Here is a 57,671-nt window from a genome sequence, read left to right on the forward strand (position 1 = left end):
ACCAAGCAAGACGATCAACACGGCAAGACCACGTTTCTTGACGCGTTTTTGCAATGCATCTACGATACCGAGCGTGAAATAATAGAAAATCCCCGCAATGATCAGCGGCGGGAAGATCAATGCCAGCATGACTTTAATCGGCTGGAATAAAAATGAGATCTTTGTACCGACCCAGATAACGAGAAAAATCACTAATACCCAGATTAATGCCTTAAACCATTTGTTTCGAAGCAAATCCAAACCATTCACACTCCCATTTATTACATAGTCATTATAGCTATTCTTACACACTATATTACGAAATAATAGATTTTTCACAAAGCACTTTTTATGTATAGAAAGTAAAAAAGCCTACGAAATCCTGCAGATTTCGTAGGCTTTAATCTTTACAATAAGCGATAAATCGCTTCCCACGCTGCATCGACGCCCTCTCCTGTCTCGGACGAGAAAGGAATCAATGTATCTTGACCATCAAATTGCAACTTACGTTTAATCGCCGCGATATGTTTATCACGTTGACTCTTCTTGATTTTATCGAGTTTTGTCGCAACGACGATGACCGGTAGATCGTAATACTTCAAGAAATCATACATCGTCACATCATCCGCAGACGGATCGTGTCGGATGTCAACGAGCTGTACGACACCTTTAAGGATTTCACGTTGTGTGAAGTACTTCTCCATCATCTTGCCCCACGCTTCACGCTCCGTCTTCGAAACTTTCGCATATCCGTAACCCGGTACATCGACGAACATGACTTCATCATTGATGTTGAAGAAGTTCAAGGTTTGCGTTTTACCTGGTTTCGAAGATGTCCGCGCGAGTGCTTTACGCTGGACCAGTTTATTGATGAAAGAGGACTTTCCGACGTTCGATCGCCCTGCGAGTGCCACTTCTGGCAACAATGGCTCCGGATAATGTTCCGGATTGACGCCACTCGTAATAAAATCAGCTTTATAAATTTTCATGTTACTCTCCTTTTAATGCATGTTCGAGCACTTGCTCCATCGTCGCGACCGGAATGAATTCCATTCCTGCGCGGACGCTTTCTGGGATATCATCGATGTCCCGCGTATTGTCTTGCGGCAGCAGAACGGTCGTCAAGCCCGCACGGTGTGCTGCGAGTGACTTCTCCTTTAGTCCACCGATTGGTAAGACACGTCCACGCAACGTGATTTCACCCGTCATTCCGACGTCTCGGCGAACCGGACGTTTTGTTAAAGCGGAAATCAATGCTGTCGCGAGTGTGATCCCAGCAGATGGACCATCTTTTGGTACGGCACCCTCAGGAACGTGGATGTGGATGTCTTGCGTTTCGTAGAAGTTCGGTTCGATGCCAAGCGACGTCGCATTCGCTCGGACGAAGCTGTAGGCGGTCTGAGCCGACTCTTGCATGACATCACCGAGTTTCCCGGTTAACTGCAATTTCCCTTTACCCGGAGCAAGGCTGACTTCGATCGTCAACGTATCGCCCCCAAAAGCAGTATACGCTAAACCAGTCACCGCGCCAATCATATCTTCGAGCTCGCCTTGACCATAGCGGTAAATCGGTTTGCCTAGGAAATCGTCCAGATTACGCTTCGTCACCGTCACCCGTTTCTTCTCCCCCATCGCGATTTGTTTCGCTGCTTTCCGGCAAAGTGAGCCGAGGACACGTTCGAGATTCCGAACACCGGCTTCTCGCGTATAACGACGGACGACTTCTTCTAGCGCGTCTGCTTTGACCGTCAATTGACTCTTTTTCAGACCGTGTTCAGCCAGTTGCTTCGATAAGAGATGACGAACAGCGATCTCCGTCTTCTCTTGTTCCGTATAGCCACCGATTTGAATCAGTTCCATCCGGTCAAGCAACGGTCCGGGGATGTTCGAGACATCGTTCGCTGTCGCGATGAACAGGACATTCGATAAATCGAACGGTTCTTCGATATAGTGATCGGAGAAGCTGTTGTTTTGTTCTGGATCAAGAACTTCGAGCATCGCGGACGACGGATCACCACGGAAGTCATTTGACATCTTATCGATCTCATCGAGCAGGAAGACCGGGTTGTTCGTTCCTGCTTGTTTTAAACCGCGAATGATCCGTCCTGGCATCGCACCGATATACGTCCGGCGATGTCCACGGATTTCCGCTTCGTCGCGCACGCCACCAAGTGAGACACGGACGAACTTCCGCTCAAGTGCTGTAGCAATCGAACGGGCAAGCGACGTTTTCCCGACTCCTGGAGGACCAGAAAGACAAAGAATCGGTCCACGCAATGAGTCGGTCAATTGACGAACGGCAAGATACTCAAGGATTCGTTCTTTGACCTTCTCTAGACCGTAATGGTCCTTTTCAAGCTGTTCCGAAGCAGCTGAGACGTTCAAGAAATCATCGGTTGCTTCATTCCACGGCAATGAGAAGAACCATTCGAGATAGTTGCGAATGACCCCATGTTCGGGACTCGTCGCCGGTACGACCGCTAAACGACTGATTTCCTTCTCGACGTTCGCAACCGTCGTTTCTGGTAAATCAAGCATCGCAAGCTGCTCCCGGTATTTCGTCGCATCGCTTTCAACAGAAGCCGACTCGCCACCGAGTTCTTGTTGAATCGTCTTCAATTGTTCCCGCAAGTAATACTCGCGTTGCGATTGTTCAATCGTCTTCTTCGTCCGTTCACGCATCTCACGTTCGAGTTCGACGACTTCATATTCGTGTTTCATGACGTCAAGCAACATCAATCCTCGTTCGACCGGATCCTGTTGTTCGAGAAACTCCTGCTTCTTCGAAATATCGATTGGTAGCTTCGACGTGATATAGTCCGTCAATGAATCGAGGCGTTCGTATGTCTCGAACCGGCGACGTTCATCGGTTCCGATTCCTTTAATCCGGGAGACGAGTTGACCAAACTGTTCTTTGATGAGACGAACGAGCGCTTCTTGTTTCGCTCCTTTGATGTCCATCTTCTCGATTGGTTCGATGACAGCTTGATAACCCTCGTCCGTCTCCTCGACGTTTTCAATCCGGACGCGTTCCTTCCCGATGACGCGGACACGGACCGTATCATTCCCGAGTTCACTCATCTTCGCAATTTGAACGAGCGTCCCAACCTGATGCAGCCCGTCGACAGACGGCTCTGCTTCTGGATCACGTTGCGTGACGACGACGAGATCGATTTCGTGTTCCTTTGATGCAAGTAAGGCTTTCAAGGATACCGGACGCCCGACATCGATCGTCAATCCGATCAATGGATACGCGACAACACCGCGTAACGGTAAAAGTGGATATTGTTTTTTCTTCATTCGAATTCCTCCTAAACAAAAAGACTCGGAAAGGCGTACAAGTAGCCTCCGAGCCGATTTGTCACGGTGTTACGCCGTTTCTTTTTCTTTCCCATGTTCAATTGTACCATCTTTCAACTCAAGCGTTGGACCGCGTTTACCAGTCAACGTTTCTGCTGTAATGATGACTTTCGCGATGTCTTCACGCGATGGGATTTCGAACATGATATCAAGCATAGTTTCTTCGATGATGGAACGAAGACCACGTGCACCTGTTTTACGTTCGATTGCAAGTTTTGCAATCTCAAGAAGTGCATCTTCCGTGAAGTCGAGTTCGACATCATCAAGTTGAAGCATTTTCTTATATTGTTTCACGAGGGCGTTTTTCGGTTTCGTCAAGATTTGAACGAGTGCCTCTTCATCAAGTGGCTCGAGCGTCGCCATGACCGGCAAACGACCGATGAACTCTGGAATCAAACCGAACTTTTGAAGATCTTCTGGTAATGCAGCTGCCAGAATTTCTTTTTGTGTAAGGTTACGGTTCTCTGAATCGTTTCCGAATCCGATGACTTTTTTACCAAGACGACGTTTGATCGACTGATCGATACCATCGAATGCGCCACCAACGATGAACAAGATGTTCGTCGTATCGATTTGGATGAATTCTTGATGTGGGTGTTTCCGTCCACCTTGTGGCGGTACACTCGCAACCGTTCCTTCCAAAATCTTCAGCAAGGCTTGTTGGACACCCTCACCAGATACGTCACGTGTAATCGACGGATTTTCTGATTTACGAGCGATCTTATCGATCTCATCAATGTAGATGATTCCTTTTTCAGCCTTCTCAACATCATAGTCCGCTGCTTGGATGAGTTTCAACAGGATGTTCTCGACGTCTTCACCGACATAACCGGCTTCCGTCAAACTTGTTGCATCTGCAATCGCAAACGGTACGTTCAAGATACGTGCCATCGTTTGGGCAAGAAGTGTTTTACCGCTACCTGTTGGTCCAATCATGACGATGTTCGATTTCGAAAGCTCGACATCATCTGCGCGACCACCAGCATTGATTCGTTTGTAGTGATTATACATCGCTACAGACAACGACTTCTTCGCTTTTTCTTGACCGATGACATAATCGTCAAGTGTCGTACGAATTTCATGCGGTTTCGGAACATTCTTTAGCTCGACTTCTTCTTCAGTGCCGAGTTCTTCCTCTACGATTTCATTGCAGAGTTCGATACACTCGTCGCAAATGTAAACGCCAGGTCCAGCAACAAGTTTGCGTACTTGTTCTTGTGTCTTTCCACAGAAAGAACATTTTAGCTGACCTTTTTCTTCGTTAAATTTAAACATAAAGGTCCACCCCTTTAACGTGGAAATTGTATGGATGCCTGTAGCATCCCGTCTCACGTTTTACTATTTATGATTGTAGCATGAACAAGGAAAGTCTTTCAAATCCTGGACGAACGATTTACAGTTTGATGTTCTGAACCAAGGATCGTTTGTCCTTGTTTGACCTATCGTACAAAAAAATCGACTCCAAGACCAGAAATTGGGCTTGAAGTCGATCGAAAACCATGAAATGGCTTATTTTGCTTTTGCGTTGTCGACGAGAACATCGATAGCTTTACGGAATTGAAGATCGCCTTTAAGCGTTTCAAGACCACCTTGTGGTGCAAGCATCGTTTCAAGTTGATCTGCAGGGATGTTGTAGAGTTCTGACATTGATTGAAGTTCAGTTTGAGTTTCCTCATCTGTTACTTCGATTTTTTCGTCAGCAACGATTTGCTTGAGGACGAGACGTGCTTTAACGCGCTCTTCCGCTTGCTCTTTCATTTCAGAACGCATTGCCTCTTCTGTCGTTCCAGTCAACTGGAAGTACATGTTGAGGTCGATACCTTGTGATTGAATACGTTGTGTGAACTCTTGAACCATACGCTCGACTTCGTTTTCGACCATGACTTCTGGAAGATCAACTGTCGCGTTTTTCGTAGCCGCTTCGACTAACTCATCGCGCATTGAAGCATCAGCTTCTTGTTTGCGTGTGTTTTCGAGACGCGTACGGATTTTTGTTTTCAACTCGTCGAGTGAAGAAACTTCTTCATCCATTTCTTTTGCGAACTCATCTGTCAATTCAGGGAGCTCTTGTGCTTTGACTTCGTGGATCGTTACTTTGAATGTAACTGGTTTTCCAGCGAGTGATGCTTCGTGGTATTCCTCTGGGAATGTCACTTCAAGATCTTTTTGCTCGCCAGTTTTTAAACCGACCATTTGCTCTTCGAATCCAGGAATGAAGTTTCCAGAACCGATGACGAGTGAGTAGTTCTCAGCAGTTCCGCCGTCGAATTGGTTTTCCCCATCGAAACCTGCGAAGTCGAATACGACTGTATCGCCATTCTCGATGACGCCATCTTCTTTAACGACGAGTTCTGCACCGCGTTCTTGCAATGTTTTGAGTTCAGCGTCGACGTCTTCGTCAGTAACGTTCGTTTCAACTGCTGTGTACTCAAGACCTTTGTACTCACCGAGTGTAGCTTCTGGCTCGATGACGAACGTGATTTTGAATTCGACTGGCTTGCCTTTTTCGAGTGTTTCAACGTCGATGTTCTCAAGCGCGATTGGCTCGATTCCTGATTCGACGACTGCACCTTCGATTGTGTCCTTGTAAAGGATATCGAGTGCATCTTGGTACAGTGCTTCTTCACCGTACATTTTGTTGAACATTGCGCGTGGCATTTTTCCTTTACGGAAACCAGGTGTGTTCAAAGTCTTAACGACTTTCTTGAACGCTTGGTCTACCGCTTTATCAAATGCTTCAGCAGGCGCTTCATACGTGAGGACGCCGAGGCTACCTGATTGTTTTTCCCATTTTGCAGTCATGCTGAGTCCCTCCAAAATTGTCAATTAGCGTACATGTGTGTACAACAAGTCACATTATAGCACAATCGTTCTGACGATTACCACTGTTGAACGAATCGTTTCCTGATGTCTCAATCGAAGTAAATTTGCTCGAATGCAATGACTTCCGGATAAAGGATATGTGCCGCTCGATATAACCGCTTCGCCAGCGGACTGAGGATACGTTCGGGTTCTTCACGTTCAAATGTCAGACCTGCGAGTTCTTCGCATGCTGCGAGCCACTTCTCCATGTCTGATCCGATTCGTTCTCGTTCTTCAAGATGAATCAGTTGATCCGATCGCAAGACGAGCAACGCTCGGAACGGATCCATTCGCTCTAACGTATGCATCGATGCCAGTAACGCTTGTTGCTCCTGTTGATGTACCAGCAGGATTTCTTCTAACTCTTCGCGTGACGAGATCGTCCAGTCTACATCTAAGTGTGGCACATGAATGCTTACCGGATATGGCACGTGATCAAGCAAGCCTCCTAATAACTGATCAATGACGAGTAGACTTTGATGTGCTGTCTCTTGCGCCTGAAGGTATTTTTGTGTGATGTATGCAATGAGCTCAGATGTCCGTTCGAATTCCACACCGGTCAATTGGCGCATTTGTTCGACCCAACTGCCGTGTCGCAACACATGCATCAATTCCGTTGCTGCTGTTACCTCACGCTGCGCAACAGGGTTGTTTTGAACTGCCGGCTTTTGTTCGCGAACACGCATCTGTTGTTTGATTTCATCTAATCGAAGCGCGAGCCCATAAGGCAGATACGGTGACGCCGAGCGCAAAGCGAGTTTCATCGGATAACGTTCTCCGAGTTCATAAAGAAAGAGTGCGAGCACTTGCTCGACACCCTCGACTTCAAGAAAACGTTCTGCCACTGTTTCAAATCGTTCACGGTCATGCATTAAGAGTGGTTGAATGACATAGAGCCGGTGTAAGACATCTTCTCCTGTCAATTGGTCAGTCTCTAATTCCATAATCAATTGTTCTTGTTTAGAAGCGGGCAAACGAAGAATCCGCGCTCGTTCTACTTCTAGTTCATGTTCCATCCAGCGCGATGTCCCCATATTCCGGCACTCCTTCATATTCAACTTCTTATTTCGTAAATGGATCGAGTAAAGACGTCCAGTTCGTGATCGCTTCTTGAAGTTGTCCCGCCTGCTCGATTCCTAATCGATTCAACGTATCTAATGAGACGTCAGCTTCAAGTAATCGAGCGATATCTTCCGATTGATTCACGTACTGCTCGAGTTTTGCACTTAAATTTTGCAATTCTTGCGGCGGATTTTCAAGTCCCGCTAATCGTTGATCGATTTGATCCAGTTCTTGATTGAACTGATCAATCGTTCCGTTTTCCTTCAACTTTTCGATTTGTTGATCGAGTGCCTGTTCAGGGTTCGCAGATTCACGCGCTGTCGTAGCCGCCTCATTCAAGGAAGCCGACAAATCTGACGTGACTTGTGCTGTATCTTTTGCAATGCCTTGAAGTTCTCCAGCGTAATCGACACTATTTTTTACATCGTTGACTTGTTGTTTTGCATCGTCGACTGTATTTGAAATCTCACTACATCCAGCAAGAAACGTACTTAGCACAAGGACTGCTCCAACTTTCTTCCACATAGCATTCATCCCTTTCGAGTTCATGATACCTTAATTATAATCGAAAATCGGAATAAAAAAAAGAGACCACCCTCGTAAGGGCAGTCTCTATTTTAATTATAGCGTCCCAAGAGGGATTCGAACCCCCGACCGACGGCTTAGAAGGCCGTTGCTCTATCCTGCTGAGCTATTGGGACGTGTCAACACGAATAAACTATACTAGAACAATTCTTTCGTGTCAATCACATTACAAACATTGCAATTATTTTATTACAAAAATGTTCCGTCCAGATGAAGGGCATTTACCGGATCACCGTTCACATCAAGAAAATCGACAGAATAACGGTTTTGATCCACTTCAAGAATCGCATACGTCTTGTCTGGTCGATGACGTGGCATCCGGATTGAACCTGGATTGATGAATAACACACCGTCCCGATATTCAGCCTTCGCCACATGGGAATGACCATATAAGACGATGTCCGCCTGCTTTTCCTTCGCATGATGCTGTAAGACATCTAGACTGTATTTGACGTCCTGCCGATGTCCGTGGACACAGAGGATGGTATGACCATCCATTTCCGATACGACTTCTTCCGGAAAATCGTGTCCGTAATCGCAATTCCCTCGCACAACACGATATGGATATAATGATTCGATGTCGCGCGTCAATTGGGAGTCCCCACAATGAAATGCCGCATCTACGTCTTGGTGACGTTCGAATATCGTAAGCAATTCTTGTTCTAGTCCATGACTATCACTAACGATCAACGCTCTCATCTTCATCACACTCCTAAGAAAGTAGTTAAGTCCTGTTCGAGCTTGCGCAATGCATTGCCACGATGACTAATCATCGCTTTTTCTTCTTTCGTCAATTCAGCAGCCGTCTGTCCGCTTTCTGTGACGAACAATGGATCATAACCGAAACCGTTCGAACCCGACGCCTCAAAACCGATTCGCCCTTCCATCGTTCCACGAACCGTCAATGTCTCACCCGTTGGTTTCGCTAGCGCGAGTACACAAACGAAGCGCGCCGTCCGCTCTTCCTCCGGAACACCTTCTAACTTTTCAAGTAGTAGAGCATTGTTCGCCGCATCGGACTTTTCAAAACCCGCAAAGCGTGCTGAGTAGACGCCGGGAGCGCCATCTAAAGCATCGACTTCAAGACCTGAATCATCAGCAAGTACAGCGTGGCCAAAGTAGGCTGCTGCCTCTGTTGCTTTTAAAAGTGCATTCTCCTCGAATGTCTCACCTGTTTCATCCGTTTCCGGAGCATCGGCGTGATCGAGTAACGACTCGACCGTATAACCGAGACGACCCAGCATGCTTTCAAGTTCCTTCACTTTACCTGCATTGTGTGTTGCGACGATGACCTTCATCTATGTTCCCCCACTTCTTCTCCTACATACCACCAAGAGACACCGAGTGCCTCACGGCCAGCCTCAATCAGTTCCTTAATACCTTTTTCCCCAAGTTCGAGCATTTCGAGCATCTCTTGACGGGAAAATGTCGACTCTTCTCCTGTTGCTTGCATCTCGACGATTTTACCCGATGAGGTCATGACGAGATTGAAGTCGACTTCCGCCGCAGCGTCCTCTTCATAGCATAGATCGAGCAAGACATTCGACTCGACGATTCCAACAGAGATCGCTGCGATGCCTTCTTTGATTGGTGTATCTGTCAGTTTTCCCGCTTGAATCAATTGATCGACTGCCCGGACGAGTGCCAAAAAACCACCAGTGATCGATGCCGTTCGTGTTCCACCATCTGCTTGAATAACATCACAGTCGATCCAGATTGTTCGTTCCCCGAGCTTCTCTAAATCGACGACTGCTCGAAGCGAGCGACTAATCAGACGTTGGATTTCCATCGTCCGTCCCGTCTGCTTGCCGCGGACGGCTTCTCGTGCGGTCCGCTGAGCCGTCGCACGTGGTAACATCGAATATTCCGCATTGATCCAGCCCTGGCGTTTACCGCGAAGGAACGGTGGCACCTTCTCCTCGACGGTCGCCGTACAGAGGACTTTCGTATCTCCCAGTTCAATCAAGACAGAACCTTCTGCGTGTTTATTGACATCAATCGATAATTGAATAGGACGGAGATGATCCGCCGTTCGTTGGTCTATCCGCATTTAATCTTCCTCCGTTCCAAGCACGATGCGCTCCGCATGGATGGTCTGATCGAGCCAGTCCGTCGCAATCTGATCAAATGAGCGGATATCGCCTGTCGCGTAATAACGATGTTCCGGAATTTGTGTCACATCTGCTGAAATCGTATTGTAATCAAGTAGTGCTGCTACCTCGAGCGCTGTCTCGTCTCCTGAAGAGATTAGCTGGACGCCTGGTCCGATGACCCGTCCAATCACATCTGCTAGAAGCGGGTAATGGGTGCACCCGAGGATCAATGTATCCATATCGTAATTCATCAATGGTCGTAATGTATTGGCAACGACACGTTCGACGTACGCACCATCTGTCTGCATCGACTCGACGAGCGGAACGAATGGCGGGCACGCTAACGATTCGACGACGACTTTCCCTTCGACATGGCGTAACGCCTTCTCGTAGGAATTACTTGTAATCGTCATCTTCGTTCCAATGACACCGATTCGTTTCGTGCGCGTCACCTTAACTGCCGCGCGGGCTCCCGGATCAATGACACCGATGACAGGTATATTTAAACGTTCTCGCGCTTCTTTTAAGACGACAGCCGTGGCTGTGTTACAGGCGATCACGATCAATTTCACATCTTGTTGCACGAGATAATCAATCATCTCCCACGTAAACTCACGAATCTCTTCTTCTGGGCGAGGACCATACGGACACCGCAATGTATCCCCGACATAGATGATTCGCTCATGGGGCAACTGTCGCATCAATTCACGTGCGACCGTCAACCCACCGACTCCGGAATCCAGTACTCCAATCGCTCGATTCACTCTTCTCCACCTCTTTCTCTCATTCCTATGGTAACAAAAAAGGACGACGGTGCAAGACCGGCGTCCGAGAATGTACGATTACAGGATTACTGAGCAAGACCTTCGCTAGTCAGCATATCTGAAAGAGTCGTGATTGCTTCAGAAGCATCGTCACCGTTTGCAACGATTTTGATATCTGAATCTTTCGCGATTCCGAGTGAAAGAACACCCATGATTGACTTCAAGTTGACAGTCTTCCCGTTGTATTCCAAGTTGATGTCTGATTGGAATTTAGAAGCTGTGTTGACGAGCTGAGTAGCCGGACGAGCGTGAATGCCTGAATCCGCGATGACTTTGAATGTTTTTTCCATGATTAAGAAATCTCCCTTCACTAATAACGTACTAGTGAGTCGTTTTCTAATATGTGAACTCATTATCAAATGATAACGGATTCGAATCGATTCTGCAAGGAATTTTTATACGCTTCACTCCATGGGAATGCTTTCCCCGAACGATCGATTTGTACCATAGATGTCCGTCCCGTGAACATCAATTTACCTTGCTCATCAAATGCCGCATAGTGGACGTCACACGATGCACTACCGACATGTACCGGATACGCATAGACAGCGAGACGCGCCCGTGGATAGACTTGGCGAATATAGTTACACTGAGCATCGGCGACGACGATAATGCCGTCTTCTGCAAGCGAATATCCTGTTTCCTCTAACATCAATGTCCGAACGTCTTCAAAATAGACGAACGGTACTCGGTTATTCATATGACCATAGGCATCCGTCTCCGCAAAACGAACAGCGACGTCGAGTCGTGTGCCATGTTTCATCTGTTCAAGCCATGACTCAAGTTCTGGAATATAAGCTGGTACGCGCACAATGAGTTCCTCCTGTCTGAATGAAAAAAGAAGGAGCAAGCTCCTTCTTTGATAAATCATGAACTAACGGCTTCACCTGTTCGTCCTTCGTCACTACCGAAGAACTTTTTGAATGAATGAAGTGTCGTCTGACGGTTCATCGCCGCGATTGAAGTCGTCAGCGGAATCCCTTTCGGACAAACCTCAACACAGTTTTGAGCGTTACCGCACTGCATGATCCCGCCATCTTCCATTAACGCTTCAAGGCGTTCTTCCTTGTGGAAGGCACCTGTCGGATGCGAGTTGAATAGACGAACTTGTGAGATCGATGCTGGTCCGATGAATGTCGAACGATCGTTGACGTTCGGACATGCCTCGAGACACACACCACACGTCATACATTTCGATAACTCATATGCCCATTGACGTTTGTTCTCTGGCATCCGTGGTCCTGGACCTAAGTCGTACGTTCCATCGATCGGGACCCATGCTTTGACTTTCTTCAGCGCATCGAACATGCGTTGACGGTCGACTTGAAGGTCACGAACGATCGGGAACGTCTGCATAGGTTGAAGGCGGATCGGTTGTTCGAGTTTATCAACGAGTGCCGTACACGACTGACGTGGTGTACCGTTGATGACCATCGAACAAGCGCCACAGACTTCTTCTAGACAACCCATGTCCCAGTTGATCGGTGTCGTTTTTTCACCGGCTGCATTCACAGGGTTCCGGCGAATCTCCATTAAAGCAGAGATGACGTTCATGTTCGGACGGTACGGAATTTCAAACGCTTCATCATACGGTTTACCATCAGGTCCATCTTGACGTTGAACGATGAATTGAACCGATTTTTGCGTAGTAGATGATTCGAGTGGTGTCGCCATTATGCTTTCACCTCTTTCTTCGACTTCTTGCTGTAATCGCGTTTCCGTGGTGGAATCAACGACGTGTCGACGTCTTCATAGAAGATTTCCGGATGACCGTTCGTGTAACGTGCCATCGTCGTCTTCAAGAACTGTTCATCATTACGTTCCGGGAAGTCCGGTTTATAGTGCGCTCCGCGACTCTCGTCACGTTTTAAAGCACCGAGCGTGATTGCTTCAGCTAGGTCGAGCATGTGATCGAGCTGACGGATGAACGATGCCCCTTGGTTACTCCAACGTGCTGTATCCGTTGCCGAGATGCGTGTGAAGCGATCGCGGAGTTCCTTGATTTTTGTCAGTGTCTCTTCGAGCTTATCGTTGTACCGGACGACCGTGACGTTATCCGTCATGATTTCTCCAAGCTCACGGTGGATTTGATACGCGTTTTCCGTACCTTCCATTGATAGGATATCGTTGAAGCGGTTGATTTCTTCGATTTTATGCGCTTCGACCACGTCCTCACTCATCTCATGAACCGATGTCTCGAGTTCATTCATATAAGCAATGGCTGATGGTCCAGCGACCATTCCGCCGTATACCGCAGAGAGAAGTGAGTTCGCTCCGAGACGGTTACCACCATGCATCGAATAATCACATTCACCAGCTGCGAACAATCCAGGGATGTTCGTCATTTGATCGTAGTCGACCCATAGTCCACCCATTGAGTAGTGAACAGCAGGGAATATCTTCATTGGTACTTTTCGTGGATCGTCACCGACGAACTTCTCGTAGATTTCAAGGATCCCACCGAGTTTGACGTCAAGTTCTTTTGCGTCTTTATGCGATAGATCCAGATAGACCATGTTCTCCCCGTTGACGCCGAGTTTTTGATTGACACAGACGTCGAAAATCTCACGTGTCGCGATATCCCGTGGAACAAGGTTTCCGTATGCCGGATATTTCTCTTCGAGGAAATACCAAGGCTTACCGTCTTTATACGTCCAGACGCGACCACCCTCACCTCGTGCTGATTCACTCATGAGACGTAACTTATCGTCTCCAGGAATCGCTGTCGGGTGAATTTGGATGAATTCACCGTTCGCATAGATCGCACCTTGACGATAGACAGCAGCTGCAGCTTGTCCTGTGTTGATGACCGAGTTCGTCGATTTTCCGAAGATGACCCCAGGACCACCCGTCGCGAGGATGACAGAATCCGCGGCAAATGCCTCGATTTCCATCGTCCGGAGGTTTTGACAAACTGCTCCACGACAGATGCCATTGTCATCGATGATGGCACGAAGGAATTCCCATCCTTCATATTTTTCTACCAAACCTTGCGCTTCGAACTTACGAACCTGTTCATCTAATGCGTACAACAGTTGTTGTCCTGTCGTCGCTCCAGCGTATGCCGTCCGGTGATGCAACGTTCCGCCGAAACGTCGGAAGTCGAGTAAGCCTTCCGGTGTCCGGTTGAACATGACGCCCATCCGGTCGAACATATGAATGATTTTCGGCGCTGCTTCCGCCATTTTTTGAACAGGTGGTTGATTTGCGAGGAAGTCCCCACCGTATACCGTGTCATCGAAATGCTGGTATGGTGAATCGCCTTCCCCTTTTGTATTGACCGCTCCGTTGATGCCACCTTGTGCACAAACAGAGTGTGAGCGTTTGACGGGTACGAGTGAGAATAACTTAACTGGTACGCCTTGCTCCGCTGCTTTTATCGTAGCCATCAGACCGGCAAGCCCTCCGCCGATGATGACAAGATTCTTGTTCGCCATGTTGTCAGTTCCCCTTTCCTTACAACACGCCTGCAAACGTTAAGATCGAGCGTACGCCTACAAACGATAAACCGATGAATACGAGTGCTGCCACGTAAGACATCGCCCGTTGAGATGCTGGTGACTGCGTGATTCCCCATGTGATGCAGAACGTCCAAAGTCCGTTCGCAAGGTGGAATGTCGTCGCCAAGATCCCGACGATATAGAACGCGAGCATGAATCCGTTATCGACGATGTTCTGCATCATGCTTGCATCGACTGGTGTTCCCATCGCAGCGGCAATCCGTGTTTCCCAAACGTGCCACGTGATGAACACGACAAGGAATACACCGCTGAACCGTTGCAGTACATACATCCAGTTCCGGAAGTATGTATAACGCCCTGTGTTCGCAGATCCGGTGAATGCGATGTACACACCGTAGACGCCATGCAAGATGATTGGAATGAAGATGACAAAGATCTCTAAGAACAATCGATACGGAACGTTCCCCACGAATTCCGCGGCCTTATTGAAGTCTTCCTCACCACGTACGATGAAGTAGTTCGTCGTTAAGTGCGAAAGTAAAAATAACCCGATTGGAATGACGCCGAGCAGTGAGTGTATTTTACGACTCACGAAATCACGATGATTCGCCATCCAAATCCCCCCTTTTGTTTGCCAATCAACCGTTGGCGCATTTTGGTAGAAAAGCGCTTTCATAAGGAAATTCGTCTTTTCATCACTTATTCTACTCCTGTCCTTTTTAGAAGACAACCCGAGCCGTTGCATTTAACTGCAAATTTTTTTAGGAAAACAATGACCGACAAGAATCATCTCGGTATAATGGTTCACAGATAGGAGTGAATCATGATGGATGCTACACCAAAACAAACACCACTTTTCGGTATCGAATTGATCCGAGATTATGTGCTGACCGATCTTCTCGGATCGGATTATCGGCAAGTCATCTACTGGGCAGGTAAACGTCTAGCGCGTCAATTCCCTGTCGTAGATGAATCTGAATTAGCCTCATTTTTTGAACAAGCAGGTTGGGGAACGCTCGAAATCAAGAAACGTAAAGGCACGGTCGTCTTGTTCGTGCTGTCTCCTCCTGATACGACGAGAAATGAACGACCACAAGGGTACTTCCAACTCGAAGCCGGTTTCCTCGCTGAACAGTTCTCCCGTTTTAACGGATGTGTCGCGGAAGGATATGCCGAGTTAACTAAAGAGCTCGTTCAAATCACAGTCCAAATCGATCCTAAAGATCCACTTGAACCGCTCAAGTGAAATTTACATAAAACGTGACAGGAATCTTGATTTTCAACATCGAAGTAGATTCATGAAACTTTTTGCAGTAAGTGCTCGTAAAATCAGTCGTACACAAATCGCGAGGAGGAACTTCACATGTTCAAAAAACTAGCAGCAGATTTAACGGGATTCAGTGATATCGGACAAGTCATTCATCCTGATGATTTCGACAAAGCAGCCGCTGACGATTATGTCTTACATGAAGACGGCGAGAAAATCTACTTCTTGATCAAATCTAAATCTGACGAGTATTGCTTTACGAATCTGGCTTTGATTCACCTCGATGGAGAAAGTGCCGTCAGTTCAAAACGTGTACTCTACCGCTATCCGTATGCACATTATCCGATTCGCCACGTCATGTTCGAAACGGCGGGAACGGTCGATCTTGATGTCGAGATCAAATTCGAGATCGGTGGCAAACATTATTCGATCGACGTCGATAAAAAACAACTCGAACATGTGAAAGATCTTTACAAAACACTTCTTGCTATCGCTGAAAAACAGTATGAAGGACAAAAGATGCTAGAGTTCGCGAACAGCTCATTGAATCATTCGGTCACGATTCTCGGCGGACTTCGTCAAGGTGACATGAACGTACCGCAAACATTCAAGGAGTTGTCTGAACAATCCTTCGAGTGGCTTCAAGGTCACTACCATCAGTGGAACCAACGTGACTTTGGTTCATACTACGAAAAGTACATCAACAACTAATCACTAAAAAAGCCGCCCTCTTCAAGAGGACGGCTTTTTTCATTCTTCATTCGCTTGACTTAAATATTCAGCGACGGTTTCCGCTAACTTGACAGGCAATCCTGCTTCCGCCAACTGTTCGATCGTTGCGCGTCGCAAGCTGCGCATCGATCCGAAATGACGAATCAACTGCTGGCGTCGTTTCGGTCCAACTCCTGGAATCTCGTCGAGCAAGGAACGGGTCATCCCTTTCGAGCGGAGCGAGCGGTGGAACGTGATTGCAAACCGGTGGACTTCATCTTGCATGCGTTGGAGCAAATAAAACGCACTCGAACGCGGACTTAGTTCAATTAACTGTGCTCCTTCTCCAAACAACAATTGACTCGTTCGGTGTTTGTCATCCTTTTTTAATGACCCGACTGGAAGGGATAAGCCGAGTTCATCTTGAATGACTTCTAAAGCAGCATTCAACTGTCCAACTCCTCCGTCAATCAGGACGAGGTCCGGAAGGCGCGCTCCTTCAAGTAACAATCGTCGATAACGCCGACGCACGATTTCTCGCATTGATTCATAGTCGTCCGGTCCATGGACTGTTCGAATCTTGAATTTTCGGTATTCCTTTTTAAGTGGCTTACCGTCTTCAAAGACGACGAGTGCCGAAACGGCATCCGCACCTTGAATGTTCGCATTATCGATGATCTCGATCCGGGACAATGGATGAACGTCGATCGCATCGGCGAGTTCTTCGACTGCTTGAACGGTCCGTTTCTCGTCTTTCGCTAACAACTCGAAGCGTTCCGAGATCGCATTTTCAGCATTCTTCGTCGCTAAATCAAGTAATTTCCGTTTTGATCCTCGGACCGGAACGTGAATTTTAATCGATAGCGCCTCTTTGAGTAACAACTGATTGACGAGTGGCGGTACATAGACTTCACTTGGCTTGATGTTCTTTTCGTAGAACTGGACGATGAAGCTCTCGAGCTCTTCTGCCGGCGTACCATAGATCGGGAAGAGCGAGACATCGCGCTCGATCATCTTTCCTCCACGGAGGAAGAACACTTGGACACACATCCAGCCTTTATCGACATGAATCCCGAATACATCACGCGACGTCAAATCTGCTGTAATCATATTCTGTTTGTTCATGATCGATTCAATCGCTCGCACTTGGTCGCGCAATTCTCCGGCACGTTCGAATTCCATCGTCTCGGCTGCTTCCGCCATCTTGTGCTTCAAGCTTTCAACGAGTTCCTTCGTGTCGCCCGACAAGAACCGCCGGATTTCCGATACGAGTGCTTTTTGTTCCGATTCAAGATTCGGGATTTCACATGGGCCGAGACATTGTCCAATATGATAATACAGACAGAGTTTCTTCGGCATCGGCTGACATTTACGTAACGGATATAAACGATCTAACAGACGTTTTGTTTCGTTCGCTGCATACGCATTCGGATACGGACCGAAGTAATGACCGCCGTCCTTTTTTAACTTACGTGTCGTAATCAATCGTGGATAGGTCTCATTCGTAATTTTCAAGTACGGGTAAGATTTATCATCCTTCAGCATGATATTGTATTTCGGATCATGTTTCTTAATTAGTGTCATCTCAAGCAGCAACGCTTCGAGTTCACTGGCTGTGATGATGTATTCGAAATCACGGACTTCCGCGACGAGACGTTCCGTCTTAATATCATGTGCTCCCGTGAAATAAGAGCGGACTCGGTTTTTGAGATTTTTTGCTTTTCCGACATAGATGACTTCGCCGAATTCGTTTTTGTGTAGATAACATCCCGGCTCATCCGGCAAAAGGGATAGTTTCGCTTTGATATGTTCTTGATGTCCCAAATAAATGTCTCCTTTCACCGTTTTTAGTTTTATTCGTTCGGGTAAATACCATACATTGATTATGACATACGGAGGATGAAAAATGCGTACATATGATTGCATTGTGATTGGAACAGGTTCTGCTGGAAATCAAGCGGCTTATAAATTCATCGAAAAAGGACTACGTGTTGCCATCGTTGAGAATTTCACTCCAGGAGGTACATGCGCACAGCGTGGATGTGACGCAAAAAAAATCTTACTGACAGGTAGTGAGACGAAAGATGCGGTCGAGCGATTGCTCGGATACGGTGTAAAGGGTCTGATTTCGATTGATTGGCGCCAATTGATGGAGCGAAAGAATGAATACACACGCGCCATCCCGGAGCAAACTCGAAAACGTTACGCGGAAACGGACATCGACTATTTCCATGGAGAACCGCATTTCGTGTCTTCACATCGTCTTCGAATTGGTGAAGAAGAAATCGAAGGGAAACAGTTTTTAATCGCAACCGGTTTACGACCTCGCGAATTATCTGTACCCGGTAGTGAGCGTTTCATAACAAGTAATGAGTTTCTTGAACTGAAAGAACTTCCACGCCGACTCGTCTGCATCGGTGGCGGTTATATCTCGTTCGAGTTCGCCCATCTCGCTCGTATTGCTGGCGCAGACGTCACGATCGTCTTACGTTCTAACGCCTTAAAACAATTCGAGAGCGAATTGGTCGATGTGCTATTAGAAGCCACACGGGCACTTGGTATCTCGATCATCAAAGAAGCAGAAGTCGTCGCTTACGAAGAGGAATCCCTTTATTTATCGAACGGCGACGTCTTGAAGACAGATATCGTCTTGAATGCGACTGGACGTGTCGCAAGTATCGACCAGCTTGGTCTCGAAGCCATTGGCGTTGCGCATAACGAAAAAGGAATCCATGTCAATGCGTACCTTCAGTCTTCCGTCGAACATATCTATGCTGCAGGAGACGTCGCTGTCAGCGGGAATCCTGCCTTGACACCGTTCGCTGGAACCGAAGGACGACTCGCTGCTGATAACATGCTCGAAGGGAACAATCGGAAACTAGAGCTGCTTCCTGTACCTAGCGTCGTATTCACCGCGCCGAACCTCGCCCTCGTTGGTGAGACGGAAGCTGCTTTGAAAAAAGCAGGTATTCCTTATCGTGGTCGCTTGATTGATACGTCCGCTTGGCAAACGAACGCACGGATCAAGGACAGTTTCGCTCGGGCGAAAGTGCTCGTCGGGGAAGATGATCAAGTCCTTGGCGCACACTTCATCGGTGTCAATGCAGCGGAACTAGCAAACTATTTCTCGTTTGCGATGCAGCACCGGATTCCAAGTACTTCGATGCAACAGACTGGATTCGCTTACCCGACACCTGCTTCAGACATCGCTTCGTTATTCGAGGATTGACAGGAGGCTTTTGGATGATCCAATACGGCTATACAATTTTATACGTTGAAGACACGGCACGGACGCTGGCATTCTATCGAGACGTTCTTGGACTACCCGTCAAGGCGGAGCACGGGAGCTACATCGAGTTCGAGACCGGTCAGACGACACTCGCCTTCAATACGCGTGAAGACGTGCAACAGTTGATTCCGGATTACCCGATACCAAGTGGAAAAACACAACAGACGTTAGAGATTGGTTTCATCACGGATGACGTCCCGACTCTTTTTCAGAAGGTGGTGGAGGCAGGATATGAGACCATCCTCGCTCCTACTCAAAAACCATGGGGGCAAGTCGTCGCCTATGTCCTCGACCCCGATGGTCACCTGATTGAACTTTGTACGCCAATGTAATCTAAAAAAACAGACCGTTCTGCCTGTGCAGAACGGTCTGTTTTGATATGCAGGAAAGAATTAGTTAGATGTTTCAACAAATTCTTTAAGTGCGTCTTTTGGCATGAAGCCCATTGTTTTGTTGACAGGTTGTCCATCTTTGAAGAGAACGAGTGTCGGAATACTTTGAACTTGGAATGCTCCAGCTACTTCTGGGTTTGCATCTACGTCGACTTTGACGATTTTTACATCTTGCATGTCAGCATCGAGTTCTTCAAGAACAGGTGCGAGCATACGACATGGTCCACACCATGTTGCCCAAAAATCAACAAGGACGAGTCCTTCTTGTGTTTCTTCTTTAAATGATTGGCTAGTTGCGTGTACGATTGCCATTGATCATAACCTCCTAATGAGTAGATCGACCCGGTTAAAAAATGGGTGATCTCTTTATTGATTCGAGTATATCATAGCAGTCTCTTCCAACAAACGAAACTGCTCACGCGAAAAATCCGCAAAAACAACCGGCACCATGATAATGGTACCGGCCTTCAAACTTATCCGTGAACGAGCATTTTTTTGAATTCTGCTGTCAATAATGGCACGACGTCGAACAAATCTCCGACGATGCCATAGTCCGCGACAGAGAAGATGTTCGCTTCCGGGTCTTTATTGATCGCAACGATGACTTTCGCATTTGACATCCCTGCTAAGTGTTGGATCGCACCTGAGATCCCGCACGCGATATAAAGGTCCGGTGTAACGACTTTCCCCGTCTGACCGATTTGAAGGGCATAATCGCAGTAATCCGCATCACAAGCACCACGCGAAGCACCGACTGCTCCTCCGAGGACATCTGCTAGTTCTTGTAACGGTGCGAAGCCGTCCGAGCTCTTGACACCGCGTCCACCTGCGACGATGACTTTTGCCTCTGATAAGTCAACGCCGCCAGTTGCTTTGCGTACGATGTCTGCGACGATCGTCCGTAAATCCTTCAGTTCGACTGTGACCGACTCGACCGTCCCTTGTGAACTACCTGCTTCGAGTGGATCGATGTTGTTCGGGCGGACCGTAAAGAGCGTCTTGCCTTCTGCGACTTTGACTTTTTCAAATGCTTTCCCCGAGTAGATCGGGCGAACGAATGACGCATCCGCGCCTTCCCCTTCAATCGCCGTCACGTCACTGATCAAACCGGCTTGCAATTTTGCCGCGATTTTCGGTGATAGATCCTTGCCGAGCGACGTATGTCCGAAGACGAGCACGTCGGGTGACGTCCGGTTCATCAACTCGAGGAAGACTTGTCCGTAACCGTCTGGCGTGTAGTGTAGAAGACGCTCATCCTCGACGACGAGCACCTGGTCCGCTCCGCGTGATGCTAGTGCATCCGCATCCTTTGCAACATCGTGTCCAATCAGGACTGCGATGACTTCGTCAGCGACACGTCGCGCTGCTGCGATTGCCTCAAACGACACATTCCGTAAACTGCCATCCCGTGATTCTGCGAGTACTAATGCTTTTGTCATTCGTTTCTCCCCCTTAGACCACTTTTGCTTCGTTGCGTAATAATGATGCGAGCTGTGCGACTTGCTCGTTTAGTTCACCTTCAAGGATCTTACCGGCTGCTTTGTTCGGTGGTAAGAAACGCTCGATCGTCTCTAGACGTGGTGTGAGTTCGTCTTCATCCAGTTCGAGATCATCAAGTTCGAGTTCTTCTAGCGGCTTTTTCTTCGCTTTCATGATCCCCGGAAGACTTGGGTAACGTGGTTCGTTCAACCCTTGTTGTGCAGTCACGAGTAACGGAAGTGTTGTTTCGATTGTCTCCGTATCCCCTTCAGCGTCGCGTGTTACGACAGCTTTCGTACCGTCGAGCTCTAGTTTCGTGATCGTCGTCACATAAGGGATGTCGAGTAATTCTGCGACGCGTGGTGCTACTTGACCACTTCCGCCATCAACTGCGACGTTTCCGGCGATGACGAGATCAACCGTTTGTTCCTTCAAATAACCAGCGAGCACTTCAGAAATCGTGAAATGATCTGCCTCTTCGATATCATCTTCAATCGAGATGCGAACTGCTTGGTCCGCTCCCATTGCGAGTGCTGTTCGTAATTCCTTGTCCGCATCTTCCGGTCCGACCGTCACGACCGTCACCGTTCCCCCTTGTGCATCACGGACACGAATCGCTTCTTCTACCGCATACTCATCGTACGGGTTAATGATGAACTCAGCGCCATCCTCATCGATTTGACCATTCTCGAGTTGGATTGCTTCTTCCGTATCAAACGTGCGTTTCAACAGTACATAGATTTCCATCTCATGCTCCCCCTTGTCGTCTATTCACCATCATTCTTTGTATCCGCTTACATGATTGTTGTCATGAAAAGGGCTTAACTCAGCCCTTTGATCAACATCCGATGAATCCCGTCACGTGTCTCAAGCAACTCATATTTGAATCCACTTGCCATCCAGCTCGTCACGACCTCATCGATCGTTCCGAAAATCATCTGACGTGCTAATCGATAATCGAGTTCGTTTGAAAACTCACCTGTCGTCATCCCGTGCTTGACGACTCGGTCAATCAGATGCAAGTACGGTTTCAAGACGGCAGCGATGTTTTGACGCATGTCTTGGTTCGATTGACGCAATTCGATCTGCGTGACGACCGCTAAATCATAGTCGACGGATAATTGCTCGAGGTGCGCCTCGATCAATGCTGCCAATTGTTCCGTCGCTGACGTATGGCTCGCGATTTGTCCTTCGGAATATTCGATGAAACTTCCCATTTTCGCTTGGAAGAGCGAAATCAAGAGATGTTCTTTATTCTTGAAGTACAGATAAATCGTTCCATCCGCAACTCCGGCTTCCTTTGCAATGGCAGTCACTTTCGCTCCATGGTAGCCGTTCTTAGCGATGACTTTTACGGCGGCATCAATGATGCGGTCACTCTTTGACATTGTTCGTTTCATTCCACTATCTCCTAACGCATAAAATGAATGATGGTTCATTCATATTTATTCTATCATGCCATTTTATCCTGTCAACTGCTTTCTTCGAGTTGTTTGGCACGTTCTTCTTCAACGAGAACACGGCGGAGAATCTTACCAACGAACGTCTTCGGTAACTCTTGCCGGAATTCGTACTGCTTCGGTACTTTGAACGATGCTAACTGTTTACGACAGAATTGATCGAGTTCTTCTTCCGTGACCGTCATCTCATCCTTGACGACGATGAACGCCTTGACGGTCTCTCCGCGGTAGACATCTGGAACACCGATGACGACCGCTTCTTTGACGGCTGGGTGTTCATATAGGATTTCTTCGACTTCACGTGGATAAATGTTGAATCCAGAAGCAATGATTAAATCTTTTTTCCGATCGACGATTCGGAAGTAATGATCCTCACCGATATATCCAAGGTCTCCCGTATGCAACCAACCGTTTCGCAGTACCGCTTGCGTGTCTTCTGGTCGTTTCCAGTATCCTTTCATGACTTGCGGACCTGTGACGATGATCTCACCAATCTCACCTGGAGCAGCTGGTGTCTCTCCGTCTGCTTGGACGATTTTCGCTTGCGTATCGGGCACCGGAATACCGACCGTTCCAGGAATCCGACGATCCCAGATACAGTTCGTATGCGTCACCGGACTCGTTTCAGACAGACCGTATCCTTCAACGATCCGCCCACCCCACCCGTCCCAGCGCTTCGAATTTTTCCTGCACTTCGACAGGTAGTGGAGCTGAACCAGAAATACAGGCTTCAATCGAAGAGAGATCATACTTCTTCAGCTTCGGATGATTCAATAGACCGACATACATCGTCGGAGCACCTGGGAACAGATTCGGTTTTTCCTTATGAATCGTCTTGAGTACCTGTTCAATATCGAATTTTGGAACGATGATTTGTTCATAGGCATTAAATATGCCGAAATTGAGGTTACACGTCATGCCATAGACATGGAAATAAGGAACGACTGCTAACAGCTTCCGTCCATCTCCTCGATTATATTTATAGAACCACTTGTCAATCTGTTCGACGTTTGCACTCAAATTGAAGTGTGTCAACATGACACCTTTGGGTGCGCCTGTCGTTCCACCCGTATATTGGAGAACCGCGACGTCCTCCTTCGGTTGAATCGCGACTGGTGTAATCGGCTCATACCCCCGCAAAGATAAAAACGGAATCGAACCTGTCGTATCAATGATGATGTTGTTATCTTTCCGTGCTTTAATCGGATACAGTTTATTTTTAGGGAAGGGAAGGTAATCCGCGATACTTGTCGTCACGACCGTCTTAAGTGTCGTCGCCGCTTTGACACGAGACGCTTTCGGATAAAGTAGATCAAGCGTCACGAGTAGATGTGCTCCCGAATCGACGAGAATCTGTTCAAGTTCACGGTCTGTATAGAGTGGATTCACTTGGACGACGATACCACCTGCATAGAGAACCGCATAATAACTGATCATATACTGGGGACAGTTCGGTAACATCAGTCCGACGCGATCCCCTTTTTTTAGTCCGTGCTCTTGTAACAGGCTTCCAAGTGCGCGGGCCTCGTCACGTACTTCACGAAACGTCATACGTTTTCCTAAGAAACTCAAGGCACGTTGTTCTGGAAAATCGGTCGCTGCCTCATCGAGTGCCTGATAAAGAGGTAATTCTCGATAATCAATCGATGCGGGTACTTGCTCGGGATAATCAGATAACCAAACGGATTCCATACGTTTCCCTCCCAGATAATGAATTACTATTCATTTTTATTATACGTTGATTCCAATTCGACATGCCAGTAAAATCCAAAAAAGAAATCGAATCTGCTTGTTTTTTTTTCGATTCTTTCAATCGAGAATCATACAAAAAAGCAGTACTTCCCTTTCTCGTTTCCGAAAAAGAAGCAGCACTGCTTTTTAATAGACATCACCGGGATGGATACGTGAATCCTTCTCCAATGACTTCGCGCACTTTATGAATGACGACGAAGGCGCGGGGATCCGCTGCTTCGACGATCTGTTTCAACGGTGCCAGTTGTCGTTTATCGACGATCATATACAACATATCATTTTTTTGTTTCGTGAAATGACCGTGACTGTGAATGACCGTTGCACTACGGCCGAGCGTCTCTGTCAGGATTGTCGCGATTTCCTCTTGGCGATGACTGATGATCGTGACCGCTTCGCGGACATTCAATCCTTCGCTGACGAGATCAATCAAGTACGAACCGATGATGATCGCAATCAACGTATACAGCATCGTCTCTTCTCCGAATAGGAACCCTGATGCGCCGACGACTGCGACGTCGATGATGAACATCGAAACCGCGATACTGAGATTGAGATACTTATTCATCAATCGAGCGATGATCACACCCCCACCCGTCGTTCCTCCAGCACGAATAACAAGTCCGATTCCGACACCAATCAGAATACCCGCATAGACCGTACCAATTAAACGGCTATCCGATGATGTCGCTAGATTTGCTGTCGAAGAGAGGACAAACGATGTGACGGCGACCGAGATGACGGAGTAAAGCATCGTCTTCCGGCTAAGGAATCGATAACCGACGACGAACAGCAAAGCGTTCGCAATCAGGGAAACAAGTCCCGTATCCCAGCCATAGAGGTAGTAGAAGATGACCGTGATCCCGATCAATCCACCTTCTGATAAATCGTTTGGAATCGTAAAGTAATTGATGCCAAAGGCAAGAATGGCTGATCCAATGATGACCCAAAAAATATCCTTCCAAGAAATTAATTGCATTGCTTCAAAAGCACGGCGTCTTGTTTCTACCGTTGTTGTTTTTCGTACGTTCATATGCGTTCCTCCTTTTTTGATTAGGCGTGGCTTCCAATAAAAATTCCGTACTGAAACGATGTCAGTACGGAATGATCACACGGTAAGACCGGTTCTTTTAATTAAATACAATCCAAAGGATACCGACGACCAAAAAGGCGATCGAAACCCCGAACATGATTTTCGCTAAACGTTCTAACACGGATTCACCCCACTAACGCTGATCCGATGACGTAGGACATGCCGATCGATAAGGCACATGAAATAATACCGACAGCAATGTTGCCGTTCTCGATTTCACGGTCTACCGGCAAATTCGGTGTCAGGAATTCAAAGATCCAGTATGTCGATATCAACAGTAAGAAGCCAAAAGCACTTTCAAGAAATATCGACCCGACCCGTTCTTCCCCTTGAACAGCGAAATGAACGATATTGGCGAGTCCGATGATTTTTCCACCTGTTGCTAACGCAACGGCGATGTTGCCACTCTTGATATGTTCCCAGTTTTTATACCGGGTTGTCAACTCAAAAAGTGCAAGTCCTAAAATGATCAGTAATCCCGCGACCGAATAGAGCGCTGTCGTATAGACATAGACGTTCTCAAAAATGTTCATCCTGCTTTCCTCATTTCAGTTCGATGATCGTCACACCGTGTCCGCCTTCACCTTGACCACCTAAGCGGTGACCTTTGACGTGACGATGACCTTTCAAGAATTCTTGGACACCTTGACGCATCGCTCCCGTACCCAGACCATGGATAACACGAATATGGTCGTAGTTCGATAACAAAGCTTGGTCCATGAAGCGTTCGAGCTTCGATAATCCTTCTTCAACACGGACGCCACGTAAATCCAGTTCAGCTGAAGGCGCCGATTGTTTCGTCACACTCGTACCACCAGAACGCCCTTTTGTTTGAGGACGTTTTGGAGTACTGCCGATCTTCGCGAGATCTTCCGGTTTGACGTTCACTTTCATGATGCCGACTTGAACGGTGTACTCGCCGTTCGCCTGTTGGTTGATGATATAGCCTTTTTGATTGAAGGTCGTGACTTTGACTTCTTCCCCTTTATCAAAACGTGGCGTTTGATCGTATTTCGCTTTAACTTTAGCGATCCGTTTTTCTTGCAGACTCGGCTTCGCATCTTCAAGTTTTTTACGTGCCTCGATCAATTCATGCTCTTTGACGGCACCAGCGTCTCGTAATTCCTTCAAACGTTTAATGACGCCTTCCGCTTCTTTTTGGGCACGTTCGACTGCACGTGCTGCTTTTTCTTCCGCTTTTGCCAGAATCTCATTTTTCTCTTCCTGGATTTCGGCTTGTTCTTGCTCGAATTGCTCACGCTCTGCAACGAGTCGTTTCTTCTCTTCTAGCAACTGAGCCTCTAACGTCTCAGCACGCTGTTTCGCCTCTTCCAGTCGTTCGATCATCGTTTCGACGGACTGTGCGTCGCTACCGATTTGACCACGTGCCGCATCGATGATCCGGTCTTCGAGTCCGAGACGTTTTGAAATCTCGAACGCGTTCGAGCGTCCCGGTACACCAATGAGTAAGCGATACGTCGGACTGAGGGATTCGACATCGAATTCCATCGACGCGTTGACGACACCTTCTCGGTTATAGCCGTACGCTTTTAACTCCGAATAGTGCGTCGTCGCTGCAACACGTGCTCCGCGGCGTTTCACTTCATCAAGAATCGCGATCGCTAGGGCAGCCCCTTCTGTCGGATCCGTTCCCGCCCCTAATTCATCAAACAGCACCAAACTCATGAAATCGATTTTCTCCATCATCGAGACGATGTTCGTCATGTGCGAGCTGAACGTCGACAAGTTTTGTTCAATCGACTGTTCATCCCCGATATCGGCATAAATCGCATCGAAGACACTGAGCTCCGTCTCATCTGCTGCCGGTACGTATAGTCCTGATTGCACCATCAATTGCAAAAGACCAATCGTCTTTAAAGTAACTGTCTTACCACCGGTGTTCGGACCGGTGATGACGAGTGATGTAAAATCGCCACCTAGCGAGACAGTGATCGGTACGACCTCTTCTTTTGGAATGAAGGGATGTCGTGCTTCCTTCAGAATGATATGGCGATTTTCATTCAAGCGTGGTTCAACCGCTCCGATCTGATGACCATACAACGCTTTCGCCATGATGAAATCAAGTTCTGCTAATACATCAAGATTGATGCGCAGCGAGTCACCGACACTCCCGACAAGTGCTGATAATTGGGCGAGGATTCGTTCGATTTCCGCCCGTTCTTTCAAACGCGCTTCTTGAATCTCGTTGTTCGCAGAAACGACGGCTTGCGGTTCGATGAATAACGTCGCTCCAGAAGCTGACTGGTCGTGGACGATCCCACCGAACGCTTGACGATATTCTTGTTTGACCGGGACACAGTAGCGATCATTTCGCATCGTCACGATGGCGTCAGACAGCATCTTCGCTTTACTACGTAAGACACTATCGATTTTTGAACGAACTTGTCCTTCGAGCGAACGCAACTGACTACGTAACGCTCGTAATTTATCACTTGCCGAATCTTGAACAGTTCCTTGGTCGTCAATGGCATGACGAATCCCCTGTTCGATCTCAACGAGCTTCGTGATCTGTTCGATTCGACTATCGAGTCGTGGTAATCGTAGATCCGGGTGATCCTCATGCAATCGTTCTTGGAACGCCTTCACTTGACGTCCTGAATAAACGACGTCTGCGACGGATAAAAGTTCACTCGTCGAGAGGACCGAACCAATTTCTGCTCGTTTCACTTCACTGCGGACATCTGTCAATCCACCGAACGGATAACGGTCACGCAACCGGTAAACCGTCGTTGCTTCCGTCGTGACGGCTAATAATTCCTTGACCTGCTCGAACTCTTCCGCCGGACGCATCGCTCGAACGAACTGTGCTCCAAGTGAGCTTGCCGTGAACGATAACATGTTTTCTTTTAACTTCTCATATTCTAAGACGCGTAATGCGTTGGCATTCATTTAATCCACTCCTAAACGTTTTCGACCGAAGAAAGCAAGTGCTGCTTCGGCACTCCACGTATTGATGACATCAGACGCCTCCAAATAGGCTTTACGTGCATGGAGGACTCCAAGTTTCATATCTTCTAACATTTCTGGTCGGTGTGTATCTGTATTGATCAAAATTTTCACACCAGCAACCTTCGCTTTTGCTAGGGAACTTGCCGTCAAATCGAATCGTGCCGGGTTTGCATTCATCTCAAGCGCTGTTCCTGTCTCGGCTGCTAGTTCGATCAAGCGATCAACGTTAACGGCATAGCCCTCTCGTCTACCGATGATTCGTCCTGTCGGATGGGCAATCAGAGAAACGTAAGGATTACGACACGCATTCTCAAGCCGTTGCATGATCTCTTCTTCCGTCTGATCGAATTTCGAGTGAATCGAGGCAATGACGTAATCCATCTCTTTTAAGAAATCATCTTCATAATCGAGCGACCCATCAGGCAAGATATCCATCTCGACGCCACATAAAATCGTCATCTCAGGATGTTTCTTGCGTGCTGCTTCGATTTCGACACGTTGCGCACGTAGACGTTCTTCCGTCAATCCATTGACGAACTTCATATACTTACTATGGTCGGTGATCGCCATCCATGTATACCCTCGTGCAGCACACGCATCGACTAATTCTTCAACAGATAATGTTCCATCTGACCATGTCGTATGCATGTGTACATCTGCTTGGATATCCTGTTCCGTCAAAAGGCGTGACAAATCCTGCTCGAACTCTTGACGCCCTGCTCGTAATTCAGGTGCGATGAACGGTAAGTCGTACCGCGCAAACAATTCTTCTTCCGTCTTCGGCTGCACTAATCCTCGCTCGGTCTCAACGCCATATTCAGAAATGCTCTCTCCCCGTTCTTTGGCAAGTTGACGCATCCGGACATTGTGATCCTTCGAACCCGTGAAGTGATGTAACGTTGACGCGTACGCCGCGTCATCGACGATTCGGAAATCAACCGCGATATAATGGACGTCTCGTTTTAAGACGAGTGATACTTTCGTACTGCCGGCAGCAATGACTTCATCGATGAGCGACAGTTCCAATAGTTGCTCCTTGATCCGATCCGGTTCGTTCGTCGAGAGGATGAAATCAAGGTCCTTGCACGTCTCTTCTGCTCGGCGGAAGCTCCCACCAACTTCGAAGCGAATGATTTCATCGAACGACGCAAGGGTCTGATTTAATTCCGCAACGACCTTCCGCATGACACCATACGGTAATCGTTCCGGTCGTGTTTCAAACGTTTCGAGCGCTTTGACGTACTTTTCGACCGTCTTCTTACCGAATCCAGGCATCGTTTCGACTGTACCATCCGCTAATTTCTCTGCAAAGGAATCCGCATCAATGACGCCGACTTCATGCAATTTAGCAAGTTTCTTCCCACCAAGACCCGGGATCTTTAGTAAAGCGATCAGTCCTTCCGGTACTTCTTGTTCGAGTTCCGTCAGTGCCGTACTCGTTCCCGTTTCCCGGTACTCCTCAAGAACAGCGGCCGTTCCTTTACCAATCCCCTTCATCGCCGTGAAATCCTCGATTGCCATGAAGTCAGCATCGGATGCTTCGAGGATACTTGCTGCTTTTCGGAAAGCATTGATCTTAAACGGATTTTCCCCTTTAACCTCTAGATAGACTGAGATTCGTTCCAAGTGACGCATTGCATCTTGAATCGTACGCATGTGCAATTCTCCCCTCAAAAAAAGCTCCCATTTAACGGGAGCATGTTTATTTTATCAATCCAACTTTGTCCATCAGCCAATTCGCAAGGAGCGGTGTATGTTGGATGATGAAGCTTGCCAAACTCGAGTCTGCGATCGCATCCTGTATCGACTGAATCGGAACGAATGCCGCTAAGAACAAGAGCAAGAAGATGAAGATATACATCTCGATGAAGCCGAAGACGCCACCTAATAATCCTTTGACTTGTTTTAAGATCGGGACATTCGTCAACGAATCAAACATCGACAATAAGATCGCTAAGATGATTTTTGTACCGAAGAACAGGACGACGAACCAAAAGGCTTTATAGAACACTTCATCGAGTCGTGCTGAACTTGGAATTGCGAACATCGTCAAATCGATTCCCGCATCATCCAGCGTCGACGGATATGGAACCCACAAACGGAATTTCGTCGCCAGTTCCTCATAGAACGACAAGGCGACGATGAAGGAAATGATCAGGCTGAGCAAATGCCCGGCCTGCAATACGACTCCCCGTCGGACACCTGTCATGATGCCTAAGGCGAGAAGTAATAAGATAACGAAAGAAATCATAGTTTATAGTTCACCCAAATTCTTTTTATTTTTACGTAATCACTACCAATATTAAGCGCCGCTAGGACGGCGATTTGACGAACGTCGAGTTGTGGTGCTTGTTCTCGGATTTCTCGAATTTTCGTATCGACGAGGAGACCCACTTCGCGTACGTGTTCTGGCGACTCCGTTCCGACAATCGTATAATCATTGCCTGCGATATGAATCGTCGTCCGGTTCAACCCTTCTGAATCAGCCATTTTTCTGTCCTCCTCATACTTTGCTTCTTTCATATAGTACCATCATTTTCGTTTTAGGAAAAGAAGTCCCCCATCGGTCTTAAGGATGGTATGCTTAATCCCGGAAAGGGAGGTTATCTCGTGGGAACTATCGTTTTACGCTTATCTAAAGAAAAGCAAGATCTCGTCATACAAGAGTTTAAACAAGGACAGACGAAGAGTCCACCGTATGCTCGTTTCGCCGCTAAAGTACCCGGATGTGTCATCACGATTTACAATTCTGGAAAAGTGATGTTTCAAGGAACCGAAGCCGAAACGATCGCTTCACGCTTCGGCACGGCTACACCGACTAAATCGAAGGAACCACTTGTTTCAACGTTACCAAATGGTTTTGCAGAATGGTCCGTCGCTGGCAGTGACGAAGTTGGAAAAGGCGATTTCTTCGGTCCACTCGTCGTCGTCGCTTCCTTCGTTGATCGAAAGCAGATTGCACTCCTTCGAGAACTGGGTGTACGTGACTCCAAGCACTTGAATGACACGGAGATTCGAAAGATCGCCCGTGATCTTCATGCCGTCATTCCGTACACATATCGTATCCTACACAATCCAGAATACAATCAAATGCAACGCACGATGACACAAGGAAAGATGACTGCCCTGATGCATAATGATGTCCTGCAGCGACTTCTTGACAAACTGGAGACGAAACCAGAAGCGATCTTGATAGATCAGTTTGCTGAAAAGACCGTTTACTATAAACACTTGTCTGGTGTCATCAATCCCGTTCGAGAAAATGTCTACTTCTCGACCAAGGCGGAACAACTCCATGTCGCCGTCGCTGCCTCCTCGATCATTGCTCGCGCCATCTTTTTGAAGGAGATGGACAAGTTGAGTGAAACAACAGGTGTCGTCATTCCGAAAGGTGCTGGTGCTAAAGTGGATCAAGTCGCTGCCTCACTGATTTTACGTTATGGAGCTGACAAACTTCGTGACTGGACGAAAGCCCATTTTGCGAATACGAAAAAGGCACAACAACTAGCTGCGAAACGAAACCGACCATGACCTTAACGGAATGGTCGGTTTTTTAAATGACGGACTTCCCTTCAGACAGTCGTTCTAATTCCGCAAGCAGTATGTGTTTTTCATTAAAAGGAATCGTTTTTGTACCGATTCGTTCTACCTCGTCATGACCTTTCCCGACGATGACGATGCGTTTCCCTTCGTGCGCCAAATGCGCTGCTTGTACAATCGCTTCGTGACGGGATGTATGACACCCTACTAAATGTTCACGTGAAATATCGACGATTAACTCTTCGATGATTCGATCCGGATTCTCTGTCCTCGCATCATGGACCGTTGCGATGATGTGTTCACAATATTTACTTGCGATTCGCCCCATCTCCGCTCGTTTCGTTCGATCACGCTCTCCAGCTGCACTTAAGACGACCGATAGCGACTCTCCGGAAGAAGTGAGTGCCTGCAAACATTTTTCTAGACCATCCGGTGTATGGGCATAATCGATATAAATCTCACAAGGTGCCCAGTCCAGTCGTTCGAGTCGTCCTTTCGGCAATTCCAGTTCTGGAATATGACGAATCAACGTATAGAGGTTGGCATCGCCTGCCCGCAACAATCCCATCGCTGCCGCTAAATTCGCTGCATTGAACTCACCTAGTAAAGCTGTCGGCACACGTGTTGTCGTCTCGTCGATCCGCACATTGACGGTATCCGTCAGCCATTCGACCGCAATCTGTGACGTTCGGTGGGGTTTCGTCGTATACCAGATAACGGGTTGCAAAGGCGCAGCTTCTCGCATGACGCGACTCCAACCATCTTCTCGATTCAAGACGATGGTCCGACCATTTGACGCAGCGACTTGTTGAAACAACAAAGCTTTCGTCTTTGCGTAATCTTCCATTGAATGATGATAATCCAGATGATCATGCGTCAGGTTCGTAAATGCTGCCGAGTGGAAAGACACTCCCTCGACTCGACCTTCGGCTAGTGCGTGAGAAGACACTTCAATGATGCAATCCGTCACGCCTTTTTCAACCATTTCATATAACAGTCGATGTAAGATGATGGCTTCAGGCGTCGTATTCGGCGTCTCAATGAGTTCCTCGTCAATTCGTGCACCGACCGTGCTGATCATGCCGGCTTTCACACCTGTTGCTCGAAAGAGATCATACGCCAATTTCGTCGTCGTCGTTTTTCCGTTTGTTCCGGTTACACCGTAGACACGCATCTTTTGACTCGGTTGATCGTAAAAGCGATTCGCGACTTGACCTGCAAGTCGTTTCGTATCCGGCACGGTAATGACGGGAATCGGGCAATCCGGAAACGATCGTTCAGCTAAAATCGCCACAGCCCCGTTCTCGATTGCCTGATTGATATAATCGTGACCATCAACCGTGTAGCCGTTGATACAGATGAATAATCCGCCAGGTGTGATTTGTCGCGAATCGGTTGCGATATTCGTAATGAGTGGATTGATTGCTTCCTTTATAGTGAGTGGTAATAGTTCATTCAGAAGCTTCGCTAGTCGATTCATGATGTACTCTTCCCTTCTTGTCTCTTCTCTATGTCAAGATGAATTAGTCAACCAATCACATAAACAGTCGTATCCATTGTTTCAAGTAAATCAAATACTCTTTTACGGAACATACCCGCTTTAAGACCTGCCTAATCTTTTATCATGCTAGAAAATTATTCTCTTCAATGCTCGAAATGAGTGTTTCTTCCCTTGCACCTCTTAATCAGCTTTGATACACTCTTAAAGTTAACTAGTTAACTAAAAGGAGAAATAGGATGCTTTACACACAAGAAGATGTACTCGGACAACTATCAAAAGTCTCACGTCTCGTAAAACGAGAGATTGATGCTACCTTGCTTCCCTACTCGTTACATACGGGTCAATGGGCACTAATAAAAGCAGTTGCATTACTACAACCTGTCTCACAAGTCCAACTGGCCGATTACTTAATCATTGAAAAACCAGCTGTGACGAAAACCGTCTCACGTCTTGAGACGCTTGGTTTCATCACTCGGATAAAAGAAGGACGAACACACTTTGTCTCATTGACACCTTTAGCCATTGAACGGTTCGACCAAATCGATGCTGCGGTCCAAGAGACCCACCAACGCTTACTCGCCTCCTTCTCCCTCACCGATCAGCAACAGCTTGGTGAGTGGATGACGCACCTACTTACTCTACATCGACAGGAGGAATCTTCATGACCACTCGGTTATTCTCGCGTCATTACGTCATGACGCTGATCATTAACTTATTGCTCTTCATCACGTTTTATCTACTTAATGCCTCACTTCCTTTACTCGCTGCTAAACAGTTTCCAGTCTCCGCTTCAGCACTCGGGTGGATCGTGACGAGTTTCATCCTGGCAACCGTCTGTTCTCGTCCACTGATCGGTCACTGGTTAGATCGTTATGATTTAAAGCGTGTCTTAATGGTCTCTGCAAGTCTCTTTACATTAATGAGCCTCTGCTACTTGCTTGTCCTACCACTGGAATCATTCTTCTATTTAATCGTTATTCGTATCATCCACGGGTTTAGTTTCGGAATGTTATCTTCTTCGATCAGTCTCGCCGTTACGACATTGATTCCAAAAACACGTCAAGGTGAAGGGATGGGCTATTTCGTCCTATCGATGAACTTGGCATCCGTCCTCGGTCCTGTCATTGGTCTAACCTTTATTCAAGAAAAAGCATTCGTTCTGTACTTCGTGACAGTTGCTGCCCTAGCAGTCATCGCCTTGTTGTTAATGATGCGTCTACCGCTGACGAGTCAACATATTCCAAGCACGTCCGCGTTTCGTTTAAGTCAGTCCCTCTTCTTATCACGTCCGCTTTTATTGATAGCAACTCTGTTGGCAGGCGTTGCGATTTCTAGTACATCAGCGTTTATCTCACTGTATACGGACTCGATCGGACATGTCGCATATGCTTCTTATTTTTATGCATTAGTCGCTCTCGGGATGGTCGGGATTCGACCGATTGCCGGAAAATTGTTTGATCAGCGAGGAGCTGCATTCGTGTTGTTGCCATCGTATGTTCTTTATATGATAGGCTTTGTCATTCTCGGCATGTATCCTTCGTTTGCCGGTTTATTGCTTGCAGCCGTCATTATTGGAGTCGGTTCTGCTTCCATCTTCCCGGGCCTTCAAACCGTCCTCTTGAATTTCGCACCTCCTGCACAGAAAGGGAAAGCCATCTCGACCTTTTTCCTTGCTTACGACACAGGTTTTGGAATCGGTGCCTTGATTCTTGCTTCTGTCGCAAGCGGTATCGGCTATTCCAATATGTTCTTGTCCTGTAGTCTGATCGTTCTCGTAAGTGGTCTACTGTATTTCACCTTTACGAAACGACAAGCTGCTTCATCTGAAACAGAAGAACTTGCTTCTTGAATCTGTCGTCAAACGAAAAACAGCCGCCTTCCTCTGAAAGGAAAGCGGCTGTTTGTTTATCCTGATTATGCGCGAAGTTCCGCATTGAACGTTTCTTTCACTGCATCTACGACTCGCTGTTGCGCTGTCGTGATTTCTTCATCGACTAACGTCCGTTCTTTGTTTTGATAACGGAGGGAGAAAGCGAATGATTTTTCATTCTCTCCGACGTTCTCACCCGTGTAGACATCGAACAATTCGATTGTCTGAAGAAGTGGACCGGCTGCTTCCGTCATGACATCGACGATGGATTGCGCCGTCACTGATCGCTCGACGACGATTGCTAAGTCGCGTGTCATTGATGGGAAACGTGAAATTTCCGAGTAGACCTGCTCTTCTTTCGTACGCAGTGCCATCGCCTCTAATTCAAAGACGTACACTTCTTTTAGACCATACTGTTCTTTTGACAGACCAGGATGCACTTGACCGACGAATCCGATCGCTTCTCCGTCAAGCAAAATGCGCGCCGTCCGTCCTGGGTGCATCGATGGAATGCTCGCTGCCTCGAACGTCAACGTAACACCGACTGCAGAAGCGAGTGTCTCGACGATTCCTTTCATGACGAAGAAATCTGTTTTGACGAGCGTTCCGTGCGCACGGTGTTGTTCTGACACACCGACTGCGACGCCACCGATCATTTCTTGTTCAATCGGGAGTGTCTCAAGTGACGCATCCCGTTGCAGATAAACACTGCCGAGTTCATAAAACGCGACATCGGCATGCTGTCGTGCGACGTTATGCTGCGCGACTTCAAGGAGTCCCGGAATGAGTGACGTCCGCAGTGTCGAACGTGCTTCACTGATTGGCATCGCCAGTTTGACCGGATGCAAATCTTCTCGTTCATTGAATTGCATCGCGCGTTGTTCGCTCGTCAATGAATACGTGATAGCTTGCGAAAGACCTGCTCCCTGCAATGTCCGGCGTAAATGACGACGGTGAATGTTCCGTTTTGGTAAGAAACCACGGCTCGCTTCAGACGGTAAGCTTGAAGTCAGTGCATCATATCCATAGAGACGAGCGACTTCTTCCGCTAAATCAGCTGGAATTTTCAAGTCTTGGCGGCGAGTCGGTACGCTGACTGTCAAGGCATCACCCGATAATTCAACACCGAGACCAAGACGTTCGAGTAACGTTTGCATGACCGTTCCTTCAATCTCCATACCAAGACGGTGATTGATGTACGAGACACTCGCTTCAATCAAGTGATCGTCAAGCTCGAGCGTTCCTGCTTGAGCGACACCAGCCTGAACCGCTCCACCCGAGAGTTCAGCAATCAAAGTTGCAGCCCGATCGAGTGCTAACAAGACACGACGTGGATCGACGCCCTTTTCGAAACGAGCACTCGAGTCCGAGCGAAGTCCAAGAACACGGCTCGTCTTCCGGACGGAAATCGGTGCGAAGTAAGCTGATTCTAAAATGATCGATGTCGTGTTTTCATCGACTTCGGTATTCGCTCCACCCATGACACCAGCAAGCGCGACCGGGCGTTCACCGTCTGTGATGACGAGCATCGAAGAATCGAGCGTCCGCTCTACTTCGTCTAACGTCGTGAACAACTCTCCTGCGTGCGCTTGACGCACGACGATCCGTTTTCCAAGTTTTTCAGCATCAAATGAATGAAGCGGTTGACCTGTCTCGAGTAAGACGAAGTTCGTAACGTCGACGACGTTGTTGATTGGACGAATGCCGTTCGCGATCAAGCGGTTTTTTAACCAAGTCGGTGATTCTTGAATCGTCACGCCTTGAATTTCTCGTGCCGCGTAGAACGGGCAGTCCTCTGAATCAAGCGTCACGTCGACTGCCGTCGCAGTTTCTGCTTCTTTGACTTCAACGGCCGGGAAAGTCGGTGTCGTATCATAAAGCGCAGCCACTTCGTATGCGACACCATACATGCTGAGGCAGTCCGAACGGTTCGGCGTTAACCCAAGTTCGAGGATTTCATCGCGTAGACCGAGTAACTCCAAGACGTCCTGTCCTGGTGTGACTGGTTCTCGGAACGTATGGATCCCGTCCTGCTCATCTTCTCGGATATATTTCTTTTCGAATCCGAGTTCTTCGAGTGAACAGATCATCCCTTCTGAGACGACACCTCGTAATTTAGCACGTTTGATTTTAATACCTGGCAGGCGAGCTCCGACGCGTGCGACGATGACATCTTGTCCGGCTTCGACGTTCGGTGCACCACATACGATTTGGACCGGTTCGTCTTGCCCGATGTCGACCGTCGTGACATTCAATTTATCTGCTTCTGGATGTTTTTCTTTCGTTAATACACGTCCGACGACGATGTTGTTCAATGCCTCATCCCGGACATCTACGCCTTCGACTTCGATTCCGCTCTTTGTAATCAAATCAGCCAAATCTTGTCCTGATGTATGACTGACATCCACATATTCGTTCAACCATTGTTTTGAGACTAACATCTGCGTTCCCCCTTAAAACTGTTCGCTGAAGCGAACGTCATTCGTATAGAAGTGGCGAATATCATCGACACCGTATTTCAACATGGCAATCCGTTCGATACCCATCCCGAATGCGAAACCTGACATTTTCGTGCTATCATATTCGGCCATTTCGAGCACGTGAGGATGAACCATTCCAGCGCCCAGAATTTCAATCCATCCCGTCTGTTTACAGATGTTGCATCCTTTACCGCCACATTTGAAGCACGAGACGTCGACTTCGACGGACGGCTCCGTGAACGGGAAGAAACTTGGGCGTAAGCGGACTTCACGTGCTTCACCGAACATCTGCTTCGCGAAGGCTTCAAGCGTTCCTTTTAAGTCTGCCATCGAAATCGATTCTCCGACGACGAGTCCTTCGACTTGCATGAATTGGTGCGAATGCGTCGCATCATCTTCGTCTCGACGATAGACTTTACCTGGGCAGAGAATGCGGATCGGTTCACCTTTAGAAGCGAGCATCGTCCGTGCTTGGACCGGTGACGTATGCGTTCGCATCAAAATTTCTTCCGTGATGTAGAACGAGTCTTGCATATCACGTGCCGGGTGATCCTTCGGTAAATTCAACATCTCGAAGTTGAACAGATCTTGCTCGACTTCTGGACCTTCCGCAATCGTATAACCGAGTCCGACGAAGATGTCTTCGATCTCATCCGTCACCTGTTGCAAGAGATGCGCATGACCGACCTTTTTCGGACGTCCTGGTAACGTGACGTCAATTGCTTCCGCTGCCAGTTTTGCATCCATTTCTTGTTGTTTGACAGCTGTCAGACGTCGTTCCAATTGCTCTTGGATCGCTTGACGAACCGTATTTGCGATCTCACCGACAACTGGTCGTTCTTCCGCTGATAACTTTCCCATTCCTCGTAATACTTCTGTGATTGGTCCCTTTTTCCCGAGATACTTGACTCGGACGTCATTGAGATCTTTTTGAGTTGTTGCCTGATCGACTAATGTCAACGCTTCATCGCGTAATGCTTCTAATTGCTCGCGCATCTTTCCCACTCCTTTAGTTGAAGATATAAAAAAACGTCCCTCCGGCAAATGCCGAAGGGACGATGTAAACACCGTGGTACCACCCTTGTTTGACTTTTCAATCGAAAAGTCCTCCAATTGCGCGATAACGGGCGCATCCCGTCACGATCTCTCGTGCGACTCCGGAGTGAATTCGGTTAGCAGATTCATGAAGCAGTTTTCAGTCTACGACCGCTTCTCCCTGATTGAATCGTTCCCTAACGTACTCTGTTCCATCAACGTCCATGATGTATTCCTGATGTTCACTTTAGCATGAACGCTTGTCGGTTTCAATCCACGCTTGCAAAATGATAGAGCAAAATACCAGCCGCTACTGCCGCATTCAACGACTCCGCTTTACCGCGGATCGGGATGTAGGCACGCTCATCACAGTAAGAGAGCAATTCTGGCGCAACGCCTTGTGCTTCGTTCCCGATGATTAAACCGAGTGCATCCATCGGTGCGATCGTTTGATAAGACGTCGCTCCTTCTAACGCCGTGCCGATTACCGCAATTCCTTGTTCGTGCAGGGCATTGACTGCCTCTTCGAGCGGCATGGAGATGACAGGTAGATGGAACAGCGATCCTTGCGTCGCACGGATGACTTTTCCGTTATAGACGTCAACTGTTCCCGGTCCGACGACGACACCATCGAATCCAGCTGCGTCAGCTGTCCGAATCATCGTCCCGACGTTCCCTGGATCTTGTAGACGATCGAGCAACAAATAGCGTCCTCGTTCTAATTGTGCCGAAGCTTGTTTCATCTCACAGACAGCGAAGATGCCTTGCGACGTTTCCGTCTCAGCCAGTACTTTGATGACGGCTTCATCGATCGTAAAGACATCGGCATTTCGTTTCCAAGAACCGGGTACTTGGTACGATTCACGCACGATCAATTCCTTGACGATTCCAGCGCGAACAGCTTCTTCAATCAGATGTTCTCCTTCGATCAAGAAACGGTTCGTCTGCAGACGTCCTTTTTTCGTTAAGAGTTTTTTCCATTGTTTAACGATTTCGTTCTTTGCTGATGCGATGTGCTTCATTATTTTATTACCCCTCGTAGATCGCTTGGACAGTCTCCGCATCAAGACGTTTTGTCACAGCAACGACTAAATCGACGGCTGCTTCGAAATCGGCTTTATGCATGATTGAGACGTTCGTATGCAAGTAACGGATCGGTACAGTCAATGCAAGTGATGGAACACCTGTATTAGACAAATGGAATTTCGCTGCATCCGTTCCGCCACCTGGTGTTAAGTCCAGTTGATACTTGATATTTTCTTCTGTTGCGACTTTCGTCACGAAATCGATCAATCCACGATGTGCGATCATCGTTGCATCGAACATGATGACTTGAACGCCTTCACCTAATTTCGACAATGCTTCACGATCGGTCATTCCTGGCGTGTCACCCGGGATACCTGTATCGACAGCAAAGGCGATTGATGGTTTCAGCAGGTGTGCGACAGTTTGAGCCCCACGTAATCCGACTTCTTCCTGAACAGTCGCTCCTGCGAAAATCGTGTTCGGATGACCGTCTGCTTTTAAGCGTTTGATTGCTTCGATTGCGATGGCACAACCAATCCGGTTGTCCCACGCTTTTGCCATCAAGAAGTTCTCATTTTTCATCACAGTAAATTCGCAATGTGGAACGACCGTATCACCCGGACGAATTCCCCAACCGTCGACTTCTTCTTTTGATGAAGCACCGATATCGATGAACATGTCTTTAATGTCGACCGGCTTATTGCGCGCTTCCGGTGGTAAAACATGAGGTGGTTTTGCTCCGATTACACCTGGAATGACTTCACCAGATGACGTCACAATATTCATACGCTGTGCCAAGAGGACCTGACCCCACCAACCGCCGAGTGGTTGGAAACGAAGGAATCCTTTTTCATCAATCTTCGTGACCATGAATCCGACTTCATCCATGTGACCCGCAATCAATACACGTGGCGCATCTTCGCCTGCGCCTTTATGTTCAGCAAAGAGGCTACCGAGACCATCCTGGTGGAATGCTTCTGCATGAGGTTCTAAATATTCACGCATGAGGTTCCGGACTTCTTTTTCGTTTCCCGGTACACCTGTTGCGTCCGTGAGACGTTTTAGCATATGTAATTGTTCGTTCATCTGATTTCCTCCTTAGTAACCGTTGTCTTGTCGCACATGGTTTGCTTCATTTTTAGAAATGTAAGCCTTGAAAATCATATCCTGTGTAAAGCCTAGTGTAGCACCTAATGCAAGGTATGCACCAATTAGAACATCATAACTTTGTTCCGTCCGCGAAATCGCAAAGACGTTCGTTTTGTTATAGACGTCTAAAAAAGCATCTGTTGCTGTCAAATAGAAGTCACCTTCTGTAAAATGACTTTTCTTGTAATCAAGTGCTAAACCTAGTGAGAGTAGAAAATGGACGCCATCGACATATTCCTCAAGAATTGTGACTTGAGCGGATGGTCCCTTCTTCGACCAGAACTTAAAGCAACGTGTCTCGTTCGCAAGTTCACCGAGTTCGACCAATAAGGCGAGCAGACGCTCGTCGAATTGATTGCCTGTCAATTGATGTTCTGACTGAATCCGTTTATCCAACTGTTCTTGCATCTCAAAAAGTGTCAACCAATCCATCTTTAATTCTCCTTCTATCTAAAAAAATCATATGACCGTCTCATCGACGTGCCTTCTTATTTTATCATTAAATCGAAAAAAACGTCGGAGAATTAAATTCCCCGACGAATTGTAGAACTTAAGCGTTCAATTTTGCTTTTGCTGTGTCAGCAAGTGAAGCAAATGCAGTTGCATCTGTAACTGCGAGGTCAGCGAGCATCTTACGGTTAACGTCGATACCTGCTAATTTAAGACCATGCATCATGCGGCTGTAAGAAAGACCGTTGATACGTGCTGCCGCATTGATCCGAGTGATCCAGAGGCGACGGAAGTCACGTTTCTTTTGACGACGGTCACGGTAAGCGTACATGAGAGATTTCATGACTTGCTGTTTCGCAACCTTGAAGAGTGTATGTTTCGAGCCGTAGTAGCCCTTAGCTAATTTGAGTTGTTTTTTACGACGTTGACGAGTCGTATATCCGCCTTTTACGCGTGGCATATAAATTCCCTCCTAAATCTGTATACGATTGGATAAATTACTTCGCGATCATGTGACGGATGCGTTTGAAGTCACCCGTAGATACCATGCTAGCTTTACGTAATTTACGTTTCGCTTTTGTTGATTTGTTACCGAACAAGTGGCTTGTGTAAGCACGACCACGTTTCAATTTGCCAGAAGCAGTACGTTTGAAACGTTTAGAAGCACCGCGGTGCGATTTCATTTTAGGCATGAGAGATTCCCTCCTACTTCGATTCGATTAGTCTTCTTTCTTAGGAGCAAGCACGAGGAACATGCTGCGTCCTTCCATCTTCGGTCTCTGTTCCACAACACCGAACTCACTTAAATCCGTTGCGAGGCGTTCGAGAACGCGTTTACCGATTTCCGAGTGAGTGATGGCACGACCGCGGAAACGAATGCTCGCTTTCACTTTGTTACCATTCTCCAAGAATTTCTTCGCATTACGGAATTTCGTTTGGAAGTCGTTCTCCTCGATCGTCGGGCTAAGACGAACTTCTTTCATCTGAATCACTTTCTGATTCTTCCGAGTTTCTTTGTCCTTCTTTTGCATCTCGAAACGGTATTTACCGTAGTCCATGATCTTACAAACTGGCGGCGTCGCTTGTGGAGCGACCATGACGAGGTCAAGTTCCGCTTCCTCTGCGAGACGTAGCGCTTCGTTGCGTGATTGGACACCTAGTTGAGCACCATCCGCTCCGATAAGACGAACTTCCCGGGCACGGATGCTTTCATTGATTAACAGATCTTTGCTAATGGTTAGCACCTCCATCGTGCATTGCACGAAAAATGAATGATAGAAAACGCTATAAAAAAAGCGTCGGCAGTTCTTCCCGCCCACACTCATAAGGAACGTCAAAGCATAGCAGTCGCTACACATTGCGTATCTTCATGATGAACCAGTACGAGTCGTCATACATGGTGAGAAGCGGGATGCTTCTGCTTTGTTGTCATTTCACTTTGCTATCATAGCACTTGTTTTCCCGTGATGTCAAGCCGCTTTCTATGTTCTTACAGAACGTTGCTCACATACTTGATTATAATAGCAATCCTTTAACGGATAAGCAAGAAGTTTCTAACCTGTTTTTCACGGGTACACTCTTAACATGGAAAAAAAGATTCAGAACATTCGCAAGCAAAATTGTTTATTTAGAATGATTATTGTTTTATAATCAATTTAATCTTACATAAGGGGGAGAATAACAGATGACTGAAAAACGATTAACGACCAATCAAGGTGTACCAATCGGAGACAACCAGAATTCACGTACGGCTGGACGTCGCGGACCAACGTTATTAGAAGACTATCAATTAATTGAAAAGATGGCCCATTTCGACCGGGAACGTGTACCTGAGCGTGTCGTACACGCTCGTGGATTCGGTGCTCACGGTGTCTTCACTGTCAAAAACTCAATGAAAAAGTACACGAAAGCTGCGTTTTTACAAGAAGAAGGGACAGAAGTTCCTGTCTTCGCCCGTTTCTCGACTGTTATTCACGGCACGCATTCTCCAGAGACACTCCGCGATCCACGTGGATTCTCTGTCAAGTTCTATACAGAAGAAGGAAACTGGGATTTCGTCGGGAACAACCTTCCTGTCTTCTTCATTCGTGACGCTATGAAGTTCCCGGATATGGTCCATTCACTTAAACCAGATCCACGCACGAATATTCAAGATCCCGACCGTTACTGGGACTTCATGACACTTCGTCCGGAATCGACGAACATGCTCATGCATCTCTTTACGGATGAAGGGATTCCTGCAAGTTACCGTAAAATGCGTGGTTCTTCCGTCCATTCATTCAAATGGGTGAACGCTCATGGCAATACGGTTTACGTCAAACTACGCTGGGTACCGAAAGCTGGCATTCATAATCTCTCAGCAGAAGAAGCGACAGAGATTCAAGGAAAAGACTTCAACCACGCTTCAAACGATACGTTCCAAGCGATTGAAGACGGAGATTATCCGGAATGGGATCTGTTCGTACAGGTGCTCGATCCGGCTGACGTCGATCAGTTCGATTTCGATCCGCTCGACGCAACAAAGGATTGGTTTGAAGATGTCATCCCGTTCCAACACGTTGGTACGATGACACTGAACAAAAACGTCGATAACTACTTCGCTGAAACAGAATCTGTCGGATTCAACCCAGGTGTCTTGATTCCAGGAATGTTACCATCTGAAGATAAGTTGTTACAAGGTCGTCTATTCTCTTACTCAGACACACAACGCTACCGTATCGGAACGAACTACCAACAACTTCCGATCAACTGTCCGTTCGCACAAGTGAACAACTACCAACGTGATGGTGCAATGCCAGTTGGTCAGCAAACGAGTCCGGTGAACTACGAACCAAACCGATATCAAGAAGAACCAAAAGAAACACCAGAGTATACGGAAGAAAACCAGCCGTTACTTGATGATAAACACGGTCGTCTCGAAATCGAGAAGACGAACAACTTCGGTCAAGCCGGCGAAGTATACCGTCGTCTGACAGAAGACGAGCAAGCAGCTCTTCTGAAGAACCTCGTCAATGATCTCGAGCAGGTTCGCCATGAGAACACAGTCTTGCTCGCAATCTGTAACTTCTACCGTGCTGATGCTTCACTCGGTCAGAAACTATCAGAAGCGCTTCAAGTCGATATCGAACCGTTCTTGCAACAAATGCGTTCATAACGTAAAACAAGCACCCTCGACGCTAGTCTTGGGTGCTTTTGCTTGGTTTAGTACGGAACAAAGTCATATCGTTCAGCTGTTGCATACGTATATTCATTTAGTTTCGTAAATAAGACGATTCTATTTAATTGAACATCTTTGGCAGTATTTTGTTGCATGTACTGTTTTTCTGTTTCCGTAAATGAGTTATAAATTGGTGCATATCCATCGCTTTGAAACGGTTGCATTTGAATCGCACGATCGGCGTTTTCGAATGTATTATAGCGAATCGTCCCACCGATGATGCCTCGCCCTAAAATCGTCATTGCTTTTCCGTCTGCCCGGTGTACATCTCGAATCGTATTGTTGATGACGGTCGGATTTTTCCAGTTCATCATCGAAATGGCATAGTCCTTCGTCTTTTCGATCAAGTTATTTTCAATCCGGATATTCGTGTGTAAACGATTCTCTGTATATTGATGTGTGCCAATGGCGACGTTGATGTTAGAAAAAACATTGTTTCGAATCGTGATATCCGAATTTGGTGTACCATCTTGAGCAGACCACTTCCACGGAAAACCTTTCGTGATTGGATCCGGTGTATCTAAGTTAATCGATTCATTTGGTCCTGTATTCGCTATCATTGTCGCATCCACGAACTTCATATTTTCAATCGTCGCGTTTTTCGTCGCGTCTAACTCCATCGCATGTGATCCTTTTTGATTACGCACTGTGATGCCACCGATATATAAATTTTGGTTGTGTGCAATCGCAAAGGCAGATCCTCGCGAAAAGCCGTTTAAGTCGATTTGTGCGTTTCCTTTTCCGATGATCCGTGCGTTTTTCGTACCGTTGTATTTCGACATTTTTTTATTCAGACGTAACACAGACGGTGCTACTAAATCAAAGACACTCGTCGTCGCACTGATTTTTGACGTCCCCGTTTCAGATGTCTTTTTGATGATGACTCCGTCTTCTAAAATGACCGTCGTGTTCGATGGAATTCCGACACGCAGTGGAGATAGATACGTTCCTTTTTTTAGAACAAGCGTGCCTCCCCCTTCTTTTTCAAGTCTTTCTAAATAAGAACGCATCGTATAATGATTCCGGGTTTTCGCATTATACGTCGTGTATTTTCGAATCAAGGGATCAATAGGCTTTGTTGTAGGGTCAATAATATAATATGGTTTTTTTGTTGTCGCTGCTTTTGGCTGTTCAGCTGAAGTTCCCATAAACAAGAGGGAGGCAGCAAGCGTTACTGTCAGTGTTCGTTTCAATGTCATACGTCCTTTCTACTCATAAAACAAATTTATCCATTTCCCATTACATTCTAATCCTTTTCCAAATAAAAATAAATATTTCCATCTTCTTTTTTTTAAAACTAACTCTCTTGTTTATCGGATCTACTGCAGTTGTTTTAAAGGACATACAAAAAAACCGATCATCCCGTAAAACGGAACAATCGGTTATTCTTCATTATTTTGAACGGTTCGCGATTTCTGTTTCTAAATCGGATACGAATTGTTCAAGTGATGCGTTGCTTGAGTCTTTTGAGCCGTAGCGACGAATGTTGACTTCGCGTGATTCGACTTCTTTATCACCTAAAACGAGCATGACAGGTACTTTGTTGACTTGTGCTTCACGAATCCGGTATCCGAGTTTCTCGTCACGGAAATCTGTTTCGACACGAATTCCTTTTTTCAGCAAGATTGCTTTGATTTCACGGGCATAGTCTTCATGCACTTTAGAAACCGGAATCAATTTCACCTGAACAGGTGCGAGCCATGTTGGGAACGCGCCTTTGTATTCTTCGATCAAGTATGCGACGAATCGTTCCATCGTCGAAACGACACCACGGTGTAAGACGACCGGACGGTGATCTTGTCCGTCATTTCCTTTGTACGTCAATTCGAATCGCTCTGGTAAGAGGAAGTCGAGTTGAACTGTCGAAAGCGTCTCATCTTTACCAAGTGCTGTCCGAACTTGAACGTCAAGCTTCGGTCCGTAGAAGGCAGCTTCGCCTTCTGCTTCGAAGTATTCCAGTTCAAGCTCATCCATTGTTTCTTTTAACTCACGTTGTGCCATTTCCCAAATTGCATCGTTATCGAAGTACTTCTCTTTATCCGCTGGGTCACGGTACGAAAGACGGAATTTGTAATCTGTGATTCCGAAGTCCGCATAGACTTCTTGAATGAGGTGAACGATGGCTTTGAACTCATCTTTCATTTGGTCAGGACGGACGAACGTATGGCCATCGTTTAGGACCATGTAACGAACACGCTGAAGACCAGTTAAGGCACCAGACATCTCATAACGGTGCATACCACCAAGCTCCGCGACACGAAGCGGTAAATCACGGTACGAACGCGGTTCGTTCTTGTAGACCATCATGTGGTGTGGACAGTTCATCGGACGAAGAACGAGTTCTTCATTGTCCATCTCCATTTTCGGGAACATATCATCTTGATAGTGATCCCAGTGACCCGATGTCTTGTATAGATCGACTGAACCGAGGACCGGTGTGTAGACATGCTCATATCCAAGTTCGAGTTCTTTATCGACGATATAACGTTCGACTGTCCGACGGATCGCTGCTCCTTTTGGTAGCCACATCGGGAGTCCTTGACCGACTTCTTGAGAAGTGAAGAACAATCCAAGTTCCTTCCCGAGTTTACGATGATCCCGCTCTTTCGCTTCAGCAAGGAAGTGGAGATGTTGTTTCAACTGATCTTTTGTCGCCCATGCTGTACCGTAAATCCGTTGTAACATCTTGTTTTTTGAATCCCCACGCCAGTAAGCACCAGCAATGCTCATCAATTTGAAGACTTGTAGCTTCGCTGTTGCTGGAACGTGTGGTCCACGGCAGAGATCGAAGAATTCGCCTTGACGGTAAATCGTCAAATCCTGATCAGCAGGAATCGATTCGATCAATTCGACTTTCAACGGATCATTGAGTTCTTTATAAATCGCGAGTGCTTCGTCACGCGAGACGACTTCCCGTTCGATCGGCAAGTTCTCACCGGCGATTTTATTCATCATTTTCTCGATTTCTGGTAAGTCTTCTTCTGTCAGACGACGTTCCATATCGATGTCATAGTAGAAACCATTCTCGATCGTCGGTCCGATTCCAAGATGAATCGTTTCATCCGGATACAGACGTTTGATGGCTTGTGCCATCAAGTGAGCTGAAGAGTGACGAATCAAATCGAGCCCTTCTTCTGAATCCGGCATGATCAATTCGATTGTGCCGTCCTCTTCGATTGGACGACGGTAATCGATGGCGTGCCCGTTTAGTTTGGCAGCAAATGCTTTTTTACGAAGTCCTGGGCTGATTGATGCAGCGACTTCTTCTGCTGTCGTACCGACTGCGAATTCCTTTACGGCGCCATCTGGAAATGTAAGTGCGATATTTGACATGACTGTTTCCCCCTTTAACAAAATAAAAAAGACTCATCCCTAAAAAGGGACGAGTCTTAATCTCGTGGTACCACCCTCGTTCCCGGACCATTCACTGGTTCGGCTCGAACACGCGTTAACGGGCGTGAGGCGCAAACGGATTAGCCCCGTTCGTGCTATGAGGGAGTAAAGACATGAATGATTCCATGAGAAGCTTCCACCGTTCTTCTCTCGCTAGTTTGGTTCATTTCATACTTCATATCCTCAATCGTTGCATCGTCTATTGACGTGTCATTAGTATAACGAATCGGTCGCTTCCTTGACAAGGAAAATTAGTAGCGACGTCGATTTTCGCCAAGGAACTCGATCGGTTGTGTCGTCGTCCGGATCCGCTCCATCAGTCGTGCGGCCTTTAATTTATCGCCTTGATCGTTCGTGATCCCGAAATGGAGCTCAAGTTCATCATACGATAAGTTCGAGCTGAACAATGTCGGCAGACGATGCATCATGCGGTATTGCAAAATGATTCCGAACAATTCATCCCGTACCCACGGACTGATCGATTCTGCACCGATATCGTCAATCAGCAATACTGGAATCGTTTGGAATCCTTCGAGGAACGTATCGAACGAGTCCGACCGGATCCGTCGTTTCGCTTCAGCGACGAAACCAGGAGCATGGACGAGAATCGTTGCAATCCGTTCTTTCTTCAGTGCATTCCCGATCGCAGCCAAGAGATACGTTTTCCCGACACCAAAGCTACCGTGCAGGTACAGTCCCTTTACATGCTCTTTTGAACGCAGATGATTGAGGAACTGAGACGCCGCACGTAAGGCGAGCTTCCGGTCCGTCGTCGACAAGTCGAAATCACTGAAGTTCGCATCACGCACTTCATCCGGCAGGAACAGGCTCTTGAATTTCTTCTCAAGTGCACGTTCATCTTCTCGGTCTTTGAGTGCTTGTGACTTCTCATACGAGACGACGATCTGTCCTTTTTCGACGTGCAGGATCGGCTGATAACCTTCAATGACGGCCTTACTTTCAATCAGTCGATTCCCGTCCATCTGTTCCGCGTATTCATTCAGCTTGAGCATGCCCCGCTCGATCATTCGTTGATCGATTTCCGGATGGGTCCGTAAGAACATGACGACCCCCGGATGAGACAACACCCGTTGTTGAATCGCTCGAACCGATTCTGCGACATCCGGTCGACTTAATATTTTTTCGATAGATGATTGGATATGTTCCATGTCCCGACTCCTTTAGTTCCCCTTCAGTTCTCGTAAGATTCGTTCCATCTCTTCATCGTCTGGAACATCCGCTTCGAAACTCGCTTTTTTAGAGGCTTCATACTGTTGCTGTTTCGCCTTCTCTTCTTGCAACCATTTCGGATTCGGACCGCCGTTCGTATTGCTGGTCCGTCCCCGACGTCCACCAACGGTCTGACGCGCGCGTTCTTGTTTTTGCTCCTGCTTCTTCGCGATCAAGTCATCCTGCTCCTGCGTCTTCGCCAGTGCCTCGGATGCTGTCACGTACCCCTTCTGTTTCCAATCATCGACGATCGATAAGAGGAAGTTCTTACTGAAGCGATTATCCTTTTTAACGACGAGCGCATAATAGTAGGCGGCATTGACGATCCCAGACGACATTTCATAATCGATGATCAATTGCTGGATCAGCTCTTCATCTCGTTCTGACAGCGCTTTGACCTTCCGCAACTTCGCGACATAATGCTTCGGATGGGTGCTTTCCATCGTCTCCGTTGCTTCGACGTCTCCGACCTCGATCGTGTCGAGTGAGGCGACCTTCGCTTTTTTCTCTCGGCTGAGTTTTTGTTTCGCTGACAACATCATCTGTTTGCAACGTTCTTGTTTCTCAGCATCGGTCATCGGCAAGTATGCTTCGTGACGGAAACGGGCATTCAACAGTTCCGCCATCAATGCTTCATTCGACTGCGTGACGTAAGCAAGCTTCACGAGCAGATGATCGATCGCCTTTGAGTAAAAGGTCCGTGGTAAAAAGCGATCGGTTTGACGTTTCATCTCTTCTAAATCAAACGAATAATCGAATTCATATACTGCTCGTTCCTGTTTCGCATAGGCCTTCGGCTGATGCGCGGAAGCAAGACCAGCTTTCACATCGAACACTTGATCAAACCTGACCGTCCGATCAACGATGTTCTTCGGAAGCGGTTCTGTCCGGAAACGATGCTGGAGGGAGCGGAAACGAATTTCACCGACGCGGTAAAATAGCAGACTCGATAACACCCCGTCATTCAAGAAAGTGTTCGGCGCGAGCGGCACCCGGATTTGATAGATGTAGCGATACGCGGCTTGGCGCGCTTCGAACGTCCGGATCAAACCGATCCCTTCTAGCTTGAATAACTCTTCCTTGAATTCATCGACGGAAAAACCGAGTAGCGTTCCGAGTTCCGCATGGGAGATGTATTGGGATTTTGTTTTTCCCGGAATCATCTCGCTCCAAAACGTTTGATAGAGTCCAAGAGCTTTGACACCAATGATCGGCTGGTACAAATAATATAAAGATTGATAGGCTTCACGGTCGACGACACCATTGCTCATCACTAAGCAAAGATCGGTACCGGAAAGTTCACGTTCTACCATCTGACTCGTCCTTTCCTTAGGGAGAAAAAGAGAGGTGCGCTGACCGGACAGACGACCTCTCTTATATCACGTTCAATTTTCACGGTCATTTTCTTGATGTCGCTCCATCAGCTCAGAGAGCTCTTGGAAGAAGACATTGATGTCCTTGAATTGTTTATAAACACTCGCAAAGCGGACGTATGCCACTTCATCGACGGAAGCTAATTCATTTAACACGAGACGTCCGACCTGCTCACTTGGAATCTCATGCTGAGCCGTCGCCCGCAATGCCTTTTCGACCCGACTGACGACTGTTTCTAGCTGTTCAATCGAAATCGGTCGTTTTTCACAGGCACGCACTAGTCCCCGCAAAATTTTATCACGATTGAACTCGTCGCGCGTTCCGTCTTTCTTTACGATGATTAAAGGGGTCTGTTCGACCATTTCGAAAGTCGTAAAGCGATAGCCGCAAGACTCACATTCACGTCTCCTCCGAATCGAACCGAAATCCTGGACCGGTCTTGAGTCCAGTACTTTTGTTCCGTTAAAATTACAGGCTGGACAGCGCATGCCGTACCTCCGTTCACGTGATTTCTTTTGTTCCAATCATTTTTAATCGATATCCCGCATCAAGTGATGCATAGATTCGCTCGATGTGTTTTTCGAGATCAGGTCCGAGAAGACTTTCACGATGTAAGAATAAATCGACGGCCGTACGTCCGCCCGCCACCATAATGACGGTCGCGAGTCCGTCGACTTCTTTTAATGTAAAAGCGAGTTCTCCACGTTCCGCGTCAACACGACGAACCGTTCCGCCCTCTTGCTTTAAGATATTTTCTAAACCAGCAAACAACATCTCGACTGTTGCCGCATAGTAGTGTGTGCGTAAATTTTCGTTTTTATGTGTATCGGATGTCTCTAGCTGTTTTTGCAAGCGTTCCTTCAGTCCCATGGTCATCCTCTTTTCTTTGTTTCTTCTACTATTAAGAATAACAGACGTCAGACATATTAAAAAGCCCTCGTCTGAACGACGAGGGCTTGACGAATTCGTGTGTGTTGTCAGTTGACGTGCTGGACAGTAGCCGCTGGAACTTGAACTGGTCCCATACCACGTGGAATTTCGACATTTTCACGGATTTTCGCATCGAGCTTTTCAGCAATGTAGTTCGCTGCGATGGCTGGATCGATCCGATCCCCACAAGTAAAGACATCAACCGATGCATACCCGTGCTCTGGGAAACTGTGAATCGTCAAGTGCGATTCAGAGATAATGACGACGCCACTGACGCCGTGTGGTGCAAACTTGTGGAATGCTACTTCTCGTACTTCTGCACCTGCTTGAAGTGCTGCGTCAACGAAAAGTCGTTCAACGAATTCCATGTCGTTCAATTTTTCAGGATTACAATCCCAAAGTTCTGCAATAATGTGTCTTCCCATAGTATCCATTTGTGGATCCCCCCTACATTCAATGGTCTTCAAAGTAGTTGATCACTTACTTTGCGCCTGAGTCGTTCGCACCCACGGGGGAAAGTTAGTCCAGAGAGGTCCTAACCCTTTAAGCTGCGATTGCCAGACCGATTGAAGTTCACGATTTGAATTATAGCGAGTATCAAAAAGATACACAAGGATAAATTTCAAAAATTAATACATTTCTAGAAAAAAAACGGGACAGGTCCCGTCGTTACTGGGATCTGCCCGTTGTCATTAATTCAATTCAAGTTCTTTTTCAACCGTTCCCATCGCCTCTAAGTGCGCCGAAACAAGGTGTACGAGGTCGACGACGCGGCAGGAGTAACCCCACTCATTATCGTACCAAGCGAGGACCTTCACCTGACGACCACCCATGACCATCGTCGAGAGTCCATCGACGACCGTCGAACGCTCTTCTCCGTTGAAGTCGATCGAAACGAGCGGTTCCATCGTCATTCCGAGAATGCCTTCAAGCGCACCGTCCGCTGCTTTCGTGAACGCTTCGTTCACTTCAGCAACCGTCGTATCGCGACTGACTTCGACGACGAGATCGACGAGTGAGACGTTCGGTGTCGGAACACGAAGCGCGAGTCCATTCAATTTTCCTTCCAAGTGTGGCAAGACGAGAGAAATCGCCTTTGCCGCACCTGTCGATGTTGGAATGATGGATGAGCCACATGCACGGGCGCGTCGTAAATCCTTATGTGGATTATCAATATTATTTTGATCGTTCGTAAACGCGTGAACCGTCGTCACGAGACCCGATTCGATTCCGAATGCCCGGTCGATGACTTGCACGACAGGTGCGAGACAGTTCGTCGTACACGATGCGTTCGAGACGATAGCATCTGTTTCATGATCATACATGTCGTCATTGACACCCATGACGATCGTCCGGACATCCCCTTTAGCAGGTGCCGTGATGACGACCTTTTTTGCGCCTGCCACTAAATGCTTCGCAGCACCCGTATCTGAGTTGAACTTTCCTGTCGCTTCGACGACGATATCGATGCCGAGTTCCCCCCACGGCAATAGTTCAGGATTGCGTTCACTGACGATTTGAATTTGTCTTCCGTCAACCATCAACGCCCCATCGATGATGTCGACCGGATAATTGAATTTCCCATGTACCGTATCGTACTTGATTAAATGTGCGAGTGTTTCGACTGGATAGCTTGCATTGATTGCTACGACTTCGCTTTTCCCCTCAGCGATCAGACGTCGAAAGACCATTCGACCAATTCGACCAAAACCATTGACTGCCACCTTGACTCCCATGTGCGGATCCCCCTTCAATGTGACGGATGTAGCTCCGTTTACAGATAGAACTATATCATGAAATGTAAGCGATTTCATTATGTTCTCTAAAAAAAGTGAGAGAAGATGGAAACTTCTCTCACTTCACACTTTTCATGTACCACTCTCATGCTTATCGGTGTCATATAATACTAACCATTTATCGATTTGTTGATATAACGAATCAAGACTCCCATCATTGAAGAACACATCATCCGCAAGCTCTTTTTTCTGTTCAATGCTAAGTTGCGAATGAATACGTGCATATGCTTCTTCTTCCGATAGATCATTACGTTGCATCAATCGTCTTAACTGCATGTTTTCCGGACAATAAACGACTACGACACGGTCGAACAGCGTCCGCCAATCGCCTTCAAGTAATAACGGAATATCAAATACGACGAGCGAATGTCCTGAACGTTCATAGGCATCTGCTTCATCAAGCATCTGTTGTCGAATACTTGGGTGCATCAACTGATTCAGCTGTTGTCGTTTTTCGCTATCCTGAAAAATGATTTGTCCGAGTTTTGGACGAACGAGACGTCCTTCTTCGAATGCTTCCGGGAAGGCCATCTTGACCCCATCATAGGCTCGCCCTCCTGGTTCAATGACTTCTCGCGCAACAAGATCCGCATCGATGACCGCTATTCCTTTTTGCTTCAGATAGCTAGAGACCGTACTTTTACCGGTGGCGATACTGCCCGTCAGACCAACCCTCATAAGGCGACCTGTTGGCACGTCGGACAGAAGTGCGTTCCTCGTCCACCGACTTTGATTTTTTCAATGGCAGTGCCGCAACGGGGACATGGTTCGCCCTTTTGACCGTATACCGCGAGTTGAAGCTGGAACTCACCTTTTCCGGAAGGTGAGACATAACTTCGGATCGTACTTCCCCCTGCTTCTACCGCTTGTCGTAAGACGTCGACACCGGCTTGATGGATGCGTGAAATATCATCAAGCGTCAAGGCACCAGCCTTCGTCAACGGATGGACACGTGCCGCATGAAGGGTCTCATCGACATAGATGTTACCGAGACCAAGGAAGATCGATTGGTCGAGCAATGCCGTTTTGATTGGACTTCTTTTTTTACGAATTAAATTCTCCGCTAACACTTCTGCTGTGAACTCTGGATCAAATGGTTCACGCTCCAGCTGTGCCAGTGGAGCAGTTTGCATCGCTGTTTCCTTATCACGTAATTCCATCGTTCCGAACTTCCGGACGTCATTGTAATGCAGCTCCGAACCATCCGTGAAACGGAAGACGACATGAGTATGTTTATCCCGCTCGACCGGTTGCGGATACGGGAAGTACTTCCCTTCCATCCGCAAATGGCTGACGAGATAAAAACGATCAAAATCAAAGAGTAGGAACTTACCGCGACGTTCGACGCGTTCGATCCGTTCTTGATGTAAGGCATCTGCAAATGGTGCCACTTCCATCCCCCGAATCATTTTCGGGTGGTAGACTTTGACGGAAGAGACTGTTTTTCCAGAGACCGAACGTTCTAAACTGCGACGAACGGTCTCGACTTCAGGTAATTCAGGCACGTCTATTCCTCCTTGCTTACTTCGTTTCGTACCACGTATGTCCTGCGCCCCCATCAACGCGTAGCGGTACGGATAATTCGACGGTCTGCTCCATCGCTTGTTTGACAAGCGCTTGTAAAGCGTCGAGTTCCTCGTCTGGTGCTTCAAAAATCAACTCATCGTGTACTTGTAATAACAAACGCGCTTTCAGATCAGATGCCTGTAAAGCAGCATGGACATCAAGCATCGCTTTTTTTATGATATCCGCAGCGGAACCTTGAATCGGCGTATTGATTGCCGTACGTTCCGCAAAACCACGTAAGTTGAAGTTTTTCGAATTGATATCCGGGATGTTACGGCGCCGGTTCATCAACGTTTCGACGAATCCATTCGCTCGTGCCGTCTCGATTGCCGTGTCCATGAACTGTTTGATTTGCGGGAACAGCTCGAAATAACGATCGATGAACGATTGTGCTTCCTTCCGCGTGATGTTCAAGTTTTGTGACAGTCCATAATCGCTGATTCCATAAATGATGCCGAAGTTGACAGCTTTCGCCTGACGCCGCATATTTCCTGTGACATCCTCCGGTTCAACACCAAAGACACTACTTGCCGTTTGAGTATGGATATCCTCATCATGTAAGAACGCATCGACAAGCGTCTGATCCTGCGACATATCGGCCATGACACGTAATTCGATTTGTGAATAATCGGCAGCGTACAGTGACCAGCCTGCTTCACTTGGAACGAAGGCTTTTCGAATCTTCCGTCCTTCTTCAATCCGAATCGGGATATTCTGAAGGTTCGGATTGACCGAACTTAAACGGCCTGTCTGGGCAATCGTCTGAGCAAAACGGGTATGAATCTTTCCGTCTTCCTTGATGACTTTTTGTAAGCCTTCGACATACGTCGACTGTAATTTTTGGAGCTCCCGGTATAACATGATGTGATCGATGACCGGATGCAGCGGACGCAGTTTTTCAAGGACGTCTGCGGCAGTCGAGTAGCCGGTCTTTGTTTTCTTGAAGGCGGGCAGTTCGAGTTTTTCAAACAGAATCACACCAAGTTGTTTCGGTGAATTGATATTGAACGACTCACCTGCCGCTTCAAAGACCAACGTCTCAAGTTCCGTTAAACGTCCGGCAAGATCTGCTTGCATCGATTGGAGCGTCGCGACGTCGACACGAATCCCGGTCCACTCCATCTCAGCGAGGACACCTGACAATGGACGCTCTAGTGTTTCATACAGCTCATATTGCTGATTCGCCTTCAACTCTTCCCGGACTTTCGGGAACAATAACTCGATCATCCGTGCTTTCTCTGCAAGATAAGGGTGTAATACGTCATCCGCTGGGGCTAGACGTTTGGCTCCCTTACCGAGGACCGCTTCTTCGTTCGGTGCCATCAATGCATAATGACCAGCAATTGAAGCGAGCGTCGTGCCGCCACTTAAATTCAATAAGTAACCCGCTAATAACAAATCCTCATAACCGTTTAAGGTTAAGCCATGTTTACGCAACGCGAATGCGACTTGTTTGGCATCGAGACAAATCTTCCGATGTTCCGACTCGATCCATTGGCGGAATGCTGGATCCTCGACGAGCGTTGGAGCAGCAACATAGATTGTGTCAGGCGTCGCGATCGCAAACCCGATGATGTCTTCTTCCATGTAATCCTCTCGTAGCTGTTCAGCAAGCAACACCGCATCGGTGACGTCTTCAGGAAGTGAAGTGATCGTCACGACGTTCAACTGCTCTTTATCCTCTTCTTTGACGACAGGAGCAAATCGATTCGTCAACGACTTGAAGCCAAGCGACTGGAACAACGAATACGGCACTTGGGTATCAACGTCGCGAATTTGCAAATCATCTAGCGTCGTCTCGAGCGGGACATCGACTTTAATTGTCGCAAGTTCTTTCGATAGTCGTGCGAGTTCTTCGTTCGCGATGACTTTTTCCTTCTGCTTCCCTTTTAAGTACTCGACGTGCTCATACAGTCCTTCGACAGAACCATATGCCGAAATCAGTTTTACCGCCGTCTTTTCACCAATTCCAGGAATCCCTGGAATATTATCCGACTTATCCCCCATTAACCCCTTCAGGTCAATCATTTGAATCGGCTTTAGACCACCATACGTCTCAGCGAACAGTTCCTCCGTCATGCACTGGACGTCCGTGATCCCACGCTTCGTGATCAAGACTTCGATCTTATCCGTGACAAGTTGAAGTAAATCTTTATCTCCAGTGACGATCCGCGTCCGATCCGTCGGCATCGTTCGTGCGAGCGTACCAATCAAATCATCTGCCTCATAGCGATGGAGTTCCATCATTTGAATACCGAGCGCTTCACAGATATCCCGGACGATCGGGAATTGCTCACGTAGTTCGGACGGTGTCTTTTCCCGACTTCCCTTATACTCCTGATATACATCATGACGGAACGTTTCACTCGAAGCATCGAAGGCAACGAGCATATGTGTCGGTTGTTCTTCCTCGAGCAACTTCAATAACATCATCGTAAAGCCATAAGCTGCGTTCGTATTTCGTCCTTGCGCATCCGT

General features: G+C 47.3%; 55 protein-coding genes, 1 tRNA gene and 1 pseudogene (2 of these 57 only partly in view). 8 read left to right on the forward strand and 49 right to left on the reverse strand.

The genetic code is table 11. The features are described from left to right. The 17 genes from EXW93_RS11390 to EXW93_RS11470 form a co-directional block, all read right to left on the reverse strand. Positions 1-240 carry the 5' end (the start) of an AI-2E family transporter gene (locus EXW93_RS11390; protein ID WP_174316477.1) on the reverse strand. It extends 903 nt beyond the left edge of the window, so the window shows 240 of its 1,143 coding nt (coding positions 1-240); it begins with the start codon at positions 238-240; its stop codon lies off the left edge, out of view. Positions 241-386: 146 nt separating this feature from the next. Further along, entirely contained in the window at positions 387-968 is a 582-nt protein-coding gene (gene yihA / locus EXW93_RS11395; RefSeq protein ID WP_023468975.1) for a ribosome biogenesis GTP-binding protein YihA/YsxC, read from the reverse strand. 1 nt (position 969) lies between these two features. After that, on the reverse strand, positions 970-3,279 hold the full coding sequence (gene lon / locus EXW93_RS11400) for an endopeptidase La (RefSeq protein ID WP_023468976.1): 2,310 nt from the start codon (positions 3,277-3,279) through the stop codon (positions 970-972). A gap of 69 nt (positions 3,280-3,348) precedes the next feature. Then, on the reverse strand, positions 3,349-4,614 hold the full coding sequence (gene clpX / locus EXW93_RS11405) for an ATP-dependent protease ATP-binding subunit ClpX (RefSeq protein ID WP_023468977.1): 1,266 nt from the start codon (positions 4,612-4,614) through the stop codon (positions 3,349-3,351). Between the two features lie 234 nt (positions 4,615-4,848). Then, on the reverse strand, positions 4,849-6,141 hold the full coding sequence (tig, locus tag EXW93_RS11410) for a trigger factor (protein ID WP_023468978.1): 1,293 nt from the start codon (positions 6,139-6,141) through the stop codon (positions 4,849-4,851). 110 nt (positions 6,142-6,251) lie between these two features. Further along, entirely contained in the window at positions 6,252-7,235 is a 984-nt protein-coding gene (locus EXW93_RS11415) for a hypothetical protein (RefSeq protein WP_023468979.1), read from the reverse strand. A gap of 28 nt (positions 7,236-7,263) precedes the next feature. Continuing rightward, entirely contained in the window at positions 7,264-7,788 is a 525-nt protein-coding gene (locus tag EXW93_RS11420; protein ID WP_231681742.1) for a hypothetical protein, read from the reverse strand. Between the two features lie 102 nt (positions 7,789-7,890). Then, positions 7,891-7,964, reverse strand: a tRNA-Arg gene (locus EXW93_RS11425). A gap of 73 nt (positions 7,965-8,037) precedes the next feature. Continuing rightward, the gene (locus EXW93_RS11430) at positions 8,038-8,547 is read right to left on the reverse strand and encodes a metallophosphoesterase family protein (RefSeq protein ID WP_035396591.1); all 510 of its coding nucleotides are present in this window, start codon (positions 8,545-8,547) and stop codon (positions 8,038-8,040) included. Between the two features lie 5 nt (positions 8,548-8,552). Then, a complete protein-coding gene (locus EXW93_RS11435) occupies positions 8,553-9,146 on the reverse strand; it encodes an XTP/dITP diphosphatase (RefSeq protein ID WP_035396589.1) in 594 nt (197 codons plus the stop codon). Then, complete coding sequence (gene rph / locus EXW93_RS11440) at positions 9,143-9,898, reverse strand: ribonuclease PH (RefSeq protein WP_058713783.1); 756 nt, start codon at positions 9,896-9,898, stop codon at positions 9,143-9,145. Before rph ends, EXW93_RS11435 begins: the two co-directional genes overlap by 4 nt. After that, positions 9,899-10,705 carry a glutamate racemase gene (racE, locus tag EXW93_RS11445; RefSeq protein WP_174316478.1) on the reverse strand — a complete coding sequence of 269 codons (807 nt, stop codon included), beginning with the start codon at positions 10,703-10,705 and terminating at the stop codon, positions 9,899-9,901. A gap of 86 nt (positions 10,706-10,791) precedes the next feature. Next, entirely contained in the window at positions 10,792-11,055 is a 264-nt protein-coding gene (locus EXW93_RS11450) for a phosphocarrier protein HPr (protein WP_012371023.1), read from the reverse strand. 65 nt (positions 11,056-11,120) lie between these two features. Further along, positions 11,121-11,576 (reverse strand): acyl-CoA thioesterase, encoded by a 456-nt coding sequence (locus tag EXW93_RS11455; RefSeq protein ID WP_174316479.1) that lies wholly within the window; start codon positions 11,574-11,576, stop codon positions 11,121-11,123. 56 nt (positions 11,577-11,632) lie between these two features. Then, positions 11,633-12,439: a succinate dehydrogenase iron-sulfur subunit gene (gene sdhB, locus EXW93_RS11460; RefSeq protein WP_023468986.1), complete on the reverse strand. Its 807-nt coding sequence runs from the start codon at positions 12,437-12,439 to the stop codon at positions 11,633-11,635. Next, positions 12,439-14,202 carry a succinate dehydrogenase flavoprotein subunit gene (gene sdhA, locus EXW93_RS11465; RefSeq protein ID WP_023468987.1) on the reverse strand — a complete coding sequence of 588 codons (1,764 nt, stop codon included), beginning with the start codon at positions 14,200-14,202 and terminating at the stop codon, positions 12,439-12,441. Before sdhA ends, sdhB begins: the two co-directional genes overlap by 1 nt. A gap of 19 nt (positions 14,203-14,221) precedes the next feature. Then, the gene (locus EXW93_RS11470) at positions 14,222-14,839 is read right to left on the reverse strand and encodes a succinate dehydrogenase cytochrome b558 subunit (RefSeq protein WP_029342294.1); all 618 of its coding nucleotides are present in this window, start codon (positions 14,837-14,839) and stop codon (positions 14,222-14,224) included. A gap of 210 nt (positions 14,840-15,049) precedes the next feature. Between EXW93_RS11470 and EXW93_RS11475 the strand changes: the two genes are divergently transcribed. Both EXW93_RS11475 and EXW93_RS11480 read left to right on the forward strand, forming a co-directional pair. Further along, positions 15,050-15,472: a YslB family protein gene (locus EXW93_RS11475; protein WP_254606203.1), complete on the forward strand. Its 423-nt coding sequence runs from the start codon at positions 15,050-15,052 to the stop codon at positions 15,470-15,472. Positions 15,473-15,589: 117 nt separating this feature from the next. Then, a complete protein-coding gene (locus EXW93_RS11480; RefSeq protein ID WP_023468990.1) occupies positions 15,590-16,204 on the forward strand; it encodes a PH domain-containing protein in 615 nt (204 codons plus the stop codon). A gap of 39 nt (positions 16,205-16,243) precedes the next feature. Here the strand turns inward: EXW93_RS11480 and uvrC are convergent, their stop codons facing one another. Next, the gene (uvrC, locus tag EXW93_RS11485; RefSeq protein WP_055968736.1) at positions 16,244-18,028 is read right to left on the reverse strand and encodes an excinuclease ABC subunit UvrC; all 1,785 of its coding nucleotides are present in this window, start codon (positions 18,026-18,028) and stop codon (positions 16,244-16,246) included. 82 nt (positions 18,029-18,110) lie between these two features. On the opposite strand from uvrC, the gene EXW93_RS11490 reads away from it, so the two are divergent. Both EXW93_RS11490 and EXW93_RS11495 read left to right on the forward strand, forming a co-directional pair. Continuing rightward, the gene (locus EXW93_RS11490) at positions 18,111-19,433 is read left to right on the forward strand and encodes a dihydrolipoyl dehydrogenase family protein (protein WP_023468992.1); all 1,323 of its coding nucleotides are present in this window, start codon (positions 18,111-18,113) and stop codon (positions 19,431-19,433) included. Positions 19,434-19,447: 14 nt separating this feature from the next. Further along, entirely contained in the window at positions 19,448-19,825 is a 378-nt protein-coding gene (locus EXW93_RS11495; protein WP_023468993.1) for a VOC family protein, read from the forward strand. Between the two features lie 60 nt (positions 19,826-19,885). On the opposite strand, the gene trxA is transcribed toward EXW93_RS11495, so the two are convergent. The 11 genes and pseudogenes from trxA to zapA all read right to left on the reverse strand — a co-directional run bounded on the left by trxA (position 19,886) and on the right by zapA (position 31,126). After that, positions 19,886-20,197, reverse strand: a complete 312-nt coding sequence (trxA, locus tag EXW93_RS11500) for a thioredoxin (RefSeq protein ID WP_023468994.1) — start codon at positions 20,195-20,197, stop codon at positions 19,886-19,888. A gap of 161 nt (positions 20,198-20,358) precedes the next feature. Then, on the reverse strand, positions 20,359-21,324 hold the full coding sequence (locus tag EXW93_RS11505; protein ID WP_035396582.1) for an electron transfer flavoprotein subunit alpha/FixB family protein: 966 nt from the start codon (positions 21,322-21,324) through the stop codon (positions 20,359-20,361). Between the two features lie 13 nt (positions 21,325-21,337). Further along, positions 21,338-22,111, reverse strand: coding sequence for an electron transfer flavoprotein subunit beta/FixA family protein (locus EXW93_RS11510; RefSeq protein WP_023468996.1), 774 nt, complete (start codon positions 22,109-22,111; stop codon positions 21,338-21,340). A gap of 74 nt (positions 22,112-22,185) precedes the next feature. Then, positions 22,186-22,764 carry a fatty acid metabolism transcriptional regulator FadR gene (locus EXW93_RS11515; protein ID WP_023468997.1) on the reverse strand — a complete coding sequence of 193 codons (579 nt, stop codon included), beginning with the start codon at positions 22,762-22,764 and terminating at the stop codon, positions 22,186-22,188. 71 nt (positions 22,765-22,835) lie between these two features. Then, positions 22,836-24,516: pseudogene (locus EXW93_RS11520) on the reverse strand (AMP-binding protein). A gap of 196 nt (positions 24,517-24,712) precedes the next feature. Beyond that, positions 24,713-25,606 (reverse strand): YitT family protein, encoded by an 894-nt coding sequence (locus EXW93_RS11525; RefSeq protein WP_174316480.1) that lies wholly within the window; start codon positions 25,604-25,606, stop codon positions 24,713-24,715. A gap of 185 nt (positions 25,607-25,791) precedes the next feature. Then, the gene (locus EXW93_RS11530; RefSeq protein ID WP_023469001.1) at positions 25,792-26,199 is read right to left on the reverse strand and encodes a DUF350 domain-containing protein; all 408 of its coding nucleotides are present in this window, start codon (positions 26,197-26,199) and stop codon (positions 25,792-25,794) included. Positions 26,200-26,209: 10 nt separating this feature from the next. Then, a complete protein-coding gene (locus EXW93_RS11535; protein ID WP_023469002.1) occupies positions 26,210-28,576 on the reverse strand; it encodes an endonuclease MutS2 in 2,367 nt (788 codons plus the stop codon). Then, positions 28,577-30,292: a DNA polymerase/3'-5' exonuclease PolX gene (polX, locus tag EXW93_RS11540; protein ID WP_035396571.1), complete on the reverse strand. Its 1,716-nt coding sequence runs from the start codon at positions 30,290-30,292 to the stop codon at positions 28,577-28,579. Positions 30,293-30,338: 46 nt separating this feature from the next. Beyond that, a complete protein-coding gene (locus tag EXW93_RS11545; RefSeq protein ID WP_023469004.1) occupies positions 30,339-30,887 on the reverse strand; it encodes a CvpA family protein in 549 nt (182 codons plus the stop codon). After that, the gene (gene zapA, locus EXW93_RS11550; protein ID WP_254606204.1) at positions 30,884-31,126 is read right to left on the reverse strand and encodes a cell division protein ZapA; all 243 of its coding nucleotides are present in this window, start codon (positions 31,124-31,126) and stop codon (positions 30,884-30,886) included. Before zapA ends, EXW93_RS11545 begins: the two co-directional genes overlap by 4 nt. A gap of 120 nt (positions 31,127-31,246) precedes the next feature. Here zapA and rnhC point away from each other — a divergent pair, with 120 nt between their 5' ends. Next, the gene (rnhC, locus tag EXW93_RS11555) at positions 31,247-32,167 is read left to right on the forward strand and encodes a ribonuclease HIII (RefSeq protein ID WP_023469006.1); all 921 of its coding nucleotides are present in this window, start codon (positions 31,247-31,249) and stop codon (positions 32,165-32,167) included. Between the two features lie 22 nt (positions 32,168-32,189). Here rnhC and EXW93_RS11560 read toward each other — a convergent pair whose 3' ends face one another. Further along, positions 32,190-33,656: a UDP-N-acetylmuramoyl-L-alanyl-D-glutamate--2,6-diaminopimelate ligase gene (locus EXW93_RS11560; RefSeq protein ID WP_023469007.1), complete on the reverse strand. Its 1,467-nt coding sequence runs from the start codon at positions 33,654-33,656 to the stop codon at positions 32,190-32,192. 257 nt (positions 33,657-33,913) lie between these two features. Between EXW93_RS11560 and EXW93_RS11565 the strand changes: the two genes are divergently transcribed. Then, a complete protein-coding gene (locus EXW93_RS11565; protein ID WP_023469008.1) occupies positions 33,914-34,342 on the forward strand; it encodes a MarR family winged helix-turn-helix transcriptional regulator in 429 nt (142 codons plus the stop codon). Continuing rightward, positions 34,339-35,526 carry an MFS transporter gene (locus EXW93_RS11570; RefSeq protein WP_035396569.1) on the forward strand — a complete coding sequence of 396 codons (1,188 nt, stop codon included), beginning with the start codon at positions 34,339-34,341 and terminating at the stop codon, positions 35,524-35,526. The genes EXW93_RS11565 and EXW93_RS11570 overlap by 4 nt, the downstream gene beginning before the upstream one ends. A gap of 65 nt (positions 35,527-35,591) precedes the next feature. Here EXW93_RS11570 and pheT read toward each other — a convergent pair whose 3' ends face one another. The 8 genes from pheT to infC all read right to left on the reverse strand — a co-directional run bounded on the left by pheT (position 35,592) and on the right by infC (position 42,937). Next, a complete protein-coding gene (pheT, locus tag EXW93_RS11575; protein WP_174316481.1) occupies positions 35,592-37,988 on the reverse strand; it encodes a phenylalanine--tRNA ligase subunit beta in 2,397 nt (798 codons plus the stop codon). Between the two features lie 12 nt (positions 37,989-38,000). After that, complete coding sequence (pheS, locus tag EXW93_RS11580) at positions 38,001-39,023, reverse strand: phenylalanine--tRNA ligase subunit alpha (RefSeq protein WP_058713776.1); 1,023 nt, start codon at positions 39,021-39,023, stop codon at positions 38,001-38,003. A 308-nt stretch (positions 39,024-39,331) separates the two neighbouring features. Then, positions 39,332-40,117, reverse strand: a complete 786-nt coding sequence (locus EXW93_RS11585) for a TrmH family RNA methyltransferase (protein ID WP_371811222.1) — start codon at positions 40,115-40,117, stop codon at positions 39,332-39,334. Further along, positions 40,092-41,174: a M42 family metallopeptidase gene (locus EXW93_RS11590; protein WP_023469013.1), complete on the reverse strand. Its 1,083-nt coding sequence runs from the start codon at positions 41,172-41,174 to the stop codon at positions 40,092-40,094. Before EXW93_RS11590 ends, EXW93_RS11585 begins: the two co-directional genes overlap by 26 nt. A 12-nt stretch (positions 41,175-41,186) precedes the next feature. Further along, entirely contained in the window at positions 41,187-41,669 is a 483-nt protein-coding gene (locus EXW93_RS11595) for a dUTP diphosphatase (protein WP_023469014.1), read from the reverse strand. Positions 41,670-41,787: 118 nt separating this feature from the next. Further along, positions 41,788-42,147 carry a 50S ribosomal protein L20 gene (rplT, locus tag EXW93_RS11600; protein WP_012371057.1) on the reverse strand — a complete coding sequence of 120 codons (360 nt, stop codon included), beginning with the start codon at positions 42,145-42,147 and terminating at the stop codon, positions 41,788-41,790. A 37-nt stretch (positions 42,148-42,184) separates the two neighbouring features. Beyond that, positions 42,185-42,379 (reverse strand): 50S ribosomal protein L35, encoded by a 195-nt coding sequence (gene rpmI, locus EXW93_RS11605; protein ID WP_023469015.1) that lies wholly within the window; start codon positions 42,377-42,379, stop codon positions 42,185-42,187. A 27-nt stretch (positions 42,380-42,406) separates the two neighbouring features. Continuing rightward, positions 42,407-42,937 (reverse strand): translation initiation factor IF-3, encoded by a 531-nt coding sequence (infC, locus tag EXW93_RS11610; RefSeq protein ID WP_029342318.1) that lies wholly within the window; start codon positions 42,935-42,937, stop codon positions 42,407-42,409. Positions 42,938-43,371: 434 nt separating this feature from the next. Here infC and EXW93_RS11615 point away from each other — a divergent pair, with 434 nt between their 5' ends. Beyond that, positions 43,372-44,841, forward strand: a complete 1,470-nt coding sequence (locus tag EXW93_RS11615) for a catalase (RefSeq protein ID WP_023469017.1) — start codon at positions 43,372-43,374, stop codon at positions 44,839-44,841. Between the two features lie 47 nt (positions 44,842-44,888). On the opposite strand, the gene EXW93_RS11620 is transcribed toward EXW93_RS11615, so the two are convergent. The 11 genes from EXW93_RS11620 to polA all read right to left on the reverse strand — a co-directional run. Further along, positions 44,889-46,097, reverse strand: coding sequence for a right-handed parallel beta-helix repeat-containing protein (locus tag EXW93_RS11620; protein ID WP_174316482.1), 1,209 nt, complete (start codon positions 46,095-46,097; stop codon positions 44,889-44,891). A 199-nt stretch (positions 46,098-46,296) separates the two neighbouring features. Continuing rightward, entirely contained in the window at positions 46,297-48,237 is a 1,941-nt protein-coding gene (thrS, locus tag EXW93_RS11625) for a threonine--tRNA ligase (RefSeq protein ID WP_174316483.1), read from the reverse strand. 311 nt (positions 48,238-48,548) lie between these two features. Beyond that, the gene (dnaI, locus tag EXW93_RS11630) at positions 48,549-49,466 is read right to left on the reverse strand and encodes a primosomal protein DnaI (protein ID WP_023469020.1); all 918 of its coding nucleotides are present in this window, start codon (positions 49,464-49,466) and stop codon (positions 48,549-48,551) included. A gap of 12 nt (positions 49,467-49,478) precedes the next feature. Further along, complete coding sequence (locus EXW93_RS11635) at positions 49,479-50,840, reverse strand: replication initiation and membrane attachment family protein (RefSeq protein WP_023469021.1); 1,362 nt, start codon at positions 50,838-50,840, stop codon at positions 49,479-49,481. 72 nt (positions 50,841-50,912) lie between these two features. Continuing rightward, on the reverse strand, positions 50,913-51,389 hold the full coding sequence (nrdR, locus tag EXW93_RS11640; protein WP_023469022.1) for a transcriptional regulator NrdR: 477 nt from the start codon (positions 51,387-51,389) through the stop codon (positions 50,913-50,915). A gap of 13 nt (positions 51,390-51,402) precedes the next feature. Next, positions 51,403-51,771, reverse strand: a complete 369-nt coding sequence (locus EXW93_RS11645) for a hypothetical protein (protein ID WP_023469023.1) — start codon at positions 51,769-51,771, stop codon at positions 51,403-51,405. A gap of 107 nt (positions 51,772-51,878) precedes the next feature. Then, a complete protein-coding gene (speD, locus tag EXW93_RS11650) occupies positions 51,879-52,265 on the reverse strand; it encodes an adenosylmethionine decarboxylase (protein WP_023469024.1) in 387 nt (128 codons plus the stop codon). Positions 52,266-52,523: 258 nt separating this feature from the next. Further along, the gene (locus EXW93_RS11655) at positions 52,524-53,567 is read right to left on the reverse strand and encodes a glyceraldehyde-3-phosphate dehydrogenase (protein WP_023469025.1); all 1,044 of its coding nucleotides are present in this window, start codon (positions 53,565-53,567) and stop codon (positions 52,524-52,526) included. Positions 53,568-53,699: 132 nt separating this feature from the next. Continuing rightward, on the reverse strand, positions 53,700-54,305 hold the full coding sequence (gene coaE / locus EXW93_RS11660; protein WP_023469026.1) for a dephospho-CoA kinase: 606 nt from the start codon (positions 54,303-54,305) through the stop codon (positions 53,700-53,702). Next, entirely contained in the window at positions 54,302-55,132 is an 831-nt protein-coding gene (gene mutM / locus EXW93_RS11665; RefSeq protein WP_035396555.1) for a DNA-formamidopyrimidine glycosylase, read from the reverse strand. Before mutM ends, coaE begins: the two co-directional genes overlap by 4 nt. Positions 55,133-55,148: 16 nt before the next feature. Beyond that, positions 55,149-57,671: the 3' portion of a DNA polymerase I gene (gene polA / locus EXW93_RS11670; RefSeq protein ID WP_174316484.1), read on the reverse strand. The gene runs 75 nt beyond the window's last position; only the last 2,523 of its 2,598 coding nucleotides appear in the window; the start codon falls outside the window, past its right edge — the gene reads right to left on this strand; its stop codon occupies positions 55,149-55,151.

This window comes from Exiguobacterium sp. JMULE1 (assembly GCF_013337175.1).
Lineage (GTDB): Bacteria > Bacillota > Bacilli > Exiguobacteriales > Exiguobacteriaceae > Exiguobacterium_A > Exiguobacterium_A indicum.

Bases quoted from the DNA above. Each gene is read 5' to 3' on its own strand.
- yihA (WP_023468975.1), bottom strand. From the start codon at position 968: ATGAAAATTTATAAAGCTGATTTTATTACGAGTGGCGTCAATCCGGAA.
- lon (WP_023468976.1), bottom strand. From the start codon at position 3,279: ATGAAGAAAAAACAATATCCACTTTTACCGTTACGCGGTGTTGTCGCG.
- clpX (WP_023468977.1), bottom strand. From the start codon at position 4,614: ATGTTTAAATTTAACGAAGAAAAAGGTCAGCTAAAATGTTCTTTCTGT.
- tig (WP_023468978.1), bottom strand. From the start codon at position 6,141: ATGACTGCAAAATGGGAAAAACAATCAGGTAGCCTCGGCGTCCTCACG.
- EXW93_RS11415 (WP_023468979.1), bottom strand. From the start codon at position 7,235: ATGGGGACATCGCGCTGGATGGAACATGAACTAGAAGTAGAACGAGCG.
- EXW93_RS11420 (WP_231681742.1), bottom strand. From the start codon at position 7,788: ATGTGGAAGAAAGTTGGAGCAGTCCTTGTGCTAAGTACGTTTCTTGCT.
- EXW93_RS11430 (WP_035396591.1), bottom strand. From the start codon at position 8,547: ATGAGAGCGTTGATCGTTAGTGATAGTCATGGACTAGAACAAGAATTG.
- EXW93_RS11435 (WP_035396589.1), bottom strand. From the start codon at position 9,146: ATGAAGGTCATCGTCGCAACACACAATGCAGGTAAAGTGAAGGAACTT.
- rph (WP_058713783.1), bottom strand. From the start codon at position 9,898: ATGCGGATAGACCAACGAACGGCGGATCATCTCCGTCCTATTCAATTA.
- EXW93_RS11450 (WP_012371023.1), bottom strand. From the start codon at position 11,055: ATGGAAAAAACATTCAAAGTCATCGCGGATTCAGGCATTCACGCTCGT.
- sdhB (WP_023468986.1), bottom strand. From the start codon at position 12,439: ATGGCGACACCACTCGAATCATCTACTACGCAAAAATCGGTTCAATTC.
- sdhA (WP_023468987.1), bottom strand. From the start codon at position 14,202: ATGGCGAACAAGAATCTTGTCATCATCGGCGGAGGGCTTGCCGGTCTG.
- EXW93_RS11470 (WP_029342294.1), bottom strand. From the start codon at position 14,839: ATGGCGAATCATCGTGATTTCGTGAGTCGTAAAATACACTCACTGCTC.
- EXW93_RS11475 (WP_254606203.1), top strand. From the start codon at position 15,050: ATGATGGATGCTACACCAAAACAAACACCACTTTTCGGTATCGAATTG.
- EXW93_RS11480 (WP_023468990.1), top strand. From the start codon at position 15,590: ATGTTCAAAAAACTAGCAGCAGATTTAACGGGATTCAGTGATATCGGA.
- EXW93_RS11490 (WP_023468992.1), top strand. From the start codon at position 18,111: ATGCGTACATATGATTGCATTGTGATTGGAACAGGTTCTGCTGGAAAT.
- EXW93_RS11495 (WP_023468993.1), top strand. From the start codon at position 19,448: ATGATCCAATACGGCTATACAATTTTATACGTTGAAGACACGGCACGG.
- trxA (WP_023468994.1), bottom strand. From the start codon at position 20,197: ATGGCAATCGTACACGCAACTAGCCAATCATTTAAAGAAGAAACACAA.
- EXW93_RS11505 (WP_035396582.1), bottom strand. From the start codon at position 21,324: ATGACAAAAGCATTAGTACTCGCAGAATCACGGGATGGCAGTTTACGG.
- EXW93_RS11510 (WP_023468996.1), bottom strand. From the start codon at position 22,111: ATGGAAATCTATGTACTGTTGAAACGCACGTTTGATACGGAAGAAGCA.
- EXW93_RS11515 (WP_023468997.1), bottom strand. From the start codon at position 22,764: ATGAAACGAACAATGTCAAAGAGTGACCGCATCATTGATGCCGCCGTA.
- EXW93_RS11525 (WP_174316480.1), bottom strand. From the start codon at position 25,606: ATGAACGTACGAAAAACAACAACGGTAGAAACAAGACGCCGTGCTTTT.
- EXW93_RS11530 (WP_023469001.1), bottom strand. From the start codon at position 26,199: ATGAACATTTTTGAGAACGTCTATGTCTATACGACAGCGCTCTATTCG.
- EXW93_RS11535 (WP_023469002.1), bottom strand. From the start codon at position 28,576: ATGAATGCCAACGCATTACGCGTCTTAGAATATGAGAAGTTAAAAGAA.
- polX (WP_035396571.1), bottom strand. From the start codon at position 30,292: ATGCGTACGATTCAAGATGCAATGCGTCACTTGGAACGAATCTCAGTC.
- EXW93_RS11545 (WP_023469004.1), bottom strand. From the start codon at position 30,887: ATGATTTCTTTCGTTATCTTATTACTTCTCGCCTTAGGCATCATGACA.
- zapA (WP_254606204.1), bottom strand. From the start codon at position 31,126: ATGGCTGATTCAGAAGGGTTGAACCGGACGACGATTCATATCGCAGGC.
- EXW93_RS11560 (WP_023469007.1), bottom strand. From the start codon at position 33,656: ATGAATCGACTAGCGAAGCTTCTGAATGAACTATTACCACTCACTATA.
- EXW93_RS11565 (WP_023469008.1), top strand. From the start codon at position 33,914: ATGCTTTACACACAAGAAGATGTACTCGGACAACTATCAAAAGTCTCA.
- EXW93_RS11570 (WP_035396569.1), top strand. From the start codon at position 34,339: ATGACCACTCGGTTATTCTCGCGTCATTACGTCATGACGCTGATCATT.
- pheT (WP_174316481.1), bottom strand. From the start codon at position 37,988: ATGTTAGTCTCAAAACAATGGTTGAACGAATATGTGGATGTCAGTCAT.
- pheS (WP_058713776.1), bottom strand. From the start codon at position 39,023: ATGCGCGAGCAATTAGAAGCATTACGCGATGAAGCGTTGACATTAGTC.
- EXW93_RS11590 (WP_023469013.1), bottom strand. From the start codon at position 41,174: ATGAACGAACAATTACATATGCTAAAACGTCTCACGGACGCAACAGGT.
- EXW93_RS11595 (WP_023469014.1), bottom strand. From the start codon at position 41,669: ATGGATTGGTTGACACTTTTTGAGATGCAAGAACAGTTGGATAAACGG.
- rplT (WP_012371057.1), bottom strand. From the start codon at position 42,147: ATGCCACGCGTAAAAGGCGGATATACGACTCGTCAACGTCGTAAAAAA.
- rpmI (WP_023469015.1), bottom strand. From the start codon at position 42,379: ATGCCTAAAATGAAATCGCACCGCGGTGCTTCTAAACGTTTCAAACGT.
- infC (WP_029342318.1), bottom strand. From the start codon at position 42,937: ATGGAGGTGCTAACCATTAGCAAAGATCTGTTAATCAATGAAAGCATC.
- EXW93_RS11615 (WP_023469017.1), top strand. From the start codon at position 43,372: ATGACTGAAAAACGATTAACGACCAATCAAGGTGTACCAATCGGAGAC.
- thrS (WP_174316483.1), bottom strand. From the start codon at position 48,237: ATGTCAAATATCGCACTTACATTTCCAGATGGCGCCGTAAAGGAATTC.
- dnaI (WP_023469020.1), bottom strand. From the start codon at position 49,466: ATGGAACATATCCAATCATCTATCGAAAAAATATTAAGTCGACCGGAT.
- EXW93_RS11635 (WP_023469021.1), bottom strand. From the start codon at position 50,840: ATGGTAGAACGTGAACTTTCCGGTACCGATCTTTGCTTAGTGATGAGC.
- nrdR (WP_023469022.1), bottom strand. From the start codon at position 51,389: ATGCGCTGTCCAGCCTGTAATTTTAACGGAACAAAAGTACTGGACTCA.
- EXW93_RS11645 (WP_023469023.1), bottom strand. From the start codon at position 51,771: ATGGGACTGAAGGAACGCTTGCAAAAACAGCTAGAGACATCCGATACA.
- speD (WP_023469024.1), bottom strand. From the start codon at position 52,265: ATGGATACTATGGGAAGACACATTATTGCAGAACTTTGGGATTGTAAT.
- EXW93_RS11655 (WP_023469025.1), bottom strand. From the start codon at position 53,567: ATGGGAGTCAAGGTGGCAGTCAATGGTTTTGGTCGAATTGGTCGAATG.
- coaE (WP_023469026.1), bottom strand. From the start codon at position 54,305: ATGAGGGTTGGTCTGACGGGCAGTATCGCCACCGGTAAAAGTACGGTC.